Below are 57,671 nucleotides of genomic sequence, written 5' to 3' on the forward strand. Positions count from 1 at the left end.
TACGCATTCGGGATTACGCATTTCGGGATTACGCATTTCGGGTTACGCATTCGGGGGTTACGCATTTCCCGGGGTTGCACCCGCGCTACAAACAACTAGACTCCTAACGGAGTCTTATTGTGTTTTGTTAATAATGTTTGTTGTAAATATCAGGGCTAGCCTATTATGTTCTAGCGAGGAATGTTAATAAGCGGCCGGAGATGCCGGATAATGACGTTATAGATTTCCTTTTCCCGGAAGGGCTTCAACAGGTAATCATCAAACCCCGCATCGATGAATTCCTGGTTAGCAGGCATGGTGGTATCTGCCGTTAGGGCGAGTACAGGCACCTGCGCTTTGGAGGGTTCTTTATCTTCACGTATCCTTTTCACCACTTCTACGCCTGTCATACGGGGCATCTGGAGGTCGAGCAACACCATGTCGTAGTTGTTGCAGACAAATAATTCGTAGGCGGCAACCCCGTCGGGCGCTTTATCAAACCTGCACTGCCAGCGGGTCAGGATCTTATCCATAAGGGCAAGGTTCATTTCCTGGTCGTCTGCTACCAGTACATATCTGTCTTTCATCAGCTGACCGGTTGTCTGGCTGATGTCCTGTTGGGTAACGACTATCGTTTGTGGTGGCGGTAATGCCCGATAGCTGAGAGAGCAGGAGAAACAGCTACCCTTACCCGGTGTACTCTCTACTGTTAACTGTCCGTTGTGCAATTCCACCAGTGCGCGGACGAGTGCCAGTCCCAATCCTGCGCCGTGCAGGGTACCGGCAACAGCAGCTCCGTTGTACATATATTGATCAAATATAAAGGGTAGTTTTTCCGGTGTAATACCACTACCGGTATCCCTCACCTGTATATTCACCCGGATGTTTCCAGCTGCCTGATTTTCCACCTGCATATGGCAGTGTACGCTACCGGTATCGGTATATTTAATAGCATTTTCCACAAGGCAGACAAGTATCCGTGTCAGCCGTTCGCCATCTCCGGTTACTTCCAGTTGCCGTTCTCCTTCGTAAATAATGTCAAACAGGAGACGTTTGCTGTGCGCGCGGGAAGACAATTTCTGTGTAACAGTATCAAATATTTTATAAGGCGAAAAAGGATAAGTATCAAGGTGCAGTTCCCCTTTCTGTAACCAGCCCAGTTCCTGGATATTCTGTTGGATCTGCATTAACATGCCGGCGGCATTTTCAACAGCGCCCAACAGTTCCCGCTGATTACAATCCAGGGCTGTATAAGACAACTGTTCACTGAATCCGATAATCGCATTCAAAGGCGTACGTATTTCCTGGCTGATATTATTGATCATATTCAGGCGTGCGTCCCTGATATCTTTCCCGGTACGATTTATGTGTATTATTTGTTTCCGGAGACACCAGATATAATACAGGAGAACAATCACTACTGCGAACAACAGCACGGGCAATAAAAATGATGGATCGATGACAGTAATAACTACCGGAACAGTGATGTCGTTTACTGAAAGAGCATTTACAATCACGAACAGGAAGAGTGTATATGGGATTAATCCAACAGCAAGCGATAGATACATCGTATGCAATTAAAAGATGAAAAAAGTTGGCGTTAAACTAACAATCAATTGAGAGTTCCTGACTCTTCTAAACCCGGTCTTTTAACAGGCTACATTGATGTACCGAATTTAATTAAAAGCTGTGAGATGGAAAATTATTTCACGTTCGTGTTATGCCACGGCAGAGAAATTAGGAGTATATTTATCATGAGCTGAAACGCTCCGCCAAAACCTGTTAATGCTATGTCCAACAACCAATGCGGAGGCTCCCGAGGGACTACTGTGAATTATAAGTTATATGATGTCAGGTATGTACTTTAGACAGGAGGTGCTACGAATGACAGGTGGAGTTCTGTTGTTTTATGTCACCTATATCATTTTATTATTATGCTCTCTGCTGCTGATGGCAGCCTTTACCTGGAGCGGAAGTACACTTATTGCGTATGCTTCTTACAAGGGTGTATCCGGTATATTCCTATCGGTGGCAGGCGCTGTACTGCTATTACTGGGCATTTTACAGTCAGTCTTTATTTTGCTGTTCCTCTTTAGCAAACATAAGACCACTGTTCCTTACCGTACTATCGTCACGGAGAAAGAACAACCCGTATTATTTGATTTTATACACAAACTTGTAAAGCAGACAAATGCGCCTTCTCCGAAAAAAGTTTATCTCGTACCGGATGTCAATGCAGTAGTATTTCACTCACCTGGTATTACAGGGCTTTTTGGTGAAGGGGACAAAAACCTGGTGATAGGGCTCGGCATGGTGAACAGTCTTAACATCAGCGAGTTTAAAATGGTGCTGGCACACGAGTTCGGGCATTTCTCCCAGCGCAGTATGAAGCTGGTGCTGCACGTATATACGATCAACAGGATCATTTACAATATTCTTTATGAGAATAGGGGCTGGCGGAACGCTATCATCTGGCTTTCCAACAAGGGACTGTTTGCAGCACTATTATCACGCCTGTTTGTGTTGCTGGCAGCGGGTTTGCATTTTCTTTTCCGGAACATGCATGAACTGATTAACCGGCAGTATATGCGCTTAAGCCGTGAAATGGAATTTAATGCCGATGAAGTGGCGGTTTCCATCTGCGGAACTGATACCGCTATTTCCGCCATGCGCCGGGCTGAGATGAGCAATGCCTGTTTCCAGCAATTGCTGCAACGGGCTACGACGTGGGCACGGCAACAGCGGTTTATCCGGAATATCTATGAAGCACACCGCATGCTCATAAAATATCACGCGAAGCAGCACAGTACTCCACTCGATCATCAGCAACTGCCACAGTACAATGATGATCATTTCGGTACCATGGTGAAAAGCCAGGTGCAATTCCGTGATCAATGGGCATCGCATCCTACACAGGAGGAACGCGAACAACGTTACCTGGCCGCAAACATTCCCGGTGTTACGATGGCGCAAAGTGCATGGACATTGTTTCATGACGCGGAAAGATTACAGGAGCAGATGTCGCAGCAGGTGTACCAGGTACTGACACCGGAAGAAACGCCCGGGCATTGGTCTTCTGCGGAAGATCTTATCAGGGAAATTGAAGCATCCCATGAGCAGTATGCCTTTCCGGAGCCGTACAACAATTACTATGATGACAGGCCTTTCTCTGATATTCCTCCCGGCAGACTGGAACCATTTTCTGAGGAAGAACAGATTTTGTATACGCTTTCCACATTGTATACGAAAGAGCACCGGCAACGGATCCGTCGTTATTTCCGGGATGTGCAGGATGCGGCTACCTTACAGGCCATCATCAGCAGAGAGATCCAGGTAACGCAGTTTACTTACGGGGATGTGCAATACCGCAGTCATGAAGCGTTGAAGATACTGGATAAATTACAGCAGCAGATCGCCAGGGACAGTGAATGGCTGGAGGAGCACGACCTGCTTGCCCTTCGTTATCATTATACCTTCGCATTGCGACATGCGCTGGAAGCTGCCTTTAATTTACAGGAACAGTACAAATGTGTGCTTTCTCATCAGGCCAGAGCTTCCGCACTCAATGAGATAGCCGGCATGATCATGGAAAGTGTTCCGGTCTTTTACAGCAGCAATAATACCTCTCCCACAAAAACGGATTCCTGGCTGCAGATACTGCGGCAGGAGGCTACACAGCTGCAGCAGTTGTTGCAGGATCTTTTGTTCCAGCATCATATCAGCGATCAGTGGGAACCGGATCTGCAGCAAAAGGTGACGCATTTTATTCAGCATCAGTATCCTTATTTACTGACACACCCGCCATTGCCGGATGAACTGGAAGCTATGCACGACATCAGCGCAGCGGTATCTGACCATTACAATAACAGTATCCTGCTGATGAAAAAAGACTTCCTTCACCGTTGTCTTGACTTCAGCGAACTGTCTGTTCCTCATTGACGGCGTTACTTTTCTTAATATGTAAGTGGTTACCATACCGGCAGGTATTATGAACTATGGCGCAGCGGCTAGGGACTATGGACAATTTTCTGTACTTTCGGCCCTCGCGAATGCGTTGTATATGGAGAATTTTATCGTTTCAGCCCGTAAATACCGTCCACAGAATTTTTCAACCGTAGTCGGACAATCACATATTACGACCACCCTTAAAAATGCGATCCGTAACAATCAGCTGGCACACGCCTTCCTGTTCTGCGGTCCGAGAGGTGTGGGTAAAACAACCTGTGCCCGTATACTGGCCAAAACAATCAACTGTGAGAACCTGCAGCCTGATGGGGAAGCATGTAATCAATGTCATTCCTGTACCTCTTTCAACGAAGGAAGTTCCTTCAATATCCACGAGCTGGATGCGGCATCCAACAACTCTGTAGATGATATCCGTACGCTGGTAGAGCAGGTACGTTTCGCTCCTCAGGCAGGAAAATATAAGATCTATATCATAGATGAGGTTCACATGCTCAGTTCTTCCGCATTCAATGCGTTCCTGAAAACGCTGGAAGAACCGCCTTCTTATGCCATCTTCATCCTGGCTACTACTGAAAAGCACAAGATCCTCCCGACTATCCTGAGCCGGTGTCAGATCTTCGACTTCAAACGTATCACTATCCAGGATACGGTGGACCATTTGCAGGAGATCTGTGAGAAGGAGCATATCCAGGCAGAATCTGATGCCCTGCACCTGGTGGCGCAGAAGACGGATGGTTGTATGCGTGACTCGCTCAGTACACTGGATAAGATTGTCAGCTTCACCGGCGGGCACCTGACTTACCAGAACACACTGGAGCACCTGAACATCCTGGATTACGATTATTTCTTTAAAGTGATGGAGGCCGTGCTGCAACAGGATGTTGCCACTGCCCTGCTGATATTTGACGAGATCTTACAGAAAGGTTTTGAGGGAGATAACTTCCTGAACGGCTGGGCGGAGTTTCTCCGTAACCTGCTGATGAGCAAGGAAGAGAAGGTACTGCACCTGGTGGAGGTATCCGGTAATCTCAAGGACAGGTACAAGCAGATGTCCGGCAAGGTAAGTCCGTCTTACCTGATCACGGCGCTGCACCTGCTGAATGAGACGGAGATCAACTACCGGATGGCCCGTAACAAAAGGCTGCATGTGGAAATGGCGCTGATCAAGCTATGTTTCCTTCAGCAGGCCGTTACTTTAGTCAGCGATGATCAGACCGGAGAGGTAGTAAAAAAAAAACTGGTAGCTGATGGTGCGGTACCGCAGAAACTGAGGTCTTCCTTTGTACAGGCGGCACCTGCAGCCAAAACGAACGCAGGCCAGCCGGCTACGACCAGCTCCATTGCTACTAACGAGGCGAGATTGACCATTGAGACGCCTCGTCCGGCTGTGAACCCGCAACAAGCGCCTGCACAGCCGGTACAGCCGGTACAACCCGTACAAAGACAGGCTGCCCCGGCACAACCTGCTGCGGGGATGGCTACTACGGCCACCGCTACGGCTCCCCGGCCAGGCCAGCAAACAAGTGCACCTCAGCCTAAGCTGACCGGTCTTGCCGCTATGAAGGAGGCGCTGGCTGCCAGACAGCAGGTGCAATCCGTACAGGAGGTCATTCCGATGACCCTGGGCGCATTACATGTATACTGGGATGAATTCATTGATACTTTCAGGCAGGCTAACAAAATGACAGTTGTAAGTAATCTGCAGCTGGCTACTATTAATCTGGCCGGACCTGAGGAAATTGCCATTGTAAGCAGGAATATTGTGCAATTCCGCTTCATGGAAGAAGAAAAACTGGCTATTTCCGGTTTCTTCAAGGAAAAGTTCCGTAACCCGGCCATCGTGCTGACCTTACAGCTTGATGAGAGTCAGCAGACGGTGGATATTGGCCCTGCGCCACTTTCCAGCCGGGAACAGTTCCAGAAGATGGTTGAAAAATATCCTCTTATAAAGGAACTGAAAGATAAGTTGAATATGGAACTGGATTTTTAAAGGGGCTTACAGAAATATCTTCTGTAATCTAACTTTCACAATTCGCATTTCTTTTGTAGGTTTGGGCAAAATTTGGAAAAATACTATGGCAGAAGTTATCAGAATGCCCCTTTTGAGTGACACAATGACTGAAGGGGTGATCGCGGAATGGCATAAAAAGGTAGGAGATACCGTAAAAGCAGACGATGTAATTGCTGAGGTGGAAACAGATAAAGCCACCATGGAAGTGATGGGTTATGTGGAAGGTACTCTATTATATATTGGTGTCGAGAAAGGTAAGGCTGCTAAAGTAAATGAGATTATAGCTATTGTAGGAAAGCCAGGTGAAGATTACAAGTCTTTGCTCGGTGGAGGTAATAATAATGGCCAGGCAGCACAGGAAGCCAAGCCAGCAGCGCAGGCAGCTCCGGCAGCTACTCCTGCTCCGGCAGCCAGCAGTGCTGATAGTGCAGCTGCTGCAGAAGCACTGAAAAATGCAACCGTTATCCGTATGCCGCTGTTGAGCGATACCATGACGGAAGGTAAGATCGTAGCCTGGAACAAAAAAGTAGGCGACACCGTGAAGAGCGACGATGTACTGGCTGAGGTAGAAACTGATAAAGCTACCATGGAAGTGATCGGATATGCTGACGGTGAACTGTTATATGTAGGTGTAAAAGAAGGTGATGCTGCTAAAGTAAACGGCATCATTGCGATAGTAGGTAAAAAAGGTACCAATGTAGATGCGATCCTCGCAGCAGAAGGTACCGGTGGTGCAAAACCAGCCGCACAGGCAGCACCAGCAGCTACTCCGGCTGCATCTGCAGCTCCGGCAGCTACGCCTGAAGCTTCAGAAAGCAAAGACGGACGTGTGAAAGCATCTCCGCTGGCGAAGAAACTGGCTGAAGAGAAAGGTATCGATATCAGCAAAGTACCTGGTTCCGGTGACGGTGGCAGGATCGTGAAGAAAGACGTTGACAGTTACGTTCCATCCGCTGCTCCAGCTGCCGCCAAACAAGCTGCTGCTCCAGCCGCTAAAGCTGCAGCATTCACTCCGGCAGGTCAGGAAGGCTTCACTGATGTTCAGTTAAGCCAGATGCGTAAAGTGATCGCTAAGCGTCTGAGCGAAAGCAAATTCTCTGCTCCTCACTTCTACCTGAAAGTAGATATCAATATGGACAAAGCCATTGAAGCACGTAAGGCTATCAATGAAGTGTCTCCTGTTAAGATCTCCTTCAACGATATGGTGATCAAGGCTTCTGCCCTGGCACTGCGTCAACATCCTGATGTGAACAGCAGCTGGATGGGAGATTTCATCCGTCAGAACCACCACGTACACATCGGTTCCGCTGTGGCTATCGAAGATGGTCTGATCGTTCCGGTGATCCGTTTTGCTGATCAGAAATCCCTGAGCCAGATTGCTGGTGAAGCGAAAGAGCTGTATGACAAAGCGAAGAACAAGAAACTGCAGCCGCAGGATTTCTCCGGTAATACCTTCACTATCTCCAACCTGGGTATGATGGGTATCGATGAATTCACAGCTATCATCAATCCGCCGGATTCCGCAATCCTGGCTGTTGGCGGTATCAAAGAAACAGTCGTTTCCGAAAAAGGACAGTTCAAAGTGGTGAACATCATGAAGCTGACCCTCAGCTGTGACCACCGTAGTGTGGATGGCGCTGTAGGTGCACGTTTCCTGGCTACGCTGAAGAGCTACCTGGAGAATCCGGTAACGATGCTGGTATAATTACTACATCAACAACTAACTATAAAACAAGGCGTCCCGTTGCACGGGGCGCCTTGTTTTTTTAACCCCTCCCCTGTTCATCTTAACACGCTGTTATTCAGTATGAGAATTTGGGATTTGCCATATAAATGATTAAATTTAAGTTACCCCGCAACAACTAAAGATCAAATGGAGATTCCTAAGAATGCGCTAAACTGGTTCGAAATCCCTGTACATGATTTTGACAGGGCCAGGAAGTTTTACAGCACGATATTCAACTATGAAATGCCTGAGGAGCAATTGGGCCACAAGCGGAAAGCATTTTTTCAGTTCGACAGAGACAATAATGGTATTGGCGGAGCCATCGTTCAGGGCTCTGAATATTTCCCCAGTCAGCGTGGGTCGCTGGTTTACCTGCATGCCGGCGATGACCTCACAGAGGTGCTTGAGCGCGTGGAAGCGGCGGGTGGCAAGATAGAATTGGATAAGCGCCCGGTGTCTGAGTTTCAGGATCTAGGGTATTTTGCGATTTTCTTTGATCCTGATGGGAATAGGGTTGCGTTGCATTCGAAGGGATAAGAAGCCTGTAAACCAACAAACACAAGTATCTCTTACCTGATTAACCAGCCACTCTTTCACTTTCTTTTGAAAGTTCAATAACTTAGTATTACATTTGGGTAACGAAAAGAGGATTACATGAAATTGGCAGAAGCAAAAGCACAGTTTATACAAACCTGGGGATCTCTGGGAGCGCAATGGGGTATTAACCGCACCATGGCCCAGATCCATGCCTTGCTGATGATCATGCCTGATCCGCTGAGTGCAGAGGATATCATGACGGAATTGAATATTTCCCGTGGTAATACCAATATGAACGTACGTGAACTGATTAACTGGGGGCTGGTGGAGCGTGTATTGATTCCCGGGGAGCGAAAGGAGTATTTTACTGCCGAAAAGGATATCTGGAAGGTAGCCACGGAGATTGCCAGAGAGCGGAAACGCCGTGAACTGGATCCTATTCTCAAGACCCTGAACCAGCTACAGGAAGTGGAAGGAGATGCGAAGGACAAACACGTAAAAGCATTCAAAGATTCCATCCAGGGGATTAATAAGTTTGCTCACCAGACAGACAAGGTGATCAACTCTTTTGTGAAGTCAGAGGAAAGCTGGTTCTATGGCACGCTGATGAAATTATTCAAGTAATATTTTTTTATCCACATGTTTCACTTTTTACTGAAAGTTCAGAAACAGCATTAATCCATTTACCATGAAAAATAAAAAAATAGTGATTGCGGCAGGGACGGGATTTATTGGTAAGGGTATGATTGAGCATTTCGGCAGCGACAATGACATTGTTATCCTCACCCGCCATCCTATAACCGGGCATGGCCGGGTAAGGTATATCGGGTGGGACGGTAAGACCCTTGACGACTGGTCAAAAGAGTTGGAAAATACAGATCTATTGGTCAACCTGGCAGGGAAGAGTGTGAATTGCCGTTATACTGAAGCAAACAAACAAGAGATATTTGACAGCAGGACGAATGCTACAGCAGTACTGGGAACCGCAATAAGGACCTTACAGCATCCGCCGGCGCTTTGGATAAATGCTGCTTCCGCCACTATTTACCGGCATGCGGAAGACCGGCCTATGGACGAATTTACGGGAGAGATGAAAAACGATTTTTCGGTGCAGGTGTGCAAGCGCTGGGAAGCGGCCTTTAATGCTGAAGAGACGCCGGGTACCCGCAAAGCCATTTTCCGTATAGCCATTACTCTTGGTCACCAGGGAGGCGTTATGACGCCTTATCTCAACCTGGTCAAATTTGGACTGGGAGGCCACCAGGGAAACGGCAGGCAGAAATTCAGCTGGGTACATATCACTGATGTATGCCGGATGATGGAGTGGTTGTATGAGCATTCGGAACTGGATGGCGTATTTAACTGTAGTTCTCCTTATCCTGTCAGCAACCGGCAGTTTATGAGGACACTAAGAAAAGCGGCAGGGCAATTTTTCGGACTGCCGGCATCCGTCTGGATGTTGCGTATCGGTGCACGACTTATTGGCACAGAAGCGGAGCTGCTGTTGAAAAGTCGCTGGGTATTACCCACCCGCGCCTTGCAGGCTGGTTTCGTTTTTGAGTATCCCCAGCTTCAGCCTGCCATGGAAAATATTATCGGCCGACTGCCAAGGCGTCGGTATCATCTCATATAGATCATTATGGTTTAATGTTTGCTCTTACATAGTAAGTACCTGCCGGGGTTTATACGCTGGCGGGTACCTTCAAAAAGGATTGTTTATGAACGACAAGAAACTTACGGTTGTATTAGGCGCTTCTCCCAACCCAACAAGATACAGTTACCTGGCCGTATCCAGGCTGACGGCACATGGGCACCCCGTATTGGCCATTGGTAAAAGGGAAGCACAGATAGGTGATACCCCTGTGACGAAAGAACATCCGGTAGCAGCGGATGTGGACACCGTTACCCTGTATATGAATCCAATGCTACAGCGGGAGTATTACGATTATATCCTGCAGCTGCATCCAAAGCGTATTATCTTCAATCCAGGTACGGAGAATGAGGAACTGGCTGCATTAGCCGACAGTAAAGGCATTGAAACAATGGAAGCCTGCACACTGGTGTTGCTGAGTACCGGCCAGTATTAATCTCAATGGCCGGCATAAACCCCTCTGAAATGCTATCTCATTTGGAATAAGATGCCGTTAATTCTTGCGCTCTCTCATCTGATTGCTGATTAATTTTTGTATATTACTTATAATATTCCCCTACCAGCAAGGATTTATCACGATAGAACGGCATAAATGTAATCTTAACGACCACGCCTATTCACTCTAATCATATATATTATCATGAAATGGAGAAGATTCAACGGCGAACCGATTCATTTGCCCATTAAAGAAGAAGTGCGCCAGGCAATTGTCCGGGAAACCGGAAAGGGCTTTCACTTAAAAGTGTGTATTGGCACGGACTCACAGGTAAAAGGTGTAGAAACAGAATTTGCTACGGTGATTGTTTTCCTGCGTGAGGGACATGGAGGTTTCATGTTCATCCACAATGACAAAACACGCGACTCTTATTCCATCAAGGAGCGTATGCTCATTGAAGTAGCAAAGAGTATTGAGATCGCCTATGAACTGTGTGACTTGTTCACCGAGTATGATGTGGACATGGAAGTACATGCAGACATTAACACGAACCCCCAGTTCAAGAGTAACCTGGCCCTTCGTGAGGCAATGGGTTACATCCTGGGAATGGGATTTGCCTTCAAGGCAAAACCAGACGCCTTTGCCAGCAGCTGCTGTGCGGACAAGGTGGTGAACTAAGCCTGCAGGCTGATATTACTTTCCCCGCTGTCAGGATGCGCTCTTCCGCATCCGGGGGCTTTGTCTCCCCCACAACGAAATCTTCCCTGAAATATTGTAATGTTAACCCTTTGTAAAGGAAAAGGTCTGAAACGCAGTACTGTACTGATTATGAGGGTATTGCCATTCTTATAACCGATTTCTGTTCCGAACGGGGCTCTTTTAATTTGAAAAAAATTCCTTAATTTATACTTGTTATACTGATATACTGTTATACTGATTTTACTGAATAGCTGTCCAACATGCGTGCCTACAAAACTGTCATACTACTGTTAGCAATAGTATCTGCCAACTCATCTTGCAAAAAAGAGTCTATTTCAGACACTTCCTCTCAAAAGCTGCAAGGCAGCTGGAGACTGCTGTATTCCAAGCCAGCCGGGGGCGATGCCCTGGTCAAAAGCGACAGCGCGTCGTTAGAGATCCTGAAATTTGACGGGAATCATATGCTCACCTACAGCCGTAACACGCTTGTCTCCAAAGAAACCTTTCTGATGGCCCTGAAAAGCGATCGCCAGCCTTACCTGGTGGCAGACAGCGATCCATGGAATCCACGGATATTCAGCTGCAATATAACGGGGAATGATACCTTATCCCTGTTATCAGTGCATTCCAGCGCTCATGTTGGCCGCGTGTATATAAGGGTGAAGCCTCAATAACTATTGCCGCACTTGACTTACCAGTGCATTCCAGCGCTCATGTTGGCCGCATGTATATAAGGGTGAAGCCTCAATAACTATTGCCGCACTTGACTTATCAGTGCATTCCAGCGCTCATGTTGGTCGCGTGTATATAAGGGTGAAGCCTCAATGACTATTGCCGGGCTAGACAGTGGCCCGGAATTCTGTATTCGTCTCGTCTATATTTGACAGGATCGCATCTCTGCCTGTCTTTTTCACAGTACTGGTTACAAAATGGGCCGGAAGGAATTCCCATGATTCCCTCAGTTTATTCAGAAATGCCTTTACATTCCGGCTGGTCTCCGCCTGGGTGTTCTTATCTGCTTTTGTAAATACCAGTGAGAAAGGGATCTGCCACTCCCCCAACTGGTTAATGAAGTCAATATCCAGCTTCTGCGGGGTATGACGACTGTCGATCAATACAAACACATTGACCAGGTTCTGTCTTTTCCGGAGGTAATTCTCGATCATCTGTTCCCAGGATCTGCGTTGCGACTGACTCACCTTGGCAAAACCATATCCGGGTAAATCCACCAGGTACCAGGCCTGGTTGATCAGGAAGTGGTTGATCAACTGCGTTTTACCGGGTGTTCCGGACGTCTTTGCCAGCTTTTCATTGTTTGCCAACATATTGATCAGGGAAGACTTTCCCACGTTGGAACGGCCTATAAAGGCATATTCCGGAAGGTTCGGTGTAGGACATTTCTGCCAGTCAACATTACTGATGAGGTATTCTGCGCTCTTGATGATCATATTTTTACTCTTCGGGCACAAAGTTCATGAAAATTTACTTATTGCCGGCATTTCTCTATTTTCTCCTAACTTTGCGGGCTATGTCAGATAAGAAGATTGTACCGTTTGCCACATCAGAACTAAGTAAGAAGGAACAGATAGCGACCATGTTCAACGACATTGCCCACCGCTATGATTTCCTCAACCATTTCATGTCATTGGGTATTGACATCCAGTGGCGTAAGAAGGCTTTGAAACAGTTAAAGTCCTTACAGCCAAAGAAAATGCTCGATGTGGCTACCGGTACGGGCGACTTTGCCATTATGGCGAATAAGATGCTGCAACCCAATACTATAACCGGGATTGACATATCTGAAGGCATGCTCAGTCACGGGCGTGAAAAGATCGAGAAACTGGGACTATCTGACAAAATAACCCTTGAGCTGGGCGACAGTGAAACAATAAGTTTTCCAGACAATACGTTTGATGCTATAACAGTAGCATACGGCGTACGTAACTTCGAGAATCTGGAAAAAGGACTGGCAGAAATGTTACGCGTACTAAAGCCGGGAGGAAAGCTGGTAATATTGGAGTTTTCCAATCCAACTGTTTTTCCTATTAAACAATTATATAATTTATATTTTCGTTATATTACACCCTTGATCGGGAAGTGGATAGCAAAGAGTGAAGCAGCATACTCCTATCTGCCAGAATCAGTGAAAGCGTTCCCACAAGGTCAGGAAATGTGTAATATTTTAATTAATACCGGTTTCCAAGCAGTAACATGCAAAAAGCTCACATTCGGCATCAGCTCTATTTATTGCGCATCCCGCTAGTACTTCTGGTAATCCTATGGAATACAGGCCGCGTGAAAGCGCAGTCAGTGATGAACATGGAAGAACATGATGCCAAGCCCTATTACTTTGGTATCACACTTGCAGGCAACAATTCCAATTTCAAGTTATTTCATGATGAGATCTTCCTCAAACAGGACTCTATCATGGTGGCTGAACCGCTAAGGACCTTCGGCTTTAACCTGGGGTTGCTGGGAAACGTGCGCCTGAGCGAGCACTTTGATATCCGCTTCAATCCGCAGTTATTATTTGCCTCCAAGAACCTCTATTATAAAGAGAACTATCCTGCAAGGGAAACGACCAAGAATATTGAGTCCATCCTGCTCAGCTTCCCCCTGCAGCTGAAATTCAAATCAGACCGTATCGGTAACATGCGCGTCTATACGATCGCTGGCCTGAAGTACGACTATGACCTTGCTTCCAATGCGAGGGCCCGCCGTGCGGAAGACCTGGTGAAGATCAGGAAAAGCGATTATGGTTATGAGTTCGGCGCCGGATTTGAATTCTATTTTCCCAGCTTCATCTTCTCCCCCGAGTTCAAGATCAGCAACGGTATTGGTAACGTACATGTGAAAGATGAGCACCTGCGTTATTCCAATGTGATCGACAAACTGAATTCCAGGATGGTCGTTTTTTCTATCCACCTGGAAGGTTGAGTTACTGTTGCGTATAGTTAGTCTGTAGACAAATTGTCTATTTACTATCTTTGCGCCATGAATTACATCATCCGCAATATATCAGTGGTCAACGAAGGCACCACTACAGTTCAGGACGTATACATACAAGATGGCCGCATCGCGAAGATTGCCCCACAATTGAGTGTGAGCGGTCAGTACACAGAAATTAACGGGGAAGGCAAACACCTGCTGCCCGGTGTTATTGACGACCAGGTGCATTTCCGCGAACCTGGCCTCACCCACAAAGCCACCATCTATACCGAAGCCCGCGCGGCTGTAGCCGGAGGTACCACCAGCTTCATGGAAATGCCTAATACGCAACCGGCTGCTCTTACACAGGAATTACTGGAAGATAAATATAAGATTGCCGCACAGCATTCACTGGCGAATTATTCCTTTTTCATGGGAGTAGCCAATGACAATGTGGAAGAAGTGCTGAAAACTAATGCCAGAAAAGATCAGATCTGTGGCGTTAAGATCTTCATGGGATCTTCTACCGGCAATATGCTGGTCGACAATTACATTACACTGGAGCAAATCTTCTCAGGCAGTGAGCTGTTGATTGCCACACATTGCGAGGATGAAAAGATCATCAAGGCCAACCTGGAAAAATACAAACAGGAAGTAGGTCCGGAGAATCTTACCGTAGACTATCATCCGATCATCCGCAATGAAGAAGCCTGTTTCGAGTCTTCTCTCACGGCTATCCAGTTTGCCAAGAAATTTAATTCCAGACTGCATATCCTGCATATCTCCACTGAAAGAGAATTACAGCTGTTCAGCAATATGCTGCCACTGGAAGAGAAGCGCATTACTGCAGAAGTATGTGTGCATCACCTGCATTTTTCTGCTGATGACTACGGATGGAGGGGCAACCTGATCAAGTGTAATCCGGCTATCAAGGCTGTGCATAACAAACATGCACTCTGGAAAGGATTGCTGGATGACAGGTTGGATATCATTGCTACAGACCATGCACCACATACCTGGGAGGAGAAACATCAGCCTTATTTGCAGGCGCCTTCCGGTGTTCCGTTGGTGCAGCATAGCCTGCTGCTGATGCTGGAGCATGTGTCCCTGGGGAACATTACCATTGAAAAAGTGGTGGAAAAGATGTGCCATGCACCGGCAGTATGTTTCCAGATCAAAGAAAGAGGTTACCTGCGGGAAGGCTATTTCGCTGATTGTGTGATCGTTGATCTGCAACAGGCTACTACTGTGGATAAACAGAACATCTATTACAAATGTGGCTGGTCTCCTTTTGAGGAACACACCTTCCCTGCTGCTGTTACACACACTTTTGTGAACGGTCACCTGGCTTATGAGAATGGCGAGTTCAATGAATCTGAAAGAGGACACCGGTTGTTATTCAATCGTTAGTCATACTCAACATATACAGGAGAATGCTCTTATCGCTCATTTGATAAGAGCATTTTCTTTTGTAACATTACCATCCTCTACATTTATGGAAATAACGGCGCATTGCATCTATAGATATTATTGGAAACAGCGCTAGTCATGATACCAATGTTTTTTTCTATTATACGTATATTCACTAAAAATACCTGTGCATGGAACTGGATAAAACAACCTACTATGATCTCTCCATATTTAACCGTGATGAAGAATATTCGCTGTTTCATAAACTGGATTTTACTACAACCACAGGTGGCAAGGAGTACTTACGGTACCTGTACAGCAATCCTTTAAAGGATATTGCTTCCATAGAAGAACGTCAGCAGGTCCTGCAATTCATCCTGAAGCAGGAAGACAGCTGGCCGGCAGACGTTATCAGTAACGGTACTATCGTTGTGATGGAAAATTACCTGGAAGCACAGATAGAGCCTATCAGCAATCCGGATGGAGTGCCTTTGCTGGTAAGTGCGCTGCTGACTAAGACTATCTTTTCACCGGACTATAGTTTTATCAAATTCTCTTTTACCCAGCTGCTCAATCTCCTGAAGGGATTCCGCCAACTGGAAAAGAACTTCAATACAGACCAGACGCCTAAGATACTCAAGCAATTGCTGGACAGGGCGCATCACCTGTTGTACCAGAAAGAGTTCAATGATATTATAGTGGCAGATGAAGGAGGGCCTGTGTCTTTTGTACAGATCCTCAGATATGATCATTACATCCGTAAAAGACAGCGGAAAAGTATTTCTGAGTTACTGGATATTTATCGCCGTCTTGATGCGTATTACGCTATGGCAAAGGCGGTACGGCATTTCAATCTGCAATTCCCTGTATTTGAAGATACACCTCATCCTTTTGTACAACTGGATAACCTGTATCACCTCATCCTGCCAAAACCAGTGGCGTATGATATCACGATGAAACCACAGTCGCACTTCCTGTTCCTGACCGGGGCTAATATGGCGGGGAAAACAACCTTCATCAAGGCTGTGGGGGTAGCGGTATTCCTGGCACATATTGGTATGGGTGTGCCGGCCGGAAGCATGAAGCTGAGCTTCTTTAACGGGATCTTCAGTAATATCCAGGTGCAGGATAATATATTCAAGGGAGAAAGTTATTTCTACAATGAAGTGCAGCGTATCAAGAATACTATCATCAAAATAAATGATAACAAAAAATGGCTGGTGCTGATAGATGAAATGTTTAAAGGCACCAATGTGGAGGATGCGAAGAACTGTTCACTGGCTGTGGTGAATGGATTGCTGAAGAGTACCAACTGTCTCTTCATATTATCTACACACTTGTATGAGATTGCAGAAGAGTTACAGAATGCACAGAATATCCGTTTCAAGTATTTTGAATCGCAGGTAATAGATGATAATCTTTACTTCACTTATCAGCTGAAAGACGGTGTGGCAAAGGAAAAGATCGGGTATCTGATTCTGAAGAGAGAGAAGGTACTGGATTTACTGAATGAGATAAAATAAGGAAAAGATCGGGTATCTGATTCTGAAGATGGAGAAAGCTACTGGATTTACTGAATGAGATAAAATAAAGTGAATAGAATGAATAAATGTTGAATGATCGGCATGCTTTAAATTCGACATCGATATTTATTCATTCTAAATTTCACCTTATCCATGATTGTGAAAACCTACGGCAGTGCCGTACAAGGTGTAGAAGCCATTTCCATTGTTATTGAAGTAAACGTTGCTCCGAAAGGCACTCAGTTTTACATTGTTGGTTTACCAGACAGCGCTGTCAAAGAGAGCGAACGGCGCATAGAATCTGCCATCATCAACATCGGTTTCCGGTTTCCCCGTTTCAGAACAGTAGTGAACATGGCCCCGGCCAATATCAGGAAGGCTGGTTCGGCCTACGATCTGCCTATTGCATTAGGATTGATGGCGGCGTCAGAACAGCTGAATACGGAGCTGTTATCACAGTTCACTATTATGGGAGAATTATCGCTGGATGGTACAGTACAGCCTATCCGGGGAGCACTGCCTATTGCGATCCAGGCCAGGAAAGAAGGCTTCAAGGGGCTGATCGTACCTGCACAGAATGCGCGTGAAGCCGCGATGGTGAATAACCTGGATGTCTATGGTGTTACACATCTGCGGGAAGTGATCGATTTTCTGCAGTCGCCCGATACATTGCAACCAGTATTTGTAGACACGAGAGCAGAATTTGCAAACGGGCAGCAGCATTTTGATATTGACTTTAATGATGTGAAAGGCCAGTACACTATTAAACGTGCATTGGAAGTAGCAGCAGCCGGCGGACACAATGCGCTGCTGATTGGTCCTCCGGGAGCAGGCAAGACCATGCTGGCACGCAGGCTATGTACTATATTACCACCACTCAGTTTGCAGGAAGCACTGGAAACAACCAAGATCCATTCCGTAGCAGGTAAACTACCGGCAGATGCTTCACTTATCACACAAAGACCTTTCCGCTCTCCGCATCATACGATCAGTCATACGGCGTTGATAGGCGGAGGCGCCATTCCGCAGCCGGGAGAAATATCGTTGGCGCACAATGGTGTACTCTTCCTTGATGAACTGCCGGAGTTCAGCAGGCAGGCGCTTGAGGTAATGCGACAACCGATAGAAGAAAGAAAGGTGTCTATTTCCAGGGCAAGACTGTCGGTGGAATTTCCTGCAAGCTTCATGTTGGTTACCAGTATGAACCCTTGTCCCTGTGGGTTCTTCAATCACCCGGAAAAGGCATGCACCTGTGCGCCAGGTTCCGTACAGCGGTACCTGAACAGGGTATCCGGTCCTTTAATGGACAGGATAGATCTTCACATTGAGGTTACACCCGTGCCTGTACACTCACTGCTGGACTATTCTGATGGAGAGCCCAGTGCTGTTATACGAGACAGGGTATTAATGGCAAGAGAGATACAAAGCGCCAGATTCAGCGCCTACAGGGGCATATACTGCAATGCACAGATGACCACCAGCCTGCTACGGAAAGTATGCCGGCTGAATAAAGAAGGGGAAGATCTTTTAAAGACTGCCATGCAGAAGCTCAAGCTCTCTGCACGGGCCTATGACAGGATCCTCAAAGTAAGCCGCACTGCTGCCGATCTTGAAGCCAGTGAACAGATAAAGATCGAGCACCTGGCAGAAGCGATTCACTGCAGAAGCCTGGACAGAGAAGACTGGTGGGATAAGTAATCTGTCATGCCACCAGTGCTGATGTCTCCATGGCATCCTTTTTTGTAACCTACCGCATCTGCGGGCATGGCGTGACCGGGGTTTACATTCATTACGTTTCCCCGGGGTTGTCATCCCGTTACGTTTCCCGGGGTTGTCACCCGTTACATTTCCCCGGGGTTGTCACCCGTTACGTTTCCCGGGGTTGTCATCCGTTACGTTTCCCCGGGGTTGTCACCCGTTACATTTCCCCGGGGTTGTCACCCCGCGCTACAAACACTGGGACTCCTAACGGAGTCCTATTATGTTTTGTTAACGGCGTTTGATGCCTGATTCTGAAGCCTGTGAACAGGTAAAGATCGGGCATCTGGCAGCAACCATTCATTGCAGTAATCCGGACAGAGAAGACTGGTGGGATAAGTAATCTGTCATGCCACCAGTGCTGATGTCTCCATGGCATCCTTTTTTGTAACCTACCGCATCTGCGGGCATGGCGTGACCGGGGTTTACATTCATTACGTTTCCCCCGGGGGCTCACCTCATTACGTTTCACGGGGTTGTCACCCGTTACATTTCCCCGGGATTGTCATCCGTTACATTTCCCCGGGGTTGTCACCCCGCGCTACAAACACTGGGACTCCTAACGGAGTCTTATTATGTTTTGTTAACGGCGTTTGATGCCTGATTCTGAAGCCTGTGAACAGGTAAAGATCGGGCATCTGGCAGCAACCATTCATTGCGGTAATCCGGACAGAGAAGACTGGTGGGATAAATAATCTGTCATGCCACTAATCCATCATGCCACCAGTTCTGCGCTTTTATATTCCTCAGACAGTTTCTTCTGAACATCGGATGGCACGGGGGCATATTCTGCAAACACTGATTTGATCTTAGCCTTACCCTGCGTAACATTACGTAGCGCTGCGTACAATTTATCCAGTTCTGCCTGTGGAGTGCGGGCTTTGATGACCTGGTAGTTGTTCTGCGTATCCATACCTGTAATGATACTTCTGCGGCTCTGCAGCTCGCTCATTACATCGCCTGACATCATATCAGGCACGGAGATTTCGATATCAAATACCGGTTCCAGCAACTGTGGGGCAGCCTGGTGGAAAGCATCTCTGAAGGCCATCATACCGGCTATTTTGAAGGAGATATCGTTACTGTCTACAGGGTGCATTTTACCGTCATAGACGCTTACCCGGATATCCCGCACATAGGAGCCGGTAAGTGGTCCTTCCTGCATTTTCTCCATCACACCTTTGAGGATGGAAGGCAGGAAGCGGGCATCAATGGAGCCACCTACGATGCAGTTATTGAATACGAGCTTTCCGCCCCAGTTAAGGTCAATTTCATCGGTGTCACGCACAGGATGTTCCTTATAAGGCGGCATGCCCTCATAATAGGGTTCAATGGTGAGGAATACTTCTCCGAACTGTCCGGCGCCACCGGATTGTTTCTTGTGGCGGTAAGTGGCAGTGGCATGTTTCCGGATGGTTTCCCGGTAAGGGATCTTTGCCGGTATGTATTCCACATGCATCTTGTAGATATTCTCCAGCCTCCATTTGGTCAGGGCCAGGTGCAGGTCTCCCTGTCCGTGCAGGATCACCTGTTTGAGCTCACGGTTGTATTCTATTTCCAGGGTAGGATCTTCCATGTGCAGTTCTGCCAGTACTTCTCCCAGCTTCTCATCGTCTGCTTTATTGGTCGCTTCAATAGCGACTCTTACTTTGGGGGTCGGGAAGTCAATGGGTTTTACTTGTTTGCCCGATTGTTTGTCGCTGAGCGTATGATTGGTGAGGGTGTTCTTCAGTTTCAGGGTGCAGCCAATATCTCCGGCACGTAATACGTCGGTGTTTTGCCTGTTACGACCGTCAGTGATGAACAGCTGGTTCAGTCGCTCCGAGGTATTGCCCTTTTCATTGTATAATTCGACACCAGCCTTTATCTCGCCTGCTAGTACCTTAAAAAACGAAAGGCGCCCTATATGGGGCTCCTGGAGGGTTTTAAACACGAATAAGACTGGTGATGCTGCCGGATCACAAGGAATTGCGCTGCCATCTTCTGCCTGTTCCGGAGGCATTTCTATGGCAGCGGGGGCCACATTATCGATAAAGCCCATTAAACGACCGCTTCCCATATTGTGGATGGCGGAAAGACAGAAGACAGGGAACACCTGGTGTTTCAGCATGCCTATTTTCAGTCCCTGCCTCATTTCATCTTCGTCCAGGCTGCCTTTCTCAAAATACTGTTCCATGAGGGTGTCGTCATTTTCAGCCGCTTTTTCCACCAGCTCATTATGGAGTCGCTCCGCCTGTTCCTTTTCGCTATCGGGGATGGGGAGCTTTTCCGGTTTTCCTCCATTCTCAGGGAAACGGTACATAGTCATTTTAAGCAGATCGATCACGCTGTTAAATCCAGTACCCTGATTAACAGGGTATTGCATAATTGTTACCGCCGGACCGAAAACGCGGCGGGCTTCATCTACCGTACGGGTAAAGTTGGCTTGTTCTGCATCTAACTGATTGACGGCCAGAATAGTTGGCTTACGGTATTTGTCCACATAATCCCATATCTGTTCTGTACCTACTTCTACCCCGTATTGTGCGTTGAGGAGCAGCAGTGCGGTATCGCAGACGCGGATGGAGGAAATGATCTCGCCGATAAAGTCTTCCAATCCCGGCGTATCGATGATATTGATCTTATAATCACGCCATTCGGTATGCAGGCAGGTGGCATAGACAGAGCTTCCTCTCTCGTGTTCTACATCGTGATAGTCGGAAACGGTGTTTCCTTCTTCAACAGTACCACGTCGGGGAATAATACCTGCTTCAAACAGCATGGTTTCACAAAGGGTTGTTTTTCCGCTCTTTGCGGCGCCCAATAATACAATGTTCCTGATGTGTTTCTCATCATAGGTCTTCATAAACTATAGAATTAGAATGCTCAACCGGAGGGGCTGATGGTAAACAATAAGAAAAGATGCAGACGTGGAATGCCGTTTTGGTGATTTTAGCTGGTGCTCAATAAGCTGTGACCGATTCTGAGTATTAAGTTACTCTATTTTTTGCTACTGGAGCAGGTCAAACATGTTGCAACATCAATATTAATTACCTTTGCCATCTAGACCGTTATTAGTATCATGAAATTGTTCTTATATTATCTGAAAAGTTACAAATGGTTGATAGGACTGGCGTTGTTATTAGCTACTATTAACCAGGTATTCTCCCTGCTGGATCCCTATATATTCGGCAGGATCGTAGACCTTTTTGCGAATCATCCGCATACGACAGCTAAGGGACTTCCGCGTCCGCAATCCGATTATGTACAAGGTGTTATCTTTTGGCTGCTGGCATCAATAGGGGTAGCCATGGTGTCCCGTATTGCAAAAGCCTTCCAGGATTACTTTGTAAATGTGATCATCCAGAAGTTCGGGGCCAGGATCTACACTGACGGCCTCCGCCATTCCTTAAGACTTCCTTATCAGCAATTTGAGGATCAGAGAAGTGGGGAAACGCTGGCTGTGCTACAGAAAGTGAGGACTGACAGCGAGAAATTCATCACGTCCTTTGTGAATGTGCTGTTCGTGGCCCTCATCGGGGTCATCTTTGTGATGGTCTATGCTTTCAGCGTACACTGGAGCCTGGTGTTCGTATATTTCGGCGGCAGCCTGATACTCGGGTGGCTGATCAATGTACTGAGCAAGAAGATCAAGACCATCCAGAAGACCATCGTTAAGGAAACGACCATGCTGGCAGGCGCTACTACAGAGTCCCTCCGCAACATTGAGCTGGTAAAAAGCCTTGGATTGACGCACCAGGAGATTGGCAGGTTGAATTCAACTACTATCCGTATCCTGATGCTGGAACTTAAGAAGGTGCGTAGCGTACGTAGTATCAGCTTTATACAGGGTACTTTCGTGAACTTCCTGCGCCAGACCATCCTGTTCCTGCTCCTCTTTATGATTTACAGGGACACTGTGAGCGTAGGACAGATGTTTACACTTCAGCTGTACTCCTTCTTCATTTTCGGGCCTTTACAGGAGTTAGGAAATATCATCCTGGCTTACCGTGAGGCACAGGTATCGCTGCTGAACTTCGAGCGGATCATGAATACACCGGTGGAACCTACTCCGGTAGATCCGATCAGGATCAACCGTATTGACAAGCTGACGTTCAACAATGTAGGTTTCAAACACCAGACTGCCACTTCCAAGGCGCTGGACGGCATCAATTTCAATGTCAATGTAGGTGAAACAATCGCTTTTGTGGGGCCATCGGGTTCCGGTAAGACGACCCTGGTGAAATTGCTGGTAGGGCTTTATTCACCGCAGGAAGGCTCTATTGCTTACAACGGGGTGAATAGCGGCAAGATCGATATCGAGGAGCTGAGATACCAGATCGGTTTCGTGACACAGGATACCCAGCTGTTCTCCGGATCTATCAAAGAGAACCTGTTGTTCGTGAATCCGCAGGCTACGGATGAAGAGATCCTTCAGGTAATGAAACAGGCCAGCTGTGATACCTTGCTGGAGAGAGCAGACAATGGCCTGAACTCAGTGATCGGGGAAGGCGGTATGAAGATATCCGGTGGTGAAAAACAGCGTTTATCTATTGCCCGTGCTCTGTTACGCCGTCCGCGACTGCTGGTATTTGACGAGGCAACATCTGCGCTGGATTCCATTACGGAAGAATCTATTTCCAATACGGTACGTGATATTACTTCTACAAGGGAGCATATTACTGTTATGATCGCACACCGCTTATCCACTATTATGCATGCCGACAGGATCTATGTACTGGAAAGAGGCCGTATTATTGAAACCGGTACACACGATAGTTTACTTGAAGAAAAGGGATTGTATTATGCCATGTGGAGACAACAAATTGGAGAAAGGTTACAGATTGCTGAGAGATAATTTATCTTTGCGCCCATGAGCAATAAGCGACCAAACTACTTCCTGAGCATGCTATCTATGAAATGTCCGCATTGCCGCAAAGGAGATATGTTTAAGACAAAAAATGCATATACCAACCTTAGAAAGACGTTCGATATGCATGAACGCTGTCCTGTATGCGGACAGAAATACGAACTGGAAACAGGCTTCTGGTTTGGCACCGGATATGTCAGTTATGCTTTAGGGGTAGCCTTTTCAGTGGCAACACTGATCGCTTACTGGGTATTGTTTGACTTATCGTGGGCGGATAACAGTGTCTTTATCTGGCTGGGCGTGAATGGGGTTCTGCTGATATTGTTGCAGCCATGGCTGATGCGCATCAGCAGGGTCATATATCTCTACTTCTTTGTGTATTACGATGAAAGCACGGCAGATTTGCCGGAGCAAAAATAAAAGGAGAGGACGTATCAAAAATAAACGAACGTCCTGAGAATCTCTTAGATGACTAACCGGCTCTATCCGGTATCCGAATAGAAAGAGGACATATCAAAAATAAACGAGCGTCTTCAGAATCGTTTAAATGACTACCTGATTCCATCGGGTACCCGAATAAAAAGAGCCTGTATCATACTTTTGATGCAGGCTCTTTTCATTTATACCCGAATTCATTGCATGACTTTTGCGATATCTCTCCAAAAGATCGCTCATGCAATTCAATCACCTACTGTACATAGCCACCATTTCTTTGCTGAGCAGCTGTATAGCAGCCTCGGAGCAAACGGAAACAAAGGCTGACAGCAACAGCGTGACCGCCGTCACTGATGAGGCGCCGGCAAAGCAACAAACTGTGGAGACCTCCCCCAAAAAGCCACCCACAGAAGTATTGAAACCACAGGCTGGCCCCTACCCTCCTGAGTGTTATAAAGCAATTACGGACATTATACAAAGCTCTGACTTCAAATCAGACCTTGCGAAGAAAGAGAATATAAAAGTGAGGATAGACCGGCAGGAGAAGAGTAAACTATTCCTGCAGCTGTTTTCCAGTGAGAAAGATCATGAAGCTACTATTGGCTGGCTGCGACTGGATAAGGCTAACGAAAAGCTGGAAGATATTACTGTGGATCCGGATAAACCGGTACTGTTGAATTATGACAGATCACTGATCAGTGCATTGAGGCAGAGTTGCCCATAAACAGCAACGAGGATGATCAAAAATAAACGAAGGTCCTCAGAATCGCTTAAATAACTACCTGCGCCCATCAGGTATACGAATGAGGAAGACTCAAAAGTAAAATTAGGCGTTGAGAATTGTCTAAATGACTATCTGGCTCTATCAGGTATACGAATGAAAACAGGGCTGTCTCATAAATAACTTTTACCCAAATTTATTCGGGTACCTAATGGAGAGAATTTCCGTATAAGAAATTCTCAGAGCCATCGAGTTACTTATGATACACCCTGCTTTATGATTTAGTAACTGATCACTTGAAATCGATCGGAATAGATACTTTCATACTGAAAGTCCTACCCATATTGAATACGCCTACTCTACCTGTTACTTCATTCTCAGGAGCATATTTCAGGCGGCTGAGGTGATTCTGGTAAGCTACGTCTGTCAGGTTGTTAGCTGCCAGGTGCAGGGAGAACAAGGTCTTACCATTCTTTTTATTCACGAAATCAGTACCGACACCTGCGTTTAACAAAGTATATCCCGGAGTAGCGGTTTCTGTCTGATATGCGGAGAAGATATCATTCTGTGCGAATGTTCTGTCCAGTTGTACGCCTACGTATGCATTCTGCATCACGCCTCCTACCTTCTTAAACTTCCCTTTCAGTTCAGAAAGCCAGCGTGCTGCGGGGATATTAGGCAGATATTTCGTAGAGTCAGTACTATTGGAGATAGAAGAACGTACGTAAGAGAATGTGTTCTCGAAATGGAGCCAGTCGATCGGATGCGGATGGATGTCCAGCATTAATTCACCACCATACAGGTTAGCCGTGTTCTGCTGATATTTGAACGCTGAATAGCCTTCATCATTATCAGTAGCAGGGATGGAGTCTGCACCAGCTGCATTTACCAGTTTACGGGCGAAGATGAAGTTACTGATGTGATTGTAGAACACACCAGCTGTAAGGGACACGTGTTGCGAGTTGAATTCCAGTCCCAGGTCGCCTTGTGTGCTTACTTCAGGCTTTAAGTTTTCGTTGCCATATTCGTATTTGATCGTGCCTTCATGTACACCGTTGGCTGCCAGTTCTGAAATATTTGGTGCACGGAAACCGCGGGCGGCATTCAGTTTCAGGGTTACCTGCTGACTTACAGCGTAGCTTAATCCTGCGCTACCGGATATGTTGGAGAAGTCACGATCGAAGGAAGCGAACTTGGTTTCACTACCTAATTGCAATCCTTTAATATTCATATGACGGTTATCGAAACGCAAGCCGCCGCTTAGTGTCAGCTTATCAAAGGTTTTGCTGGTTACTGCGAATACACCGGCATCGAATAGATCGTACGATGGGATCAGGAATTCTTCTCCACCGATATTGTTCTTTTGCTGCATGCCATTCACGCCGATGGTAGTCTGCCAGCCATTCATTTCCGGGAGGTAGTATTTCAGTCCGTAGTTGAAGGTGTTTAACTTTAGTAACAGATCTGGTTCATCTGGTGCTAATACATTACCCAGCTCTTTACGGCGATTCCACTGATAGCCGAGGGTCAGTGCCAATCGGCCGCCATTGTGCAGGTACAGATTGTTATCCCATACCAGTTTGTTGTGTGTAATCTTTTGGCGGGGAACACCGATACTATAAGATTTAAAATCATCATTGGTAGCTACTGCTTCATCTTCTACACCATTATTGTTAACTGGTTTGATGAATTGTCCGTTCTCATTACGATCGCCTTCTACCAGTCCTAATTCCTGGTTGAAGGAAGTAAAGCGGAGAATAGAGGAACCCCATTGTTTGTTCAGCCCCAGGCTACCACCGTAGTTGGTGTTTTTGAATTTGGAGTTGAATACATAACCGTCGTATTTATTCTTATAATCGTGGGCAAATTTCTGTGTACCGAAAGCACTCCAGCTCAGGCCTCCTTTAGTGGTTCCAGTGATATCTGCATGGTAGGATATCTGTCCGTTGTTAGTGAGGTAGTTGGCCGCTACATTACCTTTTACCTGGCCAGCAGGCACATTGCCGGGAGGTACAATATTCACAACACCTGCCAATGCATCGGAACCATATACCAGAGAAGCGGGGCCTTTCAGCACTTCCACCTTGCTTACATTGTAATCATCGATCTCGATACCGTGTTCATCCCCCCACTGCTGTCCTTCCTGGCGAACACCGTCGCCTACCACTACTACGCGATTATATCCCAGACCGCGGATAAAGGGTTTGGAGATGGCTGGTCCGGTAGTCAGCTGACTTACACCCGGCAGTTTGGCAATGGCATCAATGATATTGGTAGAGATGTTGGCATCCAGGTAATCCCTTCTTACCACACTTACCGGCGTAGGTGTTTTTTTCAATGTAGTGGCCATGTTCACACCGGTGATCACTACCTCATTTTTCTCCAGCAGTGTTTCTGACAGCACGAAATCCTTTTGGGTAGCGCCGTTGATCTGCACCGTTTCGGTGAATGCGGCGTAACCTATATAGTGCACCTCCACCAGGAATTTACCTTTAGGCAGGTTATTGATTTCATATTCACCCTGTGCGTTGGCAGAAGCGCCGACGTGCAGGTCTGGCAAATAGATAGTAGCACCGGGTAAAGGACTATGGGAAGACTTATCAGTCACTGTTCCTTTCAGCGAATTACCGGCATCGTCATTCTTTATTGATGCAAAGCCAAGGGTGTATGTAAGCAAGCTGGTAACTAAAACTATAATGAAGACACGTAAATAGTGCATAGAAAGATTTGTTTATAGACAATTATCTATACAGCAACGCGGTGTTGCTATATAGTAACAATACGGGCGGATGCCCTTTCATAGAGAGTAAACTAAACGAGATCTATTGCCGGGGGCGCACGAGGGGAAAGTGTCCTGTAAGGTAGGTATTCAATAACCGGGATAACCGGGATGGTGTAATGCCAGGTGATTTCTTTTACCAGTACATGATAAAATGTAGTGGTATGTACATAAGGTTCCGGTTCTATCTGCAGGAAACCGCAATGCACGTGTTTAACGGACAGGGCGGGACCGTTTTTAGTTACCGGTGCTTCATCTTCGGTATCATGATGGGGGAAAAACTGGTGTATGAATGCCCGCGGGGTGGTATTAAAGATAAATACCCCCAACAGCATGATAGCCAATATCCTGTATAATACCTTTTGCTTCAGATCATGAGTTTGAACGAGTACAAAGGTAGGGAATAAATGCAACAATGTTGCTCATGGTGTATGGATGAGCAAAAAAGCTGATAGTTGGTGGGGGCGGTGTCTTATTGGTGTCGTTTCACGCTAAGTAGCTTCGGTTTCAGTATGGGATGTCGGTCGGCGCCTCTCCTGTCTGGAATGCTATTGAGCGTTGTCAAGCGAATAGAGGTATGAATAAGAATTGGGCTGCATCGGTCGTGTTGCCGGAGAGCCGAAGGCCCGACATTCCCATCTGAAACCGCGTGCTACTTGCGCGTTCCTATTACTAGTTGGGGCGACTAGTTTATCAGGCGAAAGAGGAGAAGGAGAAGAAGGAGGAGAAGCAGAAGGAGGAGATGGAGATGGAGAAGAAGGAGAAGAAGTAAGAGAAGTAGGAGAAGGAAGAGAAGCAGAAGGAGAAGATGGAGAAAGAGAAAGAGAAAGAGAAGAAGGAGGAGATGGAGCAGTAGAAGTAGAAGCAGAAGTAGACAGAGACAGAGATGGAGACGGAGAAAAAGAGAGAGAGAGAGAGAAGAAGGAGGAGATGGAGCAGTAGAAGTAGAAGCAGAAGTAGACAGAGACAGAGATGGAGACGGAGAAAAAGAGAGAGAGAGAGAGAAGGAGGAGGAGATGGAGCAGTAGAAGTAGAAGCAGAAGTAGACAGAGACAGAGATGGAGACGGAGAAAAAGAGAGAGAGAGAGAGAGAAGAAGGAGGAGATGGAGCAGTAGAAGTAGAAGCAGAAGTAGACAGAGACAGAGATGGAGACGGAGAAAAAGAAAGAGAGAGGGATATCAGGTGTCCGAATGAAAAGAGGACGCCTCAATTTTTAAGGCGCCCTCTTCGGGATATTTTCCGTGCTGATTATTATGTACTGATTATTAGGTACTGATTATTAATACTTTACTTTCAGCATAGATCTTACATGCTGATATACGCCGTTCTGGAGACGTGCGTAGAAGATACCGGCAGCGAGGTTACCGCTATCGAAGGTGATGCTGTATTCGCCGGCAGGCTGGATCTTGTTTACAGGTGTTGCTACAAGACGTCCCATGGTATCGAAGACCTGAATCATGGTGTGTCCGCCCCTGGTTTTATACTTCAGGGTGGTGGTGGTCACGAACGGATTCGGGTAGTTGGTGATCAGGTTATTACTACCGTTGTTCACATCGTCAATGCTGGTCAGTGTACCGCAGGCGATGCCACTTACGATAGGTAAGCGCTGGTAATCTTTGAAGAGGATCGTCTGCAGTGTGGCATTGTCCACGCAGAACCATTGTTCCAGCAGGGACGCGTATACAGAACGGAAGTCGTACTGCATAGGCATGTTGTCGGCCACATTGGTTTCTGTAGGGATGTCAGGGGAAGATCCGAGTACACCTTGCAGTACATAGTCGCCGAATACGATCATCGGCGCGGCTGCACCGTGGTCGGTACCCATACTACCGTTGGATTTGATACGACGGCCGAACTCAGAGAAGGTCATACCCACTACGCGGCGGGAAGCTTTGAGTTTGGTGAGGTCGTCCATAAATGCCTTGATGGAATCAGACAGTTGTCCCAGGAGCACTGCGTGATCACCTTTGGTGGTGTCTCCGGCTTGTGTCTGGTTGGCGTGTGTATCGAAGAAGGCGTGCGTTACCATGTAGAGGCGGGTCTTCAGACCACCTGCTACGAGGCGCGCAACTATTTTGAGCTGTTCTGCCAGCCTGTTGTCAGGATAAGGGCTCTGTGAAGTAACATTCGCAGCGGCCTTTTTGATGGCGTCAGCAAATTTGTTGGATTGTTTGGCGATCAGACGTACATATTCCAGCTCAACACCTGCGTGGGTATTCGGAACAGGGTCTGTGATATCTTCAATCAGGTTATAGAAATCCGTGGAGCTGGAGATAGCTACTGACATATTCGCATCATTTCCCTGGAATACCGGAGAAGTGAGGGAACCGATCTGGATAGCGAGTGGTTCAGCGCCTTCATAGGAATCGGGGAAGCCTGGGAATTGTGTTTCCAGGTAACGGCCTGCCCAACCGGTTTCGAGGATCTGATTCTGATCGGAACCGCTCATCCAGATATCCATTGCGCGGAAGTGGGAATAGTCCGGAGAAGGATAACCTACGCTCTGGATCACGCACACTTTACCGTTATCGTACAGGTCCTGGAGACCTGTCATAGCAGGGTGAAAACCTGTTTTAATATTGTTGGCCAGTGGCAATACCGCTCCTTCGGGGATCGCGATATTTTTACGGGCATTCTGATAATCCGCGTATACATCCAGCGGAACTATCATATTCAGACCATCATTACCACCGATCATCTGGATCATCACTAACACGTGGTCATTATCTTCTGCAGATTTCTGCAACGCATTCAGCAGCGATGAAGCACCGAAAGCCTTTACGGAAAATCCGTTTATAAAGGTTGGCAGGACCGTTGCCGGGGCGGTATATTTAAGAAAATCTCTGCGTTTCATAGTTTATAGGTCTTTCTAAGATCAGGCTAATTGATATTCAGATAAATTCATCAGGTACTTGTACAGTGTATGGAGGCGGCTTTCCACGATATTGCGGTTAGCGGCTGTAGGATTGGATTTCCAGGTATTCCAGGCATCTGTCCAATAGTAGTCGCTGTCAGGGCTTTGGCCACTGAGCAGGATGACATTCTTTATTCTCGCCTTTGATGCGTCAGATAATTCGATACGGTATAAGAGATCCAGTGCATCCTTGATCAGGGTAACAGGATTGGATGGATCTGAGAGTTTTTCTGTGAAAGCCAGCACATCGATCTTCACGCCACCGAAACCGCCGGTACTGATGATTGAGTCTGTCATCAGGTTACGCTTAGGCAGGGTGTCTGTATTGATCCAGATCTCATGGAACTGTGGCGCCAGGCGGTAGGCTTCCCATCCTGCTACCTGAGGAGGATCTCCGATGTCCTGCAGCATGCTGGCGCAATGACGGCGGATAGCATCCAGGGATTCGTGTTCCGCCATATAGTCTGTCGGGAATTCTATACCGAATTCACGTACCAGGCCTACTGCAAACTCAATAGGGCTCTTGATGAGCGCTGACATATTCAGCGGATCGTAGAAGTGCTCACTCTTGAACAGCGCCTTGAGTACCGGCTTCAGGTCATATTTATTAGCACGGAAGATCTCTGCCAGTGGGGTGATCACATTCTGTTCAACTGCATCGTCTATCAGGTAATAAACGAAGAAGCGGTACAGTTTACGGCAGATGAACTTTGCTACTTCCGGTTGAGCGAAAATGATGTTCAGCAGATCATCCAGTTCACTGGCGCCTTCGGCTCCTGTTTTACCGGTGATCTTTGCGCTATTATAAAAACTTGAGAATTCCTTGTTGGTGATTACGTGCTGTGTAGAGTCGAAGTAGTAGTCTATCGTCACCGGATTAATCCTGTAACCTGTCAGCACGGTAGCGGTGGTTCTTACGTCTTCTTCTGTATAAGCTGAATCGGGACCTTTACCTACGGTGAACAGCTCATGCAGCTCACGGCCATAGTTTTCATCCGGGCTTTCTTTTCCGTTCAGATAGCCGTTCAGGTATTTGAGCATTGCGGGATCGAGGGTAACGGCTTTGGTCAGTGCCTTGAAATTGCCGGTGGCGTTATTTCTCAGCATGACGTTGTGCTTGTATACATAACGGGCATCATTGATCATGTCCATTTCTGTTGCGAAATGGTTATGCCAGAAGAGCACCATTTTTTCCTGGATACTGCGTGACTGGTCGATCATCACTTTCAGCCACCATGCTTTATAGGAAGACCATCTTTTCCTGTCGAGGTCACCTTCTTCAGGAGGGGGAGCAGAGTTTACCCAGGTAGCGCCGGGAGCGATACCAGTTTCGTCTTCTCCGTATGTATTCACTGGTTGTGTGGTGACAGGGGTAATGGTATCGATCAATGCATCTACTGCAGCGTCCATACCCAGACCTTTCGCCCATGCCACATCTTCCAATGTGGAACCAAACATGGTGCGTTTCAGCAGGTGTACAACCTGGGCGGTCTCGAATTCTCCCGTATATGCTGTAATGCCAGAGTCAGTACGAAAGCCAGTAGTCTTCGCCTGGACTGCTGTTTGCTGGCGTTTAGCAGGAAGCGAAAGGAATTGTCTGCGATCCATAGATAGTTATGATATGGTTGTATTGATATATAGGGAAAAATGATTAACGTAGGCTTTTACACAGGTCCCATTTACGGGTCCAAATTAATAAAAACTTTAATTCAAGCAGATTATTTTATTTGTTACGCAATACTCAAAAGAAAAGGGATTGACTACCATCTGATTAGTCAACCCCTACTCATTATATAGTCCTTACTATAATCTTTCAATCACGCCGGCAATTCCTTGTCCGCCGCCCACGCAGGCGGTGACGATGCCGTATTGCTTATTCAAACGTTTCAGATCACTGAGTATCTGTACTGTCAGCTTAGCGCCGGTACAACCTAACGGATGTCCTAATGCGATCGCTCCACCGTTGATATTCACTGTGTCGGGATCCATACCCAGTTCACGGATCACGGCTACTGACTGGGAGGCGAAGGCTTCGTTCAGTTCTACCAGGCTGATATCGTTCAATGACTTACCTGCCTGCTGCAGTGCTTTTGGAACGGCTGCCACTGGTCCGATACCCATGATACGCGGGTGTACCCCTGCTGACGCACAGGCTACCAGTCGGCCGATAGGCTGCAGGTTCAGTTCTTTTACCATGGTTTCGCTCATCACGATAACAAAGGCAGCGCCGTCTGATGTCTGGGAGGAGTTACCTGCGGTGACACTACCGCCGGCGGCGAATACCGGTTTTAGTTTAGCGAGTGCTTCGGGAGAGGTATCTGCTCTTGGGCCTTCGTCGGTATCTACTGTATATGTACGGGTCTGTTTACGGCCCTTTTCATCTACGTATACTTCGTTGACTGCTATCGGGAGGATACCTTCTTTAAAGTAGCCGTTCTGGATAGCTTTCAAGGCATTCTGGTGAGACCTGTAGGCGAAGGCGTCCTGGTCTTCCCTGGTGACGTTATACTCGCGCGCTACCGCTTCTGCGGTCAATCCCATACCCAGGTAATACTCCGGTGTTGTACTGGCTACAGTGTAATTGGGCACCGTCTTCCAGCCGGCTACGGGTACGAGGCTCATGCTCTCCGTCCCTCCTGCTATGATACAATGCGCCATTCCTGACTGGATCTTAGCAGTGGCGATGGCGATGGTTTCCAGTCCGGAGGCACAGTAACGGTTCACCGTCATACCGGGAACTTCTATGCCCAAGGCCCGTACGGATATCATCCTGCCGATCTGTAATCCCTGTTCTGCTTCGGGCACTGCGTTGCCCACGATCAGGTCATCTACCCTCTTTGGGTCGAGCTGGGGTACGCTCTTCAACAAACCGGTAATTACATCCACGGCCAGGTCATCAGGCCGGTAAAAGCGGAAGCCGCCCCGTTTGGCTTTGCCTACGGCGGTTCTAAAGCCGGCTACTATATATGCTGTTTCCATTCCTTTTCTCCTTTTCCGGGTGTACAAACCCGATTTTTTTTATTTAAGTTAAAGAAGTTTTGTGAAATAGAAAACAAGGTGTTAAATTTGCAACCCGCAATAGCGGAAAAAGACTCCTTAGCTCAGCTGGTTAGAGCTACTGACTCTTAATCAGTAGGTCCAGGGTTCGAGTCCCTGAGGGGTCACAAAATTTTAAAAGCTTCAAGTTTAAAGACTTGGAGCTTTTTTGCTTTTGGAGAATTTTTATATGCCGTCTTCATTATCCCTTCTAACTGGTGCGAATCCAATTTCAGGGTTTTATGATAGATAATGCCGCCTCTATTTCTCATTCTGCATGTAAGCAACGTAATCCACTACTCCTGCTAAAAATCGGATTACAATACTAATTCAATAATGTTGCGACACCAATACTTACAATTCATATCTTTAGAATTCATTCATAAGCAATATGGAGTTAAACAAACTTGGATTCCAAACAAATCAAGGGCTACATTATCCAGCTGTTCTAGGAGAAGTGAAAAAAAGTGGTAACACTTTACAACCATTGTTTGAGGCTTTCACAAATGCTCTGGAAGCTATTGCACAATTGAAAACAGACCCCACTAAAGAGGAAGTGCGGTTACAAATACATTATGTTTCTGACCTTGCGCAAGAGAAAATAATGAATAAAATCGTTATTCAAGATACTGGCATAGGTTTCAACGACGATGAATTCCGGCGCTTTCTCACGTTCAAAGATGATCGAAAGGGCTATCACAATAAAGGGTCTGGAAGAATACAGTTGTTGCATTCGTTCTCCACAGTACAGTTCGATAGTATATATCAAGATGGAGATAAGTTTAAGCGACGTCAGTTCCACTTGGGCAAGAGCAAACCATTTCTTAAAGAGAACGCCATAGTGTTCTTAGATTCTTATTCGGAGACGGTCTCAGTACCCCGTCGAACCACCTTGACTTTATCCCATTTGCTGGTCGAGAAAGATCACAGCACCTTTAATATGCCACTCCCTGGTTATAAAGAATTACTACTGCACCGGTATATCCAATATTTCTGTGCTCATCGCGATAAATTACCTAATATTATATTAGAAGCTTATTCTGATAAATTGGAAGAAACGCTTACTATCACAAAAGAGGATATACCGGCTGAGGATTCTAAACGTGAGTTTGCTTTAAACTATAAAATTCGAAGGGAAGGTGAGTTTCAGAATATTGAAAAGGTGGAAAACTTCACCCTACATGCTTTCAAAATTCCAAAAAATAAACTTTCTAAGAATATACTAGCTTTAACGAGTAAAGGTGAAATTGTAGAAGACGACGGCTTCAGGTTATCTCTTAACAGTATATCTGCCGATGATCACTTGGAGAATAATAGGTTCCTATTCCTAATTTCTAGTGAATACATCAATAACCAGGACAGCAATATTCGCGGACAACTCAACATACCCCGTAGAGATACAGATGCCACCTTGTTTGACGAACAGGAAGTCATTTTTCTTGAAGATATAGAAGATACTGCAAACTCGACTGTCGTGAACATGTATGAGCAGCTTTCACACAAAGCCGAAGAACGTTATCAGAGAATCGCCGATTTAAAAGAAATGTTTTTATTAGATGAGAATTATTTATTTAGGTTAAATATATCTATTAACGACACGGAGGAGGATATTTTAAAAAAAGTTTATAGAGAAGAATCTAAGAAAGCAGCAACAATTGACGCGCAACTTAAAAACAGCATTGATCAACTTGAACATCTTGATCCAAGAACAAATGATTACGACATTCGGCTTGGCCAGATTGCAAGTATGCTATCTCGGGAAATTCCTCATCAAAATCGCGCAGCACTAACACACTACGTAGCGAGACGACGCTTAGTGCTCGAAATATTTGATAAAGTCCTACAACGTAAACTCACAGTGCAGAACGCTAAGAGAAATGAAGATGAAAGCTTGCTTCATAATCTATTATTTACACAAAGAACCACATCCTCAGATCAAAGCGATCTTTGGGTGTTAAATGAAGATTTCGTTTTGTTTAAAGGCGTTTCTGAAATGAAGTTGAAAGATGTTACGATTGACGGCCAGCGAATATTCAAAGAACGTTTTACGACAGACGAGCAGCGATTTATCCATGCTAATGGCCAGAAACGGCTTGACAAACGTCCAGATGTGTTGCTTTTCCCCGCCGAGGAAAAATGCATTATACTTGAATTCAAAACCCCGGATACAGATGTCACAGATCACCTGGCAGATGTCTTTTATTATGCGAGTCTTATCCTAAACTTAACCAAGTCTGAATTTCCTTTTAAAACATTCTATGGATATCTGATTGGAGAAACTCTTGAACCTTTAGACATGAAGTTCACCGATTCAGATTTTGTTAATGCTGGACATTTTAATTTTTCTTATCGACCATTCAAGCGTATAGTTGGCGAATTTAAGAACTTTGACGGAGCTCTGTATACTGAAGTCCTGAAATATTCCACTCTACTAGAGAGAGCAACTAAGCGTAATGAAACGCTCATTAATAAGCTATTTGAACCATCAATAGAAAATTCAGATGATGATCTTCCGTTCTAGGATCACATACATAATGCAAGAACCAGTATTCTTTAAAATCTTCTTCCAGTAGAACAATTATATCTTGACAGCAGTAGTAATAATCATACTTTTTCTAAAGAAAAATCATCCTGGCTTCTTTCTATAAATGATTCCAGTAGCTCGCCTTCCTTTTTAATAATCTCATCAATGTATTTTCTTGCCATTTTAAAACAACCGGTAAAAGGTTATTTCAAAAATAAGATAAGTCTTCTATTCCAAGGGTTACTGGCTATACCAACCCATAGGAACATCCAATCTAACTGCCTTTTCTCCATAAGGAGCCCTCATTGTATCATAATATTGAGTAGGGCCATCTGCAAACAAAACTTTTTTTGACACTGTTACATCGGTTAGGTAAAAATCGGGTAATCCATTTTTCCTTTTCCTATAACATGCAAGGAGCCAAATAATTGAATTCTCTTTTTTAGTCCAGCCATTTTAAGGGTATCGGAAACAGGTTTACCAATCTTGTGATAATTGTAGATAGATTTTTTGAAAGAGATTAAGAACGAGACCGAAGTTGTATTCAGTCCCGTTCTCTTACGATCCTTATTCATTTTAGTGTGATTTCCTTTCTCCGCGCATTTAAATTCTGTTCCCATGTCTCACATGTATTCAGCAAAGCTGGAATAATTCCCTCTTTGAATATTGAGATAATTTTTTCAGCTTCTGCATCTGTCAAAGGCTGATCCAATACTCTCCTTTTGCGTAGTCTAATGCGGTTAGCTTTTCTGCCGAAAAAAGTATTTAGCGACCAACCACAGGACTGGCAAACTTCTTCACGGAAATACATTGGTGCGCTGGACAGCTTATAATATAAGTCGTCCAGCAAATTGCGTGGCTTATCTATTGGCATATACTTATTAATTTTTGACCAGTGGACAGGACTTTCGTCGGCTACTATGTTAGCAACTGCTTCTGTATAATTCATTGGCAATTCCCAGGCGAATGAAACTACTTCACGTAGTGCATTCACACATATTCTACTGATCCTAACAGAGGATGTATCGGTAATTGCAATCATTTCATCTGATGGAATCTTACTATCCAGAATAAATTGTTCCAGTGCTCTTGCCTTAAAGGCTACACCAACGAGTTTCTCATATATGGAAAACTCAACAGCATTTATCATTTTCGCATACTCATTTTCGAGGCGCTTCAAGTCGGACTTAATAGATAATGCCATTGTCCTGATATCATGTTTGACCATGTTAGTAAATGCCTTCCCTTTGGGCCTACGCCGAGGGAATCCTCTACCAATCATGAAACATTTTGATGTTGGCCTTTTTTTCCTCTGTGTTGGTATAAACATCTTAACAGATTTTGAATTTCCGTTTAAACATATTCATGATTGTTAGTTTCAATTCGCTTTCCTCATTGACTCCTTTTGCCAGCACTAATAACGGCAGATCAGCCAACGGATTGCCTGAAAATGCATCGCTCTCTGGAGTGCTGTTGGCTACTATAAAGTCAGGGCATGCAACACTGTAGTACTTAGTAAAATCAGCGGCTGCTTCTTTGAAAGATGAATAACGCAGGAACTGCTTGATACCTACATCCCTCAACTTTCTGATAATGACGCTGCGCTGCTTTTCATTGCTCATTATAATACAAGCGGTAAGCGTTTTGAAAATGTCAGATCGTCTCATGTTGTGATGGATTTAAGAAGTTAGAGAAATTCTTTAATGGCTCGGTGAGTTGGAAGATTGTAGTTAACAAAAGCTGCGTTTGGCGACAGAAGAAAATAAGATTCGCACGTTCGTCTGCCGACCAGTCGTCGGCATCTGTGCAAGACATTGCAGTGTCTAACAGGAGATCCAACTTTGATTTTGTTTCGTTGGCGTCTTCGAAACAATCGGCGTACTGTGTTAGTACTTCTAATGGTGATTTGTTTTGGTTTATCATGGCTTTTGATTTTTAGTGGCAATGAGATGCCGGGCCGGGATTTACCCGACGGTTTTAATGCTTTTGTATGAATTAAAAATGGTTTGTGGAGGTTAACGACTTGAAGAATCGATGAACGATTTTCAACTGATAGCTCCAGGATTATTGGTCTTTGTGTTGGCTAATTTTTGCATTCCATTACTTTATTGAACATTGACAACCGTACCTTACCATAGTTAGGGAACTTCCACAAAGGTTCCCCTTGGCGCTGTGGATAAGAAGCCTATGCAACAGGTTAATTCAAGTATATTCATATTTCCGTGCAAACACGTGAAATCCTCTAAACTTCCCCTGATGTAGCTAAACAGAATGCTTCATACCAATCTATGCTATTGCTATAAACATGCATATCATTCTGAATACAAACATACATAAATCATCGAAAAAGTAGTACGATGATACCCCTTTTTTCTCAAAAAAAGTTTTTGACTTTGCTAAATGGAGAAAATCGAATTAATAAAATTTGGAACAAACCTACGGCAGAAAAGAAAAGAGCTCGGGTTAACCTTAGAAGCACTTGGACATCTTGCTGAAATGGATAGTAAGCATATAGCCAAGGTTGAAAAAGGACAGAAAGATATTCGTTTATCCACAGTAATAAAATTGATTTGGGCCCTGGAGGTGGACCCAGGGGAGCTGTTTCCGAAGAAATAGTTTAGATTATTAATTAAGAAAAGGAGATTGTCGTATACACTCGGGTGTAATATCCATTGTATTGTATGGAAGTCAAGTAAACTTTATTGCGCAACTTTCTGTTCCACTCCACTAACGTCTAAGCGCCAACTTCTTGCTGCCAGAACTTGGACGTTGGTAGGATTAAACGCGCTGTAAGATTGCTGATTATGCTGAACAGAACACCGACTTTAAACGCGCAGTCACCCGCTTCCGGCGGTATGTTGTCAATGAGAGTAGAAAGTTGAATTAGTATAGCCCCCTTTTAACTTTAAGATGCCGTCAAACTGACCGTTGAAATATTGCATCTCACCTCCTGATTTATTGAGTTGACGGATGAACCATCCCGGAAATATCAAATTTTGAGTAAGTTTAACAATGGATAAAAATGAGCACCGTATTTGCGGTTACAGTTCTCTGCTGATCTCCCTGATGGTAAATTCACCAAAGCTTTTCTCTTTGCGCGAGAATGGAGTGATGGCTCGTTACTGGCATTTTAATCCCTTTGAGCTTCTATTCCAGTTTGCATTTAACATGATTTTTTGCGCCCTTCTTTTTAATATTAACCTGCGCAAGGGGAAAGGGTTGTCATCTTACAGAGAAAGAAGGAAGTATTACTCCTATGTTACCTTTAATTTCCTTGCTTTTTGTGTTTTATTGATAACAGGTACGGTATTACAACGTTTGTTTTTCCCTGGTCATCAACTGCCTAGACTAATATTCTCGGGAGCATTTTTCCGATTGTCATTCAGTGCTATACTGACGGCCATCATCATAAAGATCATATTGCTGATGCGTAATTCCAGGAGCATGACAGCCGAAAATCAGCAATTGAAAAATGCTTATCTGGTCTCGGAGCTGCAATTATTAAAAGAGCAGATGAACCCGCATTTCCTGTTCAATTCCCTGAGCAGTCTTTCGGCGGTAGTCCGTGAGAATCCTGAGCAGGCTCAAAAATACATCCGTGACATGTCTGCTGTTTTTCGGTATGCATTGGTAGGATCTCATACGGATCTGGTCCCCCTTGCCGATGAACTGACGATGCTCAGATCGTTTGCAAAACTTATTTCCATGCGGCTGGAGGATGCGTTTGAGCTCACTATCAATATTGCCGATGTATACCTGCCGGTTAAAATACCCCATCTATCGTTGCAGCCCCTGCTTGAAAATGCAGTCAAACATAATGCAGCGACAACTGAAAGACCATTACAAGTAGCGATTGAGGCAAAGGACAATCAACTTATTTTCAGTAACAGCCTTTGGGAAATACCAACACCGGAAGCGAGCAATGGAATAGGCCTTGCCAACCTGAATGAACGTTTCAGGATCATGATGCACCAGGAAATTGAGATCAACCGGTCTGAAACATACTTTATCGTAAAACTCCCTTTAAAACAATGAAAAATATCCGTATCGTGGTCGTGGAGGATGAAGCAGCTACCGCCCGCAGTCTGATCCATATTTTAAATGAAGCAGACCAGCACATCACTGTTGTTAAAACGTTGGGGGCCGTGTCCGATGCAGTCACATGGTTCAATGACCATCCTGACTTCTATGATCTGATCTTTATGGATATCCGTCTGGCAGATGGCCTTTCATTTGATATTTTCAAGCACACAACGATGTCCCGTCCTGTTGTTTTCGTGACTGCCTTCAATGATTACGCGATTACTGCCTTCAAGAACAACGGCATTGACTATATCCTCAAACCATTTGACCCCGATGAGATCAAAAGCGCATTGGACAAATATAAAAACTGGACCGGCGCTGCTGAAAGGCCTGACGGACCGGCGCTGGTCGAACTATTGGCACAAATTGGCAACCTGACCAAATCCTATAAAAAATCCTTCCTGGTGCATTACCGGGATAAACTGATCCCATTGGAAACAGCTAAAATAGCCTGGTTCTATACCGCAAATGAAGTGGTTTATCTCCGCACCATCGATGACAAGCAGTATATTATAGAGTCAACCATGGAGCAGTTGGAACAACAACTGGACCCAACATTATTTCTGAGGGTAAGTCGCCAGTTTATACTCAATCGTAATGCTATAATCGAGGCAGAGTTTTATTTCAACGGGCGCTTACTGGTCAAAGTAAAACCACAGCCGGACGAGCATATTATTATCAGTAAAGCTAAGTCTGTTGAATTTAAAAAATGGATGAACAGCTAGGTCAATTCACCCCCTGGTTTTTCCATTTCACCGGGTTTGTCAGGGGTTGAAATCTTATTTTGACCAATTTTGTACTATGCAATGAGGCCAATACAAACAAAAGAACAGGAAATGAAAAATGATATCGGCCTATACCGGATCTAAAAAAAGCAAAATCGACAAATATGAAAAGTAACAACACCACAAAGGGCATAGCCGTGGCACTGACCCTGTTATTTATGCTGTTCGGTCAGCTGGTTATAGCGCAACATGGTTCTGCAATGCAGGATAAGACGCCGCAGGAAAGGGCAAAGTTCCAGACAGCAATAATGAAAAGTAAGCTGGGCCTGGACTCCGTACAGCTAGAGCAGGTTGAGGCTATCAACCTGAAATATGCCTTAAAAAATGAACCGGTCATTAAAAGTGACGACAGTAAGTTTTCTAAGTTCAAACAGCTCAAGTCATCGCAAAAAGAAAAGGAAGCGGAGCTTAAAAAGATTCTCACCGCCGGGCAGTTCAGACAATACCAGGTTTTCCAGGATGAGATGAAGGCACAAATAAAAGAAAGGAGGAAGGAACAGTAACCAGACTGGTTTCCGGATATCAGCATTAATGTATCAATAAAAAAGAAAAATGAGAACGATATTATTCAGCCTATGCATACTAGCCTTCATCTTCTCAGGCGGTTGTTCTAAAAGTACAGATGGATCCCCGGCAGAACTGGCCGATGATGACCTGGCAGGACCGATTTCCCGTCCCTCCTCAGGATATGGTGCCGATGGTACTTATGCAGTATCAGAGATCGATTTCCCTAACACCGAATATCCAGGCACCAAAGTCACTGTATTTTATCCATCAGGCATTACCTCACCCCGGCCAACCATCTTCTACTCGCATCCCTATGGTGGCGAGAGCAAAGAGTATAACAGGGGATTGTTCGAATTCATTGCCAAAAAAGGTTATGTGGTTGTATTCGTTCCTTATGCCACCAACGACAGTACCATAGACCATCGTTATCTGACCTTGTGGACCGGTTTCACTAAGGCCGCTGCTGATTACCCAGGCATTATAGATACCAGGAAAGTGGCCTTTATGGGGCATTCCTTCGGTGGGGGTGCTTCGATCGGTCTGTCCTATAAAGCTTTCACCGAAAAAGGCTGGGGGAAGGACGGACGCTTCCTCTTTACGATGGCGCCCTGGTATAGTTACCAGATCACCTCCGACCAACTCGCCAGCTTTCCTGCCAATACGAAGATGATCACCCAGGTCTATGATGAAGATGTTTATAACGATCATCGAATGGCAATAGATATCTTTAAGAACATCAATATTTCTAATGCTGAAAAGGACTACTATTACCTGAAATCTTCAACGGTGGCCGGCTATAAATATGCTACGGACCATACGCTGCCCAACACCCGTACTGCCTACGATGCATATGACTATTATGGGGTTTATCGTTTGCTGGATGCGCTGATTGATTATAGTTTCAATAACAGCGCAGCGGGAAAAAATATGGCACTGGGAAATGGTTCAGTCGAGCAGGTTACCATGCCTGGATATAATGGGCAGTTTATGGCACCGCTCGAAGTCACAGATAATCCCGTCGCAAAATACAGCCAGGATAAATATGAATTTAAATGCAGCAGTGTGCTGTATAATCCAAGAATAGCCCATTGCAAATAACCGTTTCAGAACAAAACGATGAAAAAGATAGTTTTACTGCTGATGGTGCTGTTCGCATTTCGCGCTGCCTACACCCAACAACCATTTTCCCAGGTAGATCATTGGCTTGACGCCCATGCCAGTGAAATGGGAGGCAGACTGATACTGGTGGTCTATAAAGATGGGAAGGTGATTTATAGCCATGCGGTCAATGAAATGAATGGCAGACAGCAGATGCTGGTCAGGCTGATCGCTAAAAGGAAGGGAGCGGAACCGGATTTAGGCGACTATACCGAAACGACAAAACAACCCATTGCCAGTTGCAGCAAATGGTTGAGTGCAGCGCTGGTGATGACTTTTGTGGATGAAGGCAAAATACGGTTAAACGATACAGTTGGGAAATTCCTTCCTGTACTTTCAAAAAACGGGAAAGGCGGCATTACGATCGGAGATTGCCTGTCCCATATGACAGGTATCCTGTCCCCGGATTTAAAAGAAGACCTGAAAGAGAAGCGGCAAGCAAATAATATGGATGAGGTGATCGCCCAGATCGGCGCCTATCCTATAGAGGGACTTCCGGGAACAGTCTTTCGCTATAGCAATACCGGTCTGCAAATCGCCGGTGCAATACTCGAAAAGATCACCGGCAAGCGCTTTGAGACGTTGTTTGCCGAGCGCATCGCCGGGCCGCTGGGAATGAAAAACACGGATTTTGGATATGGCGCAGTAGCCCTACCTGCAGGCGGGGCCAGCAGCACACCCGAAGATTATATCCACTTTTTAACCATGATTTTAAACAAGGGCGTCTTCCATGGGAAAAGGATTTTATCGGAAAAAAGTATAGCCGCGATGCAAGTAAACAGAATCACCCCTGATGTCAAAGTAGCCTATACGCCCGCGGAAGCCACAGGTGTAGGGTATGGTTACGGGGAGTGGATCATGGGCAGTGGTTGGGTCAGCAGTCCGGGGCTTTTTGGCAGTTACCCCTGGATTGACAACAGCAAGGGATACTGTGCGTTTTTGATGGCCTTTTATCTGAAAACTGACGGTCGGCAGGAAAAATATGCTGAACTGAGAAAATTGGTCGATGAACAGATCAGGTAAAATAACGCTTTCGATTGTTGCTTTCATGATCGCTTCAGCCTTTGATATCCTGAACTTTGATACTCTTGAACCATTACTGTAATTAAATGTATGTTCATAACTACTGGCTATTTTGATATACTATGAATACAGCAGGATACTCAGCAACACCACTGGCTAAAAAATTGGGCATCAAAGACGGATTCATAATTCGCCTAGTGGGTCAACCAACATATTATTTTGATCTGTTTGAGGACATGCCTCTCAACATCCAGATACTCGATGATACGACAACAGCCAAAAACCTTATTCATTATTTTACGAGGCAAGCAGACGATCTGCGCAGAGATATACCCTTATTAAAGAAAGAAATCCAAACCAATGGGATGATATGGATCTCCTGGCCCAAGAAGGCATCAAAGATCTCCACTGATGTTACTGAAGACGTGATCCGGAACCTTGCGCTAAGCAATGGTCTTGTTGACATTAAAGTTTGTGCGATAGATGAAATCTGGTCCGGCCTTAAATTGGCCATACCGGTAAAGGACAGGGCCAAAAAATAAAAAAACGATTGGTCCAGTGAAACAGATAAACAAAACTACAAAGAATAAGGGGCTAACACTGGTCAGCCCCTACAAATAGTACATACATCTAAACAATTCCTACTGCACTACATCAATATCCATAGCATACGCTTGTACTGAACCATCAGTTAAATTAGTGACATTACCATTCATCCAGTATTTCGCCTTCGAATGGCTGGCATCTTCCCATTCGCCTCCGCAAACATAAATATCACCTGCATTTATATCTATCCTCGCTGAGCCACTGAACGGCTTAGTGCCCCATCGCGTAAATCCTGGAATTCCATTAATCCAGATCCCAACACGCTCTTCTTTTGAATTACGTCCGCCAGATCCTGAAACATATGCAATACCGTTATAGACTGCGACATCCCTCGCCTCGTAATAAGCAGTATTCGGGGTAAGTGCTATAGGCGCGTTATTCTTCCAGTACATGGCGACCTTACCGGTGTCGGCACCCAACAGCGTGCTGCCAACTACATATACATCTGTACCGTCCACGGCAAGCCCGAGTGCATTGTAATAAGCGTAGCCTGGAAGCGTGTTCAAAGTGTTTAAGTTGCCATTTTTCCAGTATGACCTATAATCCGGATTTGGCACATAAACGTCGCCATTCGAGGCCACAACTGCCTGCCCAGTTAGTTCGCCACCAGGCAAGATATTAAGCACTCCATTTAACCAATACACCGCCGTTTCTACATAACGGCCTATGTACCCTGTAATGTACACATCACCAGTTGCTGACACAGTAATACCACTGGTCCAAACATCTCCTGTTAAATTACTCCTGGGAAGCGTAAAGGCATTTCCATTGTGCCAATACATTCCCACCGCGTCGCCAGTTGAGAGATCATACGAAATTCCGGAAACGTATACATCACCTCCCACCACCTGTATGCCGGTAGCTTGTGTTCCTCCGGGCAAAACAGTTGTTACTATACCGGTGCCGTCATCTTTCCAATATACAGCCTGGTTATCCTGGGTTCCTGCTACATATACAGTAGGACTTGTTAACGTTCCTGCACTGGCCTGCTTATTGGATTTTAATGTAAGATCCGCCTGATCTTCTATCATACTTTTCTTGCAACTGAAGAACACGAGAAAAAGGGCTCCCGCCCAAACATGCCTGAAAATTCCTGCACATGCTTTCATTGATAAATGTTTATGGTTAATAAATATCTGTGCAGCAAAAGAACCCTGCTCCCGTTCATTTATTCAATGAACGCGTTATTTTGTCAATAGAAGTACACATTTTTTAATAATAACCGTGTAGCACAGCTATCATATCTGACTTCAATAATTCACAGGAGGAGAAATAGACTGATTGAAAAAAATCCTGGAGATAAGAAAACAAAACAATATACGGGTTATACGTTAACAACATACGATAGGGTTTGTTTATGCAATTTAGCGAACTTGTACTATTATCATCACACTTTAGCGATTATATTTGAAGATGTATTTTGTATGCCTACGCATTCGTCATACCAATTCTCGTTCTTACACCATAAATCATGACCATTGAAGCTCTGCCTGTTTCAATAAAATATTTTAATTCCTCCCCATTACTTAATTGAACCAAACCAAAAGTAAAAGGCCCACTTCGATACCCCTTGAAATCTCCGTATCGTCTATCTTCAGCACCATTCATCCTGCCAGACAATAACACTCCACTTTCTTTTGTAATCAGCTTTCTGGACGTCAAGACACTGAAATTATCTTCATCAATTACAGTTGAACAAATTACCAATTCATTGTCAGACAGCTCAATTACTATCTCTGGAAACGAATTATTGAAACCTGTATCTTCTTCATAAAACCTTGTCCATTTAAAGTCATACGGTTTCATCGTATGTCTTTTAATAGAAGCAGTACAAATATTGTGAATTGATCTGTCAGATTTCTCCATTTACATGGCTTTTTACAATGAAAATTATTAGTAATTCTAAAAATAGTGTTATTTAATCGTGCGGCAAAAGCGGATAGAAGGCCCTATGGTCATATCATTACATCTATCAGGATCTTGTACTGAAGTTGCTATTCTAAGTCAATTTGTTATAAGCAATAATGCCCGCTCGTTATAACGCAGGCGTTGAAGCCACATGTACAACACTGGTTTCATTGGTACCAGACATTGATAGTCGCTACGGCACAAAGATAATTCCAAGCCCCTATTTCACAACTTCACTCACCAGAATGACAGGCATAGCATTCGTATAGTTCACAAAATCTGCACGAATCGCGTCTCTATTTGGAGCGATAGCCGCCTGATACTCACTTAAGCTTTTTACATAGAAAGTGCCGATAGCCATAAAAGGTAAAGGTTGGTTGGGAATACCACTGGAGAGGCCTTTCTCAATAGTATATTTAACCAGATTTGATCCTAAAAAACCTGCCACCATAGGCATGTGTTTAGTTTCATAATACTCCATATTGAAGGTTTTGCCTTCGGCATAAGGGTACATGATGGAAATTTTAATCAACCCTTTTTCAGTAACATCAGTATTGTGTTCTTTAGATTTTCCTGACTGCTTTTCCTGACTAAATGCAATGAAACTAGAGGTTAAAAGCAAACATGATAAGATTAATTTAAGCTTCATGACTGGTTAACTTTATTTAAAGAAATGTAAGACTTTAATAGCACTTAAGGAAATTTCGGGCGACTGAATATCTTCTCATAAATCAGACCATCGTATATTTGATCATGCACTTCAAACTCCTGTTCCAGGCAGCGCTTATAGTACTTTCGATAGTACCGGCCAGCGGCCAGCTACGATCATCGATAGCTAAGGAAAATATCACCTTCTCAGTGATCAACCCCGGCCGGGTTATGCGCATCAACCTGCAGGAGCCATTAAAAATCACCGCCGTTATCTGGAAGCAACAACATCTTCCTTTCGAAAAGAAAGACAAAAATAGCTATCTGCTCACATTCCCCCAGGAACTGACCCAATGATGAACCAATTATCGGTACCAACACATCAGACAAATACTACAAGGGAAGTGCCATGCTCCATACTATCAGGCAGATCATAGGTGATGCTGCTTTCAGGAAATGGCTGCAACGCCTGAACAAAGATCTTTATCATCAAACCGTCTCTACCAATATGATCAGGTTAAATCAGATCTACAGGCTGGCTTTACCCCTGATTTCTTCGGTAAACCGGAAGCAACTGCCGAGGCGATCTTAAAACTGGTAGATAGTGAAAATCCGCCGTTACGGTTATTCCTCGGCAGCAAGGCATATCCCTGGGTAAAACAGGTGTATCAAACCCGCTATGCGGAATGGGATGCCTGGAGTGAAGTGTCAAACGAAGCCCATGGACACTAAATATCTGTCCTCATTCTAAAACAACAATAAAAGATCATATCATGAAAACGCAAAAAGTATGGTTCATAACAGGCGCATCAAAAGGCTTTGGATTGGAAATTGCCAAAGCTGCGCTTGCAGCAGGTGATAAGGTAGTCGCAACAGTCAGAAACAACGCTGATCGGTTAAGGGCTATTCTCAAAAATGACAATGACGCACTGGTTGCAACACTCGATGTAACTAAGGAAGATCAGGTGAAACAAGGCGTGCAGGATGCGATAAAAAAATTTGGCCGGGTAGATGTATTAGTGAATAATGCCGGCTATGGCCTGCTTGGTGCTACCGAAGAAGTATCTGATCTGGAAGTAAGAAAGCAATACGATACGAATGTTTTCGGGCTACTGAATGTTACCAGGGCTATTTTACCCTACATGCGCAACCAGAAATCAGGACATATCATCAACATATCTTCCTTACTTGGTTATATAGCCTCTGTACCCGGATTCGGCCTGTATGGTTCTACTAAATTCGCAGTAGAAGGTATAACGGAGGGTCTGGCACTGGAAGTAAAACCACTGGGTATACATGTTACAACAGCGGCACCAGGCTATTTCAGAACAAAATTCGCCTCTACTGAATCCTATCAGGCGGCAGAAAAGGTCATTGATGCATACAAAGATACCGTAGGACATGTAAGAGGATTCATCAGCCAAATAGATGGCAACCAGCCAGGCGACCCGGTAAGGCTGGCACAGGTAATCCTCAAGCTGGCTGCGAGTGAAAACCCACCGATACACGTACCACTGGGATCGGATGCGGTAGCTGCCTTCCGGGCCAAAACAGTGCAGGCTGGCAAAGAAGTAGATGAATGGGAGAGCATATCTGCCAGTACAGACTATCCAAAAGATTAAGAAGCAATAAAATAAAAGAGGACGCCTTTAAGACGCCCTCTTTTGCTATGATCAAGCGAATTCGATAAAGACGATCATTCCATTCTCAAACTCTTCACCGGGCGCAAGTTTGACATTTTTCAAACAACATTCAATATTAATTTAAAATCGTAGGGCCGATAACACCCGATTGCCGAAACTCCGATAACTACCCGATACTACATACACATGAAATCCCCCTAGATGCGGGAACTATAAAAACTTTGTCACCAATGCTAGTTTGTAATATTATAAATTTGAAAACCTGATCAAATAAACATGTACTGATAATGGAATTGTTGTTTGCATATTTTGAATCAAAGTCCCGGCTAATACTGAGTGATGCAGAGAAGGAACTGATCTCGGCAAAGTTCAGGTCCAAACATGTGAGAAAAAGACAGTACTTGTTGCAAGAAGGCGATGTATGCAAATATTTCAGTTTTATTGATCACGGTGCGGCACGTACATACTCAGTTGATGAAAAAGGAAATGAGCACATTTTACATTTCGGGATCGAAGGCTGGTGGATGGGCGATCATGAGAGTTTCACACATGATATACCCAGCAGGTTGAATATTGATACATTCGAGGACACTCATTTCCTGACCATAACCAAAGACTCTTTACAGGAGCTCATAGAAAAAATTCCAGCAGTTGCTATAACCATTAAAACGATATATAATCAAAGAGCCATTTCAGCCGAGAAACGGATACATGCAGCGATAAGCCTTACGCCTGAAGAGCGATTCCAGGAGTTGAGGGCAACATATCCTGATTTTTTGCAAAGATTTCCGCTGGGTCAGATCGCTTCCTATTTGGGTATCTCTATAAAAACTTTAGGGCGAATCAGAAGCGGAGGCAAATAAAAAGGCTTTCGGAATATTTGAATCATACCAATACAATTCAGTAAGTAGCCGCAACCATGCCCCTCTGATCAACAGCGACCATCCGTTATGAAAAACGTCATAGTTATTTCTGGTCAAATGTCCAATTCCTTCGTATTCCCATAGTCTAATTTTGTCTTAACGATAAAATCTGGAAAAATGAAACAAACTATTTTGATGTCAGGTTTGGTTGTATTGCTCACAGCCTCCTGGAAAACGAAAGAAGGGCCGGTATTGGCAACAACCGCAACAACAGTAGCGCATACAGAAGGAAATGGATCCCGACTAATCACCTCAAAAACTACAGAAATGAACGATTCAGCTGCATTGGAAGTTGTCAATAGATTATTTGAACGTTTTAAAGCCGGCGCATCGCCCACCGAACTGGCCAGCTTCTATGACGAAAAAGCCGATTGGTTCATTCCTGGTGACATCAGAAATGTCCCCTGGATCGGCAAAAGGACGGGACGACAAGAGATTGCCGAGCATTACAGGTTATTAAAGCAATATATCAAGCCTGAAAAGCTGGACATTACCGAGATCCTGACCAAGGGAAACAGGGTCGTTATTCTTGGCTATCTTGAATCCCGCTATAAAGAGAGTAATAAACTCATAAATTCAGAGTTCAGCATTGATATCATTGTCGAGAACGGCCTGATCACGCGCTATCACTTTTTGGAGGATTCCTTTGACGTATCGGTTAAGGCTAAGTCTTAATATAGCAGGCTTCCATGATCATACCTGAAAAACCAGTATGTGTATGTATTAGTTGCGATATGCGTTCCTGTTAGGATGAGCCGTTATAAAAAGCTTTCCAATATTGATATGCCCCCAAGTGTTTAACTTTTTGGGGGCATATCAACACATTCCGAGGCTTATTGCTAAATGCCCGGGACAAGATTGTATTTTGGCCGCCTCGCGGAGTGGTATGTCTGGTTGATACCCTCCTTTATCGGACGTAAGGCGCTAACTTTTTAAATACAGGTTTCATTTTATGTGATTCGGTGACAGGTGTAACCAGATAACAGGTTTGTAAATTTTACAGGGTTATGTATATTTGAATGTACCTATACCTTCTCAATCCCATTATCTATTATGAAATCGTGTCGACATATTCTGTTAATAGTTTCATTGTTATTATCATTGTCGAATGTCATTAAAGGCAGTTCCTGGCAGGACCCATATTGGAATGATGGCTTGAAGCAGGCCTCACTGATCGCTACGGGACATGTCACCAATACCAAAGACGGTCATCTCTGGATCACTTTGAATAAGGTGTATAAAGGATCTTCTTCCTCACAAGAAACCATAGATATAGCACTATATGGGTCAGAAGATGAAGAATCAACACCTCGTTTAGCAGTAAGCACGCCATTGCTTGTCGTGTTAACGAAGGATACTACAACAGGTAAGTATACCGTTTTTACGCCTTCTTTCGGCATTTACCCAATCAAGGACTCTGCTGTTTGGCTACCATTACAGGATCCTGTGAGATATAGTGAAGTATCACTTGATTTGGTTGATCAACTGATACGCCTTACTACCTCCCCCACCCGCTTTGTGACCGATAGTCTTCGCAAAACGGCGCGAACGAAGTTGGCCGGCCAGGACATATTTTCTAAAAAGGACAATGACCTGATGCAGCAAAATTTAATGTTGCAGTTATTGGCACGTACCTCGAAAAAAGAAGATATTCCTGTCGTTATCCGGTTCTTGAAATCTCCCTATTGGATGATTCAGAGCTCTGCCATTCAGGCGCTGGGACATATTGCTTCTCCCGCAGTAATACCGTACCTGACTGAGGTCATTAAGAATGGAACGTCAAATTATGTATTATCCATTGCCGGAAAAGCCTTATGGCAATCTGGTGGTATTTCGGAGAAATGGCTAAAAAAGCGGGTATCACAGCTTAGTCCCGAAACGGTAATATTGGCGCGTGATTTTATGAATCCTATCAGAAATTCATTGCCAGGCCCTCGTTATTCGCTTATAGCAGCGATCATGCGCGCAGAAGGTAATAAAGCGTCATACGACAGTTTGCTTTCTCAGGCAGAAGCATGGTTAAAGAAAAACCCACATATATATATCAGCCCTTTAGAAAATGCGAAGACATATTACGGATTCCAGGAGGCGAGAACACGACCCGTCGATTCTGTATTTATTCTGAATTTTAACACAGATACTTTCAGTGTATTTCCACAGGAGATATTCAAATATCGTAAACTCAGGCAGCTGGCATTGGGTGGTTGTCTTATCAAGCACCTACCTGACTCGATTGATCTGCTGTCGGATCTGGAGATATTGCAAATAGAAGGCGACTCTTTGGAAACACTTCCGGCTGGCTTCTTCCGTTTGAAGAATTTGCGCAAGTTGCAATTATCTGATATGAAACTTGACTCTTTGCCAACTGCAATTGGCCAACTCACTCAATTGGAAAGATTTAGTTATATGGGAGATGCGCTTCATACACTTCCCGAAAGCATAGAAAAGCTCACACAACTGCGTGAACTAAACCTTCGTATGGCAGGTATTGATTCCTTGCCGCAGGCTATTGCTCTTCTACCAGCATTGAAAGAGATTGAGCTATATGGCAATCGCCTTACACATATTCCGGAACCTTTGTTGCATAACGCCTCCGTTACAATGATACATTTAGGATCCAATGATATTTCATCTATCCCGGCTAATTTGAGCGATATGAAAAGTCTACGTTATCTGGATCTTTCCTATAATCCATTGCCACTTCGGGAGCGTGCACGTATTGATAGTAGCTACAAAGGGATTGTCATTAATACGGAGACATATGATGGCAGAGCATACAGCATCGAGGATGCTATAGAGCATAGTGAAATGGCAGGTTCCGTGCAAGTCAGTAATTCCAACGTAAGTCCTGATTTTGATTTTTCGGTGTTGACCAATACATCCTACCTTGGTCTTAAGAACAACAAACTCAAAAAATTTCCGGAAAGTATCTGTAAACTGACAACATTGGAAGCCTTACGATTGGATAATAACAATATTACAACAATACCTGATTGTATAGCTAACATGAAAGGATTGAAGCGGATTTTTCTAATGGATAACGATATTACTACCTTACCTGCAGCCATGGCGCAAATGGAGCAACTTGAAGAATTATATCTATTTCAGAATAAGCTGACGGATTTACCCGATTGGGTTGGAAAACTTAAAAATCTAAAGGAGCTGAGTATTGCCGGTAATCCTATTTCAGCTGAAAACAAAGTGAAGATAAAGTCGTGGTTTGCGGGACGTGATGTGCTGCTTTTCATTGATTAGAGTAATGTGTTCTACAGCGGGGAGTATTTCATTCAATACGGATACTGTTTTTTATTATCTAAGAGACGACCTGAAGGAGAATGAAAGGATTGCAGATTTTGAGGAAAGAAAGCAGAGTTAAGGGAAAGATTCCTCAATATCCGTTTAAGTCACTTCAAATAGATATTCACCAGATAATCAAAAATTGACTTCACGGTTGTCATCTTTTCCGCAATCTCATCCGGGATTGAGATATTGTACCTTTTCTCTACTTCTATAATAATTTCCACGACATCCAGATCATCAGCAGCTAAGTCGTCAGTAAAATTACTTTCCATCTTAATTTCCTCATATTCTACAGCCAGCTTTTCAACAATCAGCTTTTTCAGATCATCCAGTAATTCATCTCTGGTCATACTTTTTCTGATATAGGAAGCAGTAGAAGTACCTCCATTATCTTTGCCGGAGGCATTCAACCACGATAACACCAATTCCTTTGTCAGCAACTTTCCAGGGCAGCTCTTTTCTGCAAATTGCCGCATATTATGATCCCGGTGAAATCCTCTGGTAGCACTGAAGTTAGATTCGGGAGCGATATTGAATTTTTCGCACAGCGCTTTAACTACGATAACCAATGATTTCTTTTGTTCCTCCGTTGGCAGCTCTTCATCTCCATTTAAAAGCAATGTTACAGAAATAGCCTCATTTCGATAATTGGCAATGCCTGTCCAATTTACGCTAATAGGTCTCCCGGTCCATATAAGGCCATCTGGAGAGATCATAAAATGCCAACCCGCATAGGTCCAGTTCCTATCTTCAATCTGGAATTTCACCATTGAATTGATAATCTGCTCACCTTTATAATTCTTAATAGCCGGCATGAAAGTATGATGCAGGATAATCTCGTCAACCTTTCTGTTAGTATGTTCCTTGTTAAGGTAAGCATCAAACGCATTCCCTGGCATGCTGACAATTTCCTTCAGATAGTCTTCTGCCACTTTACGTACTTCATCCGGTAGTTTTTCTGAAACAGCCAATTTTGTCATGATGCCAATTGCTTCCTTCTTTACCTCTGATGTTGCGTTGGGGTTGATAGCAATATCCCGTACACTTTTTACAGCACCTTTTTTCTCCAGGAGAGAAGCGTTCTCCGTCAAAGCCATTGCAGCGAAATAGCTCAGAATGCTCAACGAAGGACTTTGATCCGGTGTTACCGGTTTAGCAACTACTACGGTAGCTTGAGGATTAACTTTAAGTGTGTCCGGCTGAAGTGGTACAATGGGCGCTTTCTTATTGTATAATGCCTGTAACGTCATCAATGCATATTGCTTGGTTTCTTTATCCTTGCTGGTCAACAAAGGTGTTAGCCTTATGATAGCTTCCAGTTGTGCTATGTCTTTTTGGATATTCTGCATTTCCACTTGTCTTACTTCTTCCCTGTCAGCCCTTTGTAAGGTAGCTTTCTGCATATCCTCCTCCCGTTTTGCTTCGCGGTCGTTGTAAGTCTTGGTAAAATACAAGCCCACTCCCGCAAACAGGATGCTTGAAATGAAAGAGGCTATTATCTGAAGCTTATCCCATCCATCACGCTTTTTGTGTCCTTCTACTTTTTCACTTAATGCCTCTACCTTTTTGGATAGCGCTGACAGCTCCTCTGAGATATTGTTGTCCATAAAATCAGTTGAAAACATCTATTGAAAAACATCATTGGCCAGCATAGCTAACAACATGTATTTCAAATATGCCTGAATCAGGACGAAATAACAATACCAAGTAGTTGGTATTTTTTCAAAACATAAGCAATTATGTATTATGATTTATATTAAAAACACTGACGTATATCAACCGGTACAGCATATCGTAGCCACTTTTCATCAAAACCATCATAAATACTGCTTATCTTTAATCTGTTTATTTGATTCCTATACCTTATTTATGAAAGCCGTTACCATTTTCCTAGTATGTATTCTCCTTACCATATCTGGCCGGGCACAAATTTTTTCCACTGATTTCCAGGATCCCCCCTACCCTTACTATGATGGTCACAAATGGGGCATCACCGATATGAACCGGCAAGTACGTGTTGCTCCTCAATACGATAGCATTCTATATTTCAGGGCTACGCTATTAGATCTATATTCATTCAAAGCAGATACTTTCGCATTGGTCCGGAAAGGTAAAAAATTGGGAGCTATTGACCTGCAGGGAAACGCGCTTACTCCCTGTAACTATGACCGGTTAGAACATCTATATTGGGGTATAGCCCGTGGTAAACAGAATGGGAAATATGCAATACTGAACCTAAAAACACGCAAGCAGGTGACGCCCGCTGTGTATGACAGCGTAGCTGATCACTGTTCCTGCACATCCAGGATATTCAGAGTATGGCAGCGTGGGAAACAAGGTTATATCAATGCTGACACTGGCAAGCTGGTCACGCCAATCATATATGACAAGGTTGATTATGTGGAGGGTATGGACACTATTGGCCTGGTCATAAAAAATAAAAAATGTGGTCTGGTGTCATTGATGAGCGGCAAGGAGTTGTTACCTCTTGTATACGATACCATTACCCCTATGTGCCAGAATAGCAATAACGTAGTCGTAGTTGCAGCACACGCCAGCGGTACGACGAAATATTTCGACTGGTGGTGGCAAGAGGTGAAGTTTGCAGATGGAGGGAAAAACCTACGCAGGTATAATGACTATCCCGAAGAAAGCAAAGAAGAGACGCCACCTGGTCCTAAGATAGGTACAACCTCCTCCCGCATACTCTCTATTTACAAACAGGGAAATGATAACTGGAAAGTAAATGAGGAAGACCTAATGAACGATCCTCCGAAAATATACAATACATTTGAACTAAGCGGATTCAGTTCCGTGAAGCTGATACCGACAGAGGAACGACCCGCCAAATATGCACTGCTATTAGTACGTAAAAATGGGAAAGCGGGCATCATCAGGCCTACAGGAGAGGAAGTGATCCCTTTTATTTATGATGATATTGTAAAAACTGCACATTACTACAAGACGACCCTGAACGGAAAAGTGGGTATGCTCGACGGGCTCGTACTCACAACAATAAAGAAGCCGGTACTCAAAAGGATTCTCGAAAAAGAAGGAGATACTTTTGAAAAAGCTTCAAATGTAGGAAGTATGAATGCCTGGTTGGTAGAACTGCCAGACGGGAAAAAGGGTTTTATGATAAAGGCAAACGGAAGGTTGTTGATTCCGGGAATGTAGGAAGACTAAAAGCTGGCCATGACGAACGATACATATTTTGTCATCTTTTTAAATAGTTAATACGTGTTTAAAACTCAGTTCAGAGTGTTAATTCTGACAATGAAAATAGTAATCACACTTAGTATTCTGCTAATCGTCAACACTGCCTACGGTCAACATAAACCTCATAAAAACAGACTATCAAATGAAGATAGCGACTGGGCAAATGGTGACGCCAGACGATTTTTTAGAAAGAACTATAAGCGACAAGACCATCAGTGCTTTGCAGGAAAGATAAGTGTACCAGGTAATGAAATATATAAGTACAACGAAGACATCATTATAGTTCATGACACAACCGAAGCAAGTCAGTATATGTTCGAAAAAGGTATTCTGCACAGTGGGCTTTTCGGTGGAGGTCAACAGGTTGCAGAACGTCCCGATATAAATTCAATGTCAGCTAACCAGAAAGCCTTGTATGGTCTTACCAGAACAGATACACTGTATATAGGCGACATTACTGAGCTTCCTTTTCTCAGTAAATCTGCAAAGATAAAACGCTTTAGATTCCTGCTATTCCGGATAGGACTGGCAAACCCAACCGAGTATTACTTTGAACTAACCAATCCGCTCTTCAAGTCAACAGATCCTCCGGCCGAATTTATAAAGGGTGCAACTTTGACCTTTTTCAAACAATATTCAATATTAATTTAAAATCGTAGGATCGATAACACTTATGGAATTGGTATTGAGCGATTCACTGGCCTGTATGTGCTTTAGCGCTATAGGTAAGATATTTGCTTAAGATCTACCCGAAGCCACCTTATAACTGGGATCCTCCATTACATTCACTTCAATCACAGCCCCTGCATTTTTTAGCAGCAGGCGGCAATCTTCACTCAGATGCCGCAGATGCAATGTCTTGTTTGCCTTATGATAACGCTCTGTCAGCTTATTCAACGCCTCGATGGCACTCATATCTGCAACTCTGCTCTCCCGAAAATCTATGATCACATCGCTGGGATCATTCTGAACATCAAATTTTTCAAGGAACGCTGTAACTGACCCAAAAAACAAAGGGCCATAGATCTCATAATGTTTGATCCCCTGATCGTCGGTGTATTTCCTTGCCCGTATTCTTTTGGCGCTTTCCCAGGCAAATACCAGGGCTGATATGATCACACCCATCAGTACCGCTAATGCCAGGTTATGTAACCATACCGTGATAGCTGCTACCAATATGCCCACAATAACATCATGGCGTGGCATTTTATTTATTATTCTTATACTGCCCCATTCAAATGTTCCAATAGCTACCATAATCATCACGCCCACCAGGGCTGCCATTGGAACACGTTCTATAATAGGTGCGCCAAAGAGAATAATTATCAGAATAGTGACGGCGGCTATAATACCTGACAGGCGCGCCCTGGAACCTGCTGACAGATTTACAAACGACTGCGCGATCATGGCACAACCACCCATTCCGGTGAAAAAGCCATTAACCACATTCGCTGTTCCCTGTGCTATAGCTTCTTTATTTCCTCTCCCTTTAGTTCCTGTAATTTCATCTACCACATTCATTGTTAGCAGGCTCTCTATAAGTCCAACACCCGCCATTACAAGGGAGTAAGGAAAGATGATCTTTAGCATATCCAGATTAAACGGTACGGCGGGTATATGGAATGGCGGGAAACCACCGCTGATGGAGGCAATATCCTTAACAGTTTTGGTATCAATGCCAAAGCCCAGGACGATCAAAAAGACAACAATGATAGCTACCAGTGAGGCCGGCACTGCTTTGGTTATTTTTGGAAATAATATAACAATGAGGATAGTGAGCGCTACCAGGCCAAGCATGATCCATAAAGCAGATCCTGTAAGCCATGTACTGCCTTCTACAGTGGCAATTCTAAACTGCGCTATCTGAGCTGAAAAGATAATTATCGCCAGGCCGTTTACAAAGCCATACATTACAGGTTGTGGCACCAGGCGAATGAACTTTCCTAACCTGAAGATCCCTATCATAATTTGTAGCAGGCCTGCGA

Annotated in this window: 50 protein-coding genes and 1 tRNA gene (1 of these 51 cut by a window edge); 36 read left to right on the forward strand and 15 right to left on the reverse strand. The window is 44.6% G+C overall.

The annotated features are described in order from the left end of the window. Positions 1–170: 170 nt before the first annotated feature. Complete coding sequence (locus tag BLR32_RS00975; protein WP_089828375.1) at positions 171–1,547, reverse strand: hybrid sensor histidine kinase/response regulator; 1,377 nt, start codon at positions 1,545–1,547, stop codon at positions 171–173. A gap of 289 nt (positions 1,548–1,836) precedes the next feature. Between BLR32_RS00975 and BLR32_RS00980 the strand changes: the two genes are divergently transcribed. The 9 genes from BLR32_RS00980 (at position 1,837) to BLR32_RS01020 (ending at position 11,679) form a co-directional block, all read left to right on the forward strand. Then, the gene (locus BLR32_RS00980; protein ID WP_176842117.1) at positions 1,837–3,918 is read left to right on the forward strand and encodes a M48 family metallopeptidase; all 2,082 of its coding nucleotides are present in this window, start codon (positions 1,837–1,839) and stop codon (positions 3,916–3,918) included. 121 nt (positions 3,919–4,039) lie between these two features. Beyond that, positions 4,040–5,935 carry a DNA polymerase III subunit gamma/tau gene (locus BLR32_RS00985; protein WP_089829855.1) on the forward strand — a complete coding sequence of 632 codons (1,896 nt, stop codon included), beginning with the start codon at positions 4,040–4,042 and terminating at the stop codon, positions 5,933–5,935. 85 nt (positions 5,936–6,020) lie between these two features. Beyond that, positions 6,021–7,661, forward strand: a complete 1,641-nt coding sequence (locus BLR32_RS00990) for a pyruvate dehydrogenase complex dihydrolipoamide acetyltransferase (RefSeq protein WP_089828377.1) — start codon at positions 6,021–6,023, stop codon at positions 7,659–7,661. A gap of 168 nt (positions 7,662–7,829) precedes the next feature. After that, positions 7,830–8,219, forward strand: a complete 390-nt coding sequence (locus BLR32_RS00995) for a VOC family protein (RefSeq protein ID WP_089828378.1) — start codon at positions 7,830–7,832, stop codon at positions 8,217–8,219. 117 nt (positions 8,220–8,336) lie between these two features. Further along, positions 8,337–8,843, forward strand: a complete 507-nt coding sequence (locus BLR32_RS01000) for a GbsR/MarR family transcriptional regulator (protein WP_089828379.1) — start codon at positions 8,337–8,339, stop codon at positions 8,841–8,843. A gap of 64 nt (positions 8,844–8,907) precedes the next feature. After that, on the forward strand, positions 8,908–9,852 hold the full coding sequence (locus BLR32_RS01005; RefSeq protein WP_089828380.1) for a TIGR01777 family oxidoreductase: 945 nt from the start codon (positions 8,908–8,910) through the stop codon (positions 9,850–9,852). 85 nt (positions 9,853–9,937) lie between these two features. Beyond that, positions 9,938–10,306 (forward strand): CoA-binding protein, encoded by a 369-nt coding sequence (locus BLR32_RS01010; RefSeq protein ID WP_089828381.1) that lies wholly within the window; start codon positions 9,938–9,940, stop codon positions 10,304–10,306. Between the two features lie 204 nt (positions 10,307–10,510). Continuing rightward, complete coding sequence (locus BLR32_RS01015) at positions 10,511–10,984, forward strand: ribonuclease H-like YkuK family protein (RefSeq protein ID WP_089828382.1); 474 nt, start codon at positions 10,511–10,513, stop codon at positions 10,982–10,984. Between the two features lie 281 nt (positions 10,985–11,265). Further along, positions 11,266–11,679, forward strand: a complete 414-nt coding sequence (locus BLR32_RS01020) for a hypothetical protein (protein WP_089828383.1) — start codon at positions 11,266–11,268, stop codon at positions 11,677–11,679. Between the two features lie 165 nt (positions 11,680–11,844). Here BLR32_RS01020 and yihA read toward each other — a convergent pair whose 3' ends face one another. After that, positions 11,845–12,453 (reverse strand): ribosome biogenesis GTP-binding protein YihA/YsxC, encoded by a 609-nt coding sequence (gene yihA / locus BLR32_RS01025; protein WP_089828384.1) that lies wholly within the window; start codon positions 12,451–12,453, stop codon positions 11,845–11,847. Positions 12,454–12,533: 80 nt separating this feature from the next. Between yihA and ubiE the strand changes: the two genes are divergently transcribed. The 5 genes from ubiE to BLR32_RS01050 all read left to right on the forward strand — a co-directional run bounded on the left by ubiE (position 12,534) and on the right by BLR32_RS01050 (position 18,564). After that, a complete protein-coding gene (ubiE, locus tag BLR32_RS01030) occupies positions 12,534–13,268 on the forward strand; it encodes a bifunctional demethylmenaquinone methyltransferase/2-methoxy-6-polyprenyl-1,4-benzoquinol methylase UbiE (RefSeq protein WP_089829858.1) in 735 nt (244 codons plus the stop codon). Then, positions 13,217–13,942, forward strand: a complete 726-nt coding sequence (gene porT, locus BLR32_RS01035) for a type IX secretion/gliding motility protein PorT/SprT (protein ID WP_449384796.1) — start codon at positions 13,217–13,219, stop codon at positions 13,940–13,942. The genes ubiE and porT overlap by 52 nt, the downstream gene beginning before the upstream one ends. A gap of 57 nt (positions 13,943–13,999) precedes the next feature. Beyond that, entirely contained in the window at positions 14,000–15,343 is a 1,344-nt protein-coding gene (locus BLR32_RS01040; protein ID WP_089828385.1) for a dihydroorotase, read from the forward strand. Between the two features lie 191 nt (positions 15,344–15,534). Continuing rightward, positions 15,535–16,866: a MutS-related protein gene (locus BLR32_RS01045; RefSeq protein ID WP_089828386.1), complete on the forward strand. Its 1,332-nt coding sequence runs from the start codon at positions 15,535–15,537 to the stop codon at positions 16,864–16,866. Between the two features lie 153 nt (positions 16,867–17,019). Continuing rightward, entirely contained in the window at positions 17,020–18,564 is a 1,545-nt protein-coding gene (locus BLR32_RS01050) for a YifB family Mg chelatase-like AAA ATPase (RefSeq protein ID WP_089828387.1), read from the forward strand. A gap of 775 nt (positions 18,565–19,339) precedes the next feature. Here the strand turns inward: BLR32_RS01050 and BLR32_RS01055 are convergent. Beyond that, complete coding sequence (locus BLR32_RS01055; protein WP_089828388.1) at positions 19,340–21,469, reverse strand: elongation factor G; 2,130 nt, start codon at positions 21,467–21,469, stop codon at positions 19,340–19,342. Positions 21,470–21,685: 216 nt separating this feature from the next. Here BLR32_RS01055 and BLR32_RS01060 point away from each other — a divergent pair, with 216 nt between their 5' ends. The 3 genes from BLR32_RS01060 (at position 21,686) to BLR32_RS01070 (ending at position 24,632) form a co-directional block, all read left to right on the forward strand. After that, positions 21,686–23,461 carry an ABC transporter ATP-binding protein gene (locus BLR32_RS01060; protein WP_089828389.1) on the forward strand — a complete coding sequence of 592 codons (1,776 nt, stop codon included), beginning with the start codon at positions 21,686–21,688 and terminating at the stop codon, positions 23,459–23,461. A 15-nt stretch (positions 23,462–23,476) separates the two neighbouring features. Beyond that, positions 23,477–23,893, forward strand: coding sequence for a DUF983 domain-containing protein (locus BLR32_RS01065; protein ID WP_089828390.1), 417 nt, complete (start codon positions 23,477–23,479; stop codon positions 23,891–23,893). Between the two features lie 253 nt (positions 23,894–24,146). Further along, complete coding sequence (locus BLR32_RS01070) at positions 24,147–24,632, forward strand: hypothetical protein (RefSeq protein WP_089828391.1); 486 nt, start codon at positions 24,147–24,149, stop codon at positions 24,630–24,632. Positions 24,633–24,921: 289 nt separating this feature from the next. Here the strand turns inward: BLR32_RS01070 and BLR32_RS01075 are convergent, their stop codons facing one another. Next, on the reverse strand, positions 24,922–27,348 hold the full coding sequence (locus tag BLR32_RS01075) for a TonB-dependent receptor (protein ID WP_089828392.1): 2,427 nt from the start codon (positions 27,346–27,348) through the stop codon (positions 24,922–24,924). 92 nt (positions 27,349–27,440) lie between these two features. Further along, positions 27,441–27,824 carry a hypothetical protein gene (locus BLR32_RS01080; protein WP_143011315.1) on the reverse strand — a complete coding sequence of 128 codons (384 nt, stop codon included), beginning with the start codon at positions 27,822–27,824 and terminating at the stop codon, positions 27,441–27,443. A gap of 172 nt (positions 27,825–27,996) precedes the next feature. Here BLR32_RS01080 and BLR32_RS33905 point away from each other — a divergent pair, with 172 nt between their 5' ends. Both BLR32_RS33905 and BLR32_RS33695 read left to right on the forward strand, forming a co-directional pair. Beyond that, a complete protein-coding gene (locus BLR32_RS33905) occupies positions 27,997–28,350 on the forward strand; it encodes a hypothetical protein (RefSeq protein ID WP_176842118.1) in 354 nt (117 codons plus the stop codon). Between the two features lie 116 nt (positions 28,351–28,466). Next, a complete protein-coding gene (locus tag BLR32_RS33695; RefSeq protein ID WP_143011316.1) occupies positions 28,467–28,685 on the forward strand; it encodes a hypothetical protein in 219 nt (72 codons plus the stop codon). Between the two features lie 3 nt (positions 28,686–28,688). Here BLR32_RS33695 and BLR32_RS01090 read toward each other — a convergent pair whose 3' ends face one another. The 3 genes from BLR32_RS01090 to BLR32_RS01100 all read right to left on the reverse strand — a co-directional run bounded on the left by BLR32_RS01090 (position 28,689) and on the right by BLR32_RS01100 (position 33,302). After that, positions 28,689–30,263 carry a DUF1501 domain-containing protein gene (locus BLR32_RS01090; RefSeq protein WP_089828394.1) on the reverse strand — a complete coding sequence of 525 codons (1,575 nt, stop codon included), beginning with the start codon at positions 30,261–30,263 and terminating at the stop codon, positions 28,689–28,691. 21 nt (positions 30,264–30,284) lie between these two features. Further along, positions 30,285–31,931, reverse strand: coding sequence for a DUF1800 domain-containing protein (locus BLR32_RS01095; RefSeq protein ID WP_089828395.1), 1,647 nt, complete (start codon positions 31,929–31,931; stop codon positions 30,285–30,287). 195 nt (positions 31,932–32,126) lie between these two features. Beyond that, positions 32,127–33,302 (reverse strand): thiolase family protein, encoded by a 1,176-nt coding sequence (locus tag BLR32_RS01100; protein ID WP_089828396.1) that lies wholly within the window; start codon positions 33,300–33,302, stop codon positions 32,127–32,129. Positions 33,303–33,413: 111 nt separating this feature from the next. Here BLR32_RS01100 and BLR32_RS01105 point away from each other — a divergent pair. Both BLR32_RS01105 and BLR32_RS01110 read left to right on the forward strand, forming a co-directional pair. Then, positions 33,414–33,487: transfer RNA gene (locus BLR32_RS01105), tRNA-Lys, on the forward strand. A gap of 263 nt (positions 33,488–33,750) precedes the next feature. Beyond that, complete coding sequence (locus tag BLR32_RS01110; protein WP_089828397.1) at positions 33,751–35,880, forward strand: ATP-binding protein; 2,130 nt, start codon at positions 33,751–33,753, stop codon at positions 35,878–35,880. 574 nt (positions 35,881–36,454) lie between these two features. Here BLR32_RS01110 and BLR32_RS01120 read toward each other — a convergent pair. Next, complete coding sequence (locus BLR32_RS01120) at positions 36,455–37,087, reverse strand: hypothetical protein (RefSeq protein WP_143011317.1); 633 nt, start codon at positions 37,085–37,087, stop codon at positions 36,455–36,457. A 127-nt stretch (positions 37,088–37,214) separates the two neighbouring features. After that, complete coding sequence (locus tag BLR32_RS01125; protein ID WP_143011318.1) at positions 37,215–37,550, reverse strand: hypothetical protein; 336 nt, start codon at positions 37,548–37,550, stop codon at positions 37,215–37,217. A gap of 733 nt (positions 37,551–38,283) precedes the next feature. On the opposite strand from BLR32_RS01125, the gene BLR32_RS01135 reads away from it, so the two are divergent. The 7 genes from BLR32_RS01135 (at position 38,284) to BLR32_RS01165 (ending at position 43,981) form a co-directional block, all read left to right on the forward strand. Next, complete coding sequence (locus BLR32_RS01135) at positions 38,284–38,499, forward strand: helix-turn-helix domain-containing protein (protein ID WP_089828402.1); 216 nt, start codon at positions 38,284–38,286, stop codon at positions 38,497–38,499. Positions 38,500–39,327: 828 nt separating this feature from the next. Beyond that, on the forward strand, positions 39,328–39,918 hold the full coding sequence (locus tag BLR32_RS34225; RefSeq protein ID WP_218124130.1) for a sensor histidine kinase: 591 nt from the start codon (positions 39,328–39,330) through the stop codon (positions 39,916–39,918). Beyond that, positions 39,915–40,691, forward strand: coding sequence for a LytR/AlgR family response regulator transcription factor (locus BLR32_RS01145; protein WP_089828404.1), 777 nt, complete (start codon positions 39,915–39,917; stop codon positions 40,689–40,691). The genes BLR32_RS34225 and BLR32_RS01145 overlap by 4 nt, the downstream gene beginning before the upstream one ends. A gap of 164 nt (positions 40,692–40,855) precedes the next feature. Beyond that, entirely contained in the window at positions 40,856–41,254 is a 399-nt protein-coding gene (locus BLR32_RS01150; RefSeq protein ID WP_089828405.1) for a hypothetical protein, read from the forward strand. 49 nt (positions 41,255–41,303) lie between these two features. Next, a complete protein-coding gene (locus BLR32_RS01155) occupies positions 41,304–42,356 on the forward strand; it encodes an alpha/beta hydrolase (protein WP_089828406.1) in 1,053 nt (350 codons plus the stop codon). An 18-nt stretch (positions 42,357–42,374) separates the two neighbouring features. Further along, positions 42,375–43,439 carry a serine hydrolase domain-containing protein gene (locus BLR32_RS01160; protein WP_089828407.1) on the forward strand — a complete coding sequence of 355 codons (1,065 nt, stop codon included), beginning with the start codon at positions 42,375–42,377 and terminating at the stop codon, positions 43,437–43,439. A gap of 122 nt (positions 43,440–43,561) precedes the next feature. Further along, positions 43,562–43,981 (forward strand): DUF3052 family protein, encoded by a 420-nt coding sequence (locus tag BLR32_RS01165; RefSeq protein ID WP_089828408.1) that lies wholly within the window; start codon positions 43,562–43,564, stop codon positions 43,979–43,981. 99 nt (positions 43,982–44,080) lie between these two features. Here the strand turns inward: BLR32_RS01165 and BLR32_RS01170 are convergent, their stop codons facing one another. From BLR32_RS01170 to BLR32_RS01180, 3 genes are all read right to left on the reverse strand, one after another. Continuing rightward, positions 44,081–45,154, reverse strand: coding sequence for a hypothetical protein (locus tag BLR32_RS01170; RefSeq protein ID WP_089828409.1), 1,074 nt, complete (start codon positions 45,152–45,154; stop codon positions 44,081–44,083). A gap of 319 nt (positions 45,155–45,473) precedes the next feature. Beyond that, entirely contained in the window at positions 45,474–45,911 is a 438-nt protein-coding gene (locus BLR32_RS01175; protein ID WP_143011319.1) for a hypothetical protein, read from the reverse strand. A gap of 262 nt (positions 45,912–46,173) precedes the next feature. After that, positions 46,174–46,602, reverse strand: a complete 429-nt coding sequence (locus BLR32_RS01180; RefSeq protein ID WP_089828411.1) for an EthD family reductase — start codon at positions 46,600–46,602, stop codon at positions 46,174–46,176. Positions 46,603–46,706: 104 nt separating this feature from the next. Between BLR32_RS01180 and BLR32_RS01185 the strand changes: the two genes are divergently transcribed. The 6 genes from BLR32_RS01185 (at position 46,707) to BLR32_RS01210 (ending at position 52,422) form a co-directional block, all read left to right on the forward strand. Continuing rightward, the gene (locus BLR32_RS01185; protein ID WP_089828412.1) at positions 46,707–46,958 is read left to right on the forward strand and encodes a hypothetical protein; all 252 of its coding nucleotides are present in this window, start codon (positions 46,707–46,709) and stop codon (positions 46,956–46,958) included. Between the two features lie 99 nt (positions 46,959–47,057). Further along, entirely contained in the window at positions 47,058–47,333 is a 276-nt protein-coding gene (locus BLR32_RS01190; RefSeq protein ID WP_218124131.1) for an SDR family oxidoreductase, read from the forward strand. A gap of 41 nt (positions 47,334–47,374) precedes the next feature. Beyond that, a complete protein-coding gene (locus BLR32_RS01195; RefSeq protein WP_089828413.1) occupies positions 47,375–48,223 on the forward strand; it encodes an oxidoreductase in 849 nt (282 codons plus the stop codon). Positions 48,224–48,531: 308 nt separating this feature from the next. Beyond that, positions 48,532–49,107 (forward strand): Crp/Fnr family transcriptional regulator, encoded by a 576-nt coding sequence (locus tag BLR32_RS01200; RefSeq protein WP_089828414.1) that lies wholly within the window; start codon positions 48,532–48,534, stop codon positions 49,105–49,107. A gap of 177 nt (positions 49,108–49,284) precedes the next feature. Then, positions 49,285–49,842 carry a nuclear transport factor 2 family protein gene (locus tag BLR32_RS01205; RefSeq protein WP_089828415.1) on the forward strand — a complete coding sequence of 186 codons (558 nt, stop codon included), beginning with the start codon at positions 49,285–49,287 and terminating at the stop codon, positions 49,840–49,842. Between the two features lie 480 nt (positions 49,843–50,322). After that, positions 50,323–52,422, forward strand: a complete 2,100-nt coding sequence (locus tag BLR32_RS01210) for a leucine-rich repeat domain-containing protein (protein WP_218124132.1) — start codon at positions 50,323–50,325, stop codon at positions 52,420–52,422. 149 nt (positions 52,423–52,571) lie between these two features. On the opposite strand, the gene BLR32_RS01215 is transcribed toward BLR32_RS01210, so the two are convergent. Further along, on the reverse strand, positions 52,572–54,074 hold the full coding sequence (locus BLR32_RS01215; protein WP_176842120.1) for an acyl carrier protein: 1,503 nt from the start codon (positions 54,072–54,074) through the stop codon (positions 52,572–52,574). 391 nt (positions 54,075–54,465) lie between these two features. Here BLR32_RS01215 and BLR32_RS01220 point away from each other — a divergent pair, with 391 nt between their 5' ends. Together BLR32_RS01220 and BLR32_RS01225 are read left to right on the forward strand one after the other, a co-directional pair. Further along, on the forward strand, positions 54,466–55,644 hold the full coding sequence (locus BLR32_RS01220; protein ID WP_176842121.1) for a WG repeat-containing protein: 1,179 nt from the start codon (positions 54,466–54,468) through the stop codon (positions 55,642–55,644). A gap of 99 nt (positions 55,645–55,743) precedes the next feature. After that, positions 55,744–56,337 carry a hypothetical protein gene (locus BLR32_RS01225; protein WP_143011320.1) on the forward strand — a complete coding sequence of 198 codons (594 nt, stop codon included), beginning with the start codon at positions 55,744–55,746 and terminating at the stop codon, positions 56,335–56,337. 87 nt (positions 56,338–56,424) lie between these two features. Here the strand turns inward: BLR32_RS01225 and BLR32_RS01230 are convergent, their stop codons facing one another. Continuing rightward, a protein-coding gene (locus tag BLR32_RS01230) for a SulP family inorganic anion transporter (RefSeq protein ID WP_089828420.1) crosses the window boundary here: on the reverse strand, positions 56,425–57,671 show its 3' portion. The gene runs 292 nt beyond the window's last position; only the last 1,247 of its 1,539 coding nucleotides appear in the window; its start codon lies off the right edge, out of view — the gene reads right to left on this strand; the stop codon is at positions 56,425–56,427.

The organism is Chitinophaga filiformis, from assembly GCF_900102545.1.
In the GTDB taxonomy this organism is placed as follows: domain Bacteria; phylum Bacteroidota; class Bacteroidia; order Chitinophagales; family Chitinophagaceae; genus Chitinophaga; species Chitinophaga filiformis.

Bases quoted from the DNA above. Each gene is read 5' to 3' on its own strand.
- BLR32_RS00975 (WP_089828375.1), bottom strand. From the start codon at position 1,547: ATGTATCTATCGCTTGCTGTTGGATTAATCCCATATACACTCTTCCTG.
- BLR32_RS00980 (WP_176842117.1), top strand. From the start codon at position 1,837: ATGTACTTTAGACAGGAGGTGCTACGAATGACAGGTGGAGTTCTGTTG.
- BLR32_RS00985 (WP_089829855.1), top strand. From the start codon at position 4,040: ATGGAGAATTTTATCGTTTCAGCCCGTAAATACCGTCCACAGAATTTT.
- BLR32_RS00990 (WP_089828377.1), top strand. From the start codon at position 6,021: ATGGCAGAAGTTATCAGAATGCCCCTTTTGAGTGACACAATGACTGAA.
- BLR32_RS00995 (WP_089828378.1), top strand. From the start codon at position 7,830: ATGGAGATTCCTAAGAATGCGCTAAACTGGTTCGAAATCCCTGTACAT.
- BLR32_RS01000 (WP_089828379.1), top strand. From the start codon at position 8,337: ATGAAATTGGCAGAAGCAAAAGCACAGTTTATACAAACCTGGGGATCT.
- BLR32_RS01005 (WP_089828380.1), top strand. From the start codon at position 8,908: ATGAAAAATAAAAAAATAGTGATTGCGGCAGGGACGGGATTTATTGGT.
- BLR32_RS01010 (WP_089828381.1), top strand. From the start codon at position 9,938: ATGAACGACAAGAAACTTACGGTTGTATTAGGCGCTTCTCCCAACCCA.
- BLR32_RS01015 (WP_089828382.1), top strand. From the start codon at position 10,511: ATGAAATGGAGAAGATTCAACGGCGAACCGATTCATTTGCCCATTAAA.
- BLR32_RS01020 (WP_089828383.1), top strand. From the start codon at position 11,266: ATGCGTGCCTACAAAACTGTCATACTACTGTTAGCAATAGTATCTGCC.
- yihA (WP_089828384.1), bottom strand. From the start codon at position 12,453: ATGATCATCAAGAGCGCAGAATACCTCATCAGTAATGTTGACTGGCAG.
- ubiE (WP_089829858.1), top strand. From the start codon at position 12,534: ATGTCAGATAAGAAGATTGTACCGTTTGCCACATCAGAACTAAGTAAG.
- porT (WP_449384796.1), top strand. From the start codon at position 13,217: ATGCAAAAAGCTCACATTCGGCATCAGCTCTATTTATTGCGCATCCCG.
- BLR32_RS01040 (WP_089828385.1), top strand. From the start codon at position 14,000: ATGAATTACATCATCCGCAATATATCAGTGGTCAACGAAGGCACCACT.
- BLR32_RS01045 (WP_089828386.1), top strand. From the start codon at position 15,535: ATGGAACTGGATAAAACAACCTACTATGATCTCTCCATATTTAACCGT.
- BLR32_RS01050 (WP_089828387.1), top strand. From the start codon at position 17,020: ATGATTGTGAAAACCTACGGCAGTGCCGTACAAGGTGTAGAAGCCATT.
- BLR32_RS01055 (WP_089828388.1), bottom strand. From the start codon at position 21,469: ATGAAGACCTATGATGAGAAACACATCAGGAACATTGTATTATTGGGC.
- BLR32_RS01060 (WP_089828389.1), top strand. From the start codon at position 21,686: ATGAAATTGTTCTTATATTATCTGAAAAGTTACAAATGGTTGATAGGA.
- BLR32_RS01065 (WP_089828390.1), top strand. From the start codon at position 23,477: ATGAGCAATAAGCGACCAAACTACTTCCTGAGCATGCTATCTATGAAA.
- BLR32_RS01070 (WP_089828391.1), top strand. From the start codon at position 24,147: ATGCAATTCAATCACCTACTGTACATAGCCACCATTTCTTTGCTGAGC.
- BLR32_RS01075 (WP_089828392.1), bottom strand. From the start codon at position 27,348: ATGCACTATTTACGTGTCTTCATTATAGTTTTAGTTACCAGCTTGCTT.
- BLR32_RS33695 (WP_143011316.1), top strand. From the start codon at position 28,467: ATGGAGACGGAGAAAAAGAGAGAGAGAGAGAGAGAAGAAGGAGGAGAT.
- BLR32_RS01090 (WP_089828394.1), bottom strand. From the start codon at position 30,263: ATGAAACGCAGAGATTTTCTTAAATATACCGCCCCGGCAACGGTCCTG.
- BLR32_RS01095 (WP_089828395.1), bottom strand. From the start codon at position 31,931: ATGGATCGCAGACAATTCCTTTCGCTTCCTGCTAAACGCCAGCAAACA.
- BLR32_RS01100 (WP_089828396.1), bottom strand. From the start codon at position 33,302: ATGGAAACAGCATATATAGTAGCCGGCTTTAGAACCGCCGTAGGCAAA.
- BLR32_RS01110 (WP_089828397.1), top strand. From the start codon at position 33,751: ATGGAGTTAAACAAACTTGGATTCCAAACAAATCAAGGGCTACATTAT.
- BLR32_RS01120 (WP_143011317.1), bottom strand. From the start codon at position 37,087: ATGGCATTATCTATTAAGTCCGACTTGAAGCGCCTCGAAAATGAGTAT.
- BLR32_RS01125 (WP_143011318.1), bottom strand. From the start codon at position 37,550: ATGAGACGATCTGACATTTTCAAAACGCTTACCGCTTGTATTATAATG.
- BLR32_RS01135 (WP_089828402.1), top strand. From the start codon at position 38,284: ATGGAGAAAATCGAATTAATAAAATTTGGAACAAACCTACGGCAGAAA.
- BLR32_RS34225 (WP_218124130.1), top strand. From the start codon at position 39,328: ATGACAGCCGAAAATCAGCAATTGAAAAATGCTTATCTGGTCTCGGAG.
- BLR32_RS01145 (WP_089828404.1), top strand. From the start codon at position 39,915: ATGAAAAATATCCGTATCGTGGTCGTGGAGGATGAAGCAGCTACCGCC.
- BLR32_RS01150 (WP_089828405.1), top strand. From the start codon at position 40,856: ATGAAAAGTAACAACACCACAAAGGGCATAGCCGTGGCACTGACCCTG.
- BLR32_RS01155 (WP_089828406.1), top strand. From the start codon at position 41,304: ATGAGAACGATATTATTCAGCCTATGCATACTAGCCTTCATCTTCTCA.
- BLR32_RS01160 (WP_089828407.1), top strand. From the start codon at position 42,375: ATGAAAAAGATAGTTTTACTGCTGATGGTGCTGTTCGCATTTCGCGCT.
- BLR32_RS01165 (WP_089828408.1), top strand. From the start codon at position 43,562: ATGAATACAGCAGGATACTCAGCAACACCACTGGCTAAAAAATTGGGC.
- BLR32_RS01170 (WP_089828409.1), bottom strand. From the start codon at position 45,154: ATGAAAGCATGTGCAGGAATTTTCAGGCATGTTTGGGCGGGAGCCCTT.
- BLR32_RS01175 (WP_143011319.1), bottom strand. From the start codon at position 45,911: ATGGAGAAATCTGACAGATCAATTCACAATATTTGTACTGCTTCTATT.
- BLR32_RS01180 (WP_089828411.1), bottom strand. From the start codon at position 46,602: ATGAAGCTTAAATTAATCTTATCATGTTTGCTTTTAACCTCTAGTTTC.
- BLR32_RS01185 (WP_089828412.1), top strand. From the start codon at position 46,707: ATGCACTTCAAACTCCTGTTCCAGGCAGCGCTTATAGTACTTTCGATA.
- BLR32_RS01190 (WP_218124131.1), top strand. From the start codon at position 47,058: ATGGCTGCAACGCCTGAACAAAGATCTTTATCATCAAACCGTCTCTAC.
- BLR32_RS01195 (WP_089828413.1), top strand. From the start codon at position 47,375: ATGAAAACGCAAAAAGTATGGTTCATAACAGGCGCATCAAAAGGCTTT.
- BLR32_RS01200 (WP_089828414.1), top strand. From the start codon at position 48,532: ATGGAATTGTTGTTTGCATATTTTGAATCAAAGTCCCGGCTAATACTG.
- BLR32_RS01205 (WP_089828415.1), top strand. From the start codon at position 49,285: ATGAAACAAACTATTTTGATGTCAGGTTTGGTTGTATTGCTCACAGCC.
- BLR32_RS01215 (WP_176842120.1), bottom strand. From the start codon at position 54,074: ATGGACAACAATATCTCAGAGGAGCTGTCAGCGCTATCCAAAAAGGTA.
- BLR32_RS01220 (WP_176842121.1), top strand. From the start codon at position 54,466: ATGAACCGGCAAGTACGTGTTGCTCCTCAATACGATAGCATTCTATAT.
- BLR32_RS01225 (WP_143011320.1), top strand. From the start codon at position 55,744: ATGAAAATAGTAATCACACTTAGTATTCTGCTAATCGTCAACACTGCC.